Source organism: Psychrobacter sp. TWP2-1-2, assembly GCF_049896785.1.
Taxonomy (GTDB): Bacteria; Pseudomonadota; Gammaproteobacteria; order Pseudomonadales; family Moraxellaceae; genus Psychrobacter.
The window spans coordinates 115,344-173,014 of the sequence record NZ_JAFCVA010000008.1 but is presented as its reverse complement, the minus strand read 5'-3'; the positions used below and the strand labels follow the sequence as shown (position 1 = coordinate 173,014).

At 43.0% G+C, this 57,671-nt stretch carries 48 protein-coding genes and 3 tRNA genes (2 of these 51 cut by a window edge); 35 read left to right on the top strand and 16 right to left on the bottom strand.

Annotated elements, in window-relative coordinates:
• Together ACP7AE_RS09465 and rpsU are read right to left on the bottom strand one after the other, a co-directional pair.
• Positions 1 to 24: the 5' portion of a GatB/YqeY domain-containing protein gene (locus ACP7AE_RS09465; protein WP_045443381.1), read on the bottom strand. The gene continues 426 nt to the left of window position 1, outside the view; only the first 24 of its 450 coding nucleotides appear in the window; the start codon lies at positions 22 to 24; its stop codon lies off the left edge, out of view.
• Positions 25 to 168: 144 nt separating this feature from the next.
• Positions 169 to 384 (bottom strand): 30S ribosomal protein S21, encoded by a 216-nt coding sequence (gene rpsU / locus ACP7AE_RS09460; RefSeq protein ID WP_010195908.1) that lies wholly within the window; start codon positions 382 to 384, stop codon positions 169 to 171.
• A gap of 409 nt (positions 385 to 793) precedes the next feature.
• Between rpsU and ACP7AE_RS09455 the strand changes: the two genes are divergently transcribed.
• The 6 genes from ACP7AE_RS09455 to ACP7AE_RS09430 all read left to right on the top strand — a co-directional run bounded on the left by ACP7AE_RS09455 (position 794) and on the right by ACP7AE_RS09430 (position 4,940).
• Positions 794 to 1,192: a hypothetical protein gene (locus ACP7AE_RS09455; RefSeq protein ID WP_426242731.1), complete on the top strand. Its 399-nt coding sequence runs from the start codon at positions 794 to 796 to the stop codon at positions 1,190 to 1,192.
• Between the two features lie 84 nt (positions 1,193 to 1,276).
• Positions 1,277 to 1,786 (top strand): c-type cytochrome, encoded by a 510-nt coding sequence (locus ACP7AE_RS09450; protein ID WP_426242729.1) that lies wholly within the window; start codon positions 1,277 to 1,279, stop codon positions 1,784 to 1,786.
• A gap of 339 nt (positions 1,787 to 2,125) precedes the next feature.
• Positions 2,126 to 3,184, top strand: a complete 1,059-nt coding sequence (gene tsaD / locus ACP7AE_RS09445; RefSeq protein ID WP_426242727.1) for a tRNA (adenosine(37)-N6)-threonylcarbamoyltransferase complex transferase subunit TsaD — start codon at positions 2,126 to 2,128, stop codon at positions 3,182 to 3,184.
• A 56-nt stretch (positions 3,185 to 3,240) separates the two neighbouring features.
• Complete coding sequence (locus ACP7AE_RS09440; RefSeq protein WP_426242725.1) at positions 3,241 to 3,612, top strand: CrcB family protein; 372 nt, start codon at positions 3,241 to 3,243, stop codon at positions 3,610 to 3,612.
• Between the two features lie 550 nt (positions 3,613 to 4,162).
• On the top strand, positions 4,163 to 4,483 hold the full coding sequence (locus ACP7AE_RS09435; protein ID WP_426242723.1) for a hypothetical protein: 321 nt from the start codon (positions 4,163 to 4,165) through the stop codon (positions 4,481 to 4,483).
• 136 nt (positions 4,484 to 4,619) lie between these two features.
• Positions 4,620 to 4,940 carry a hypothetical protein gene (locus ACP7AE_RS09430; protein WP_426242721.1) on the top strand — a complete coding sequence of 107 codons (321 nt, stop codon included), beginning with the start codon at positions 4,620 to 4,622 and terminating at the stop codon, positions 4,938 to 4,940.
• Between the two features lie 319 nt (positions 4,941 to 5,259).
• Here ACP7AE_RS09430 and ACP7AE_RS09425 read toward each other — a convergent pair whose 3' ends face one another.
• The 4 genes from ACP7AE_RS09425 to potA form a co-directional block, all read right to left on the bottom strand.
• A complete protein-coding gene (locus tag ACP7AE_RS09425; protein WP_426242719.1) occupies positions 5,260 to 6,150 on the bottom strand; it encodes a LysR family transcriptional regulator in 891 nt (296 codons plus the stop codon).
• A 108-nt stretch (positions 6,151 to 6,258) separates the two neighbouring features.
• The gene (gene potC / locus ACP7AE_RS09420; RefSeq protein WP_201540581.1) at positions 6,259 to 7,089 is read right to left on the bottom strand and encodes a spermidine/putrescine ABC transporter permease PotC; all 831 of its coding nucleotides are present in this window, start codon (positions 7,087 to 7,089) and stop codon (positions 6,259 to 6,261) included.
• On the bottom strand, positions 7,089 to 7,967 hold the full coding sequence (potB, locus tag ACP7AE_RS09415) for a spermidine/putrescine ABC transporter permease PotB (RefSeq protein ID WP_426242716.1): 879 nt from the start codon (positions 7,965 to 7,967) through the stop codon (positions 7,089 to 7,091). Before potB ends, potC begins: the two co-directional genes overlap by 1 nt.
• Positions 7,967 to 9,229 carry a spermidine/putrescine ABC transporter ATP-binding protein PotA gene (gene potA, locus ACP7AE_RS09410; RefSeq protein ID WP_426242714.1) on the bottom strand — a complete coding sequence of 421 codons (1,263 nt, stop codon included), beginning with the start codon at positions 9,227 to 9,229 and terminating at the stop codon, positions 7,967 to 7,969. The genes potB and potA overlap by 1 nt, the downstream gene beginning before the upstream one ends.
• A gap of 664 nt (positions 9,230 to 9,893) precedes the next feature.
• Between potA and ACP7AE_RS09405 the strand changes: the two genes are divergently transcribed.
• The 3 genes from ACP7AE_RS09405 (at position 9,894) to ACP7AE_RS09395 (ending at position 12,368) form a co-directional block, all read left to right on the top strand.
• Positions 9,894 to 10,532: a carbonic anhydrase gene (locus tag ACP7AE_RS09405; RefSeq protein ID WP_045443399.1), complete on the top strand. Its 639-nt coding sequence runs from the start codon at positions 9,894 to 9,896 to the stop codon at positions 10,530 to 10,532.
• 152 nt (positions 10,533 to 10,684) lie between these two features.
• Positions 10,685 to 11,266, top strand: coding sequence for a lactoylglutathione lyase (gene gloA, locus ACP7AE_RS09400; protein ID WP_270894685.1), 582 nt, complete (start codon positions 10,685 to 10,687; stop codon positions 11,264 to 11,266).
• A gap of 115 nt (positions 11,267 to 11,381) precedes the next feature.
• Positions 11,382 to 12,368 carry a mechanosensitive ion channel family protein gene (locus ACP7AE_RS09395; RefSeq protein ID WP_426242711.1) on the top strand — a complete coding sequence of 329 codons (987 nt, stop codon included), beginning with the start codon at positions 11,382 to 11,384 and terminating at the stop codon, positions 12,366 to 12,368.
• Between the two features lie 112 nt (positions 12,369 to 12,480).
• Here the strand turns inward: ACP7AE_RS09395 and ACP7AE_RS09390 are convergent, their stop codons facing one another.
• From ACP7AE_RS09390 to ribA, 3 genes are all read right to left on the bottom strand, one after another.
• Positions 12,481 to 12,951, bottom strand: coding sequence for a c-type cytochrome (locus tag ACP7AE_RS09390; protein ID WP_426242709.1), 471 nt, complete (start codon positions 12,949 to 12,951; stop codon positions 12,481 to 12,483).
• Between the two features lie 398 nt (positions 12,952 to 13,349).
• Positions 13,350 to 14,345 carry an oxygen-dependent coproporphyrinogen oxidase gene (hemF, locus tag ACP7AE_RS09385; protein WP_426242707.1) on the bottom strand — a complete coding sequence of 332 codons (996 nt, stop codon included), beginning with the start codon at positions 14,343 to 14,345 and terminating at the stop codon, positions 13,350 to 13,352.
• A gap of 30 nt (positions 14,346 to 14,375) precedes the next feature.
• Complete coding sequence (gene ribA / locus ACP7AE_RS09380; protein ID WP_201580822.1) at positions 14,376 to 15,047, bottom strand: GTP cyclohydrolase II; 672 nt, start codon at positions 15,045 to 15,047, stop codon at positions 14,376 to 14,378.
• A 554-nt stretch (positions 15,048 to 15,601) separates the two neighbouring features.
• Between ribA and dxs the strand changes: the two genes are divergently transcribed.
• Both dxs and ACP7AE_RS09370 read left to right on the top strand, forming a co-directional pair.
• On the top strand, positions 15,602 to 17,659 hold the full coding sequence (gene dxs / locus ACP7AE_RS09375; RefSeq protein WP_426242705.1) for a 1-deoxy-D-xylulose-5-phosphate synthase: 2,058 nt from the start codon (positions 15,602 to 15,604) through the stop codon (positions 17,657 to 17,659).
• A gap of 346 nt (positions 17,660 to 18,005) precedes the next feature.
• Positions 18,006 to 18,833, top strand: a complete 828-nt coding sequence (locus ACP7AE_RS09370) for an inositol monophosphatase family protein (RefSeq protein ID WP_045443417.1) — start codon at positions 18,006 to 18,008, stop codon at positions 18,831 to 18,833.
• A gap of 53 nt (positions 18,834 to 18,886) precedes the next feature.
• Here the strand turns inward: ACP7AE_RS09370 and ACP7AE_RS09365 are convergent, their stop codons facing one another.
• Together ACP7AE_RS09365 and ACP7AE_RS09360 are read right to left on the bottom strand one after the other, a co-directional pair.
• Positions 18,887 to 20,326, bottom strand: coding sequence for a WS/DGAT/MGAT family O-acyltransferase (locus ACP7AE_RS09365; RefSeq protein WP_426242703.1), 1,440 nt, complete (start codon positions 20,324 to 20,326; stop codon positions 18,887 to 18,889).
• A 113-nt stretch (positions 20,327 to 20,439) separates the two neighbouring features.
• A complete protein-coding gene (locus ACP7AE_RS09360; RefSeq protein ID WP_087814573.1) occupies positions 20,440 to 21,264 on the bottom strand; it encodes a thiazole synthase in 825 nt (274 codons plus the stop codon).
• A gap of 161 nt (positions 21,265 to 21,425) precedes the next feature.
• Between ACP7AE_RS09360 and gspE the strand changes: the two genes are divergently transcribed.
• Positions 21,426 to 22,979, top strand: a complete 1,554-nt coding sequence (gene gspE, locus ACP7AE_RS09355) for a type II secretion system ATPase GspE (protein ID WP_426242701.1) — start codon at positions 21,426 to 21,428, stop codon at positions 22,977 to 22,979.
• Positions 22,980 to 23,154: 175 nt separating this feature from the next.
• Here gspE and ACP7AE_RS09350 read toward each other — a convergent pair whose 3' ends face one another.
• Together ACP7AE_RS09350 and ACP7AE_RS09345 are read right to left on the bottom strand one after the other, a co-directional pair.
• Positions 23,155 to 23,643, bottom strand: coding sequence for a RidA family protein (locus tag ACP7AE_RS09350; RefSeq protein WP_426242699.1), 489 nt, complete (start codon positions 23,641 to 23,643; stop codon positions 23,155 to 23,157).
• 117 nt (positions 23,644 to 23,760) lie between these two features.
• Entirely contained in the window at positions 23,761 to 24,462 is a 702-nt protein-coding gene (locus tag ACP7AE_RS09345; protein ID WP_426242697.1) for a DUF4442 domain-containing protein, read from the bottom strand.
• 347 nt (positions 24,463 to 24,809) lie between these two features.
• Here ACP7AE_RS09345 and ACP7AE_RS09340 point away from each other — a divergent pair, with 347 nt between their 5' ends.
• The 21 genes from ACP7AE_RS09340 (at position 24,810) to ACP7AE_RS09240 (ending at position 49,025) form a co-directional block, all read left to right on the top strand.
• Positions 24,810 to 26,270 carry an McrB family protein gene (locus ACP7AE_RS09340; RefSeq protein WP_426242695.1) on the top strand — a complete coding sequence of 487 codons (1,461 nt, stop codon included), beginning with the start codon at positions 24,810 to 24,812 and terminating at the stop codon, positions 26,268 to 26,270.
• Between the two features lie 12 nt (positions 26,271 to 26,282).
• Entirely contained in the window at positions 26,283 to 27,878 is a 1,596-nt protein-coding gene (locus tag ACP7AE_RS09335) for an McrC family protein (RefSeq protein ID WP_426242693.1), read from the top strand.
• A 243-nt stretch (positions 27,879 to 28,121) separates the two neighbouring features.
• Positions 28,122 to 28,198, top strand: a tRNA-Pro gene (locus ACP7AE_RS09330).
• A gap of 96 nt (positions 28,199 to 28,294) precedes the next feature.
• Positions 28,295 to 28,371: transfer RNA gene (locus ACP7AE_RS09325), tRNA-Arg, on the top strand.
• Positions 28,372 to 28,410: 39 nt separating this feature from the next.
• Positions 28,411 to 28,486 (top strand) — tRNA-His (locus ACP7AE_RS09320).
• A gap of 532 nt (positions 28,487 to 29,018) precedes the next feature.
• Positions 29,019 to 29,954, top strand: a complete 936-nt coding sequence (locus tag ACP7AE_RS09315) for an AraC family transcriptional regulator (RefSeq protein ID WP_045452534.1) — start codon at positions 29,019 to 29,021, stop codon at positions 29,952 to 29,954.
• 291 nt (positions 29,955 to 30,245) lie between these two features.
• Positions 30,246 to 31,301, top strand: coding sequence for a hypothetical protein (locus ACP7AE_RS09310; protein WP_193009288.1), 1,056 nt, complete (start codon positions 30,246 to 30,248; stop codon positions 31,299 to 31,301).
• Between the two features lie 81 nt (positions 31,302 to 31,382).
• A complete protein-coding gene (gene gspF / locus ACP7AE_RS09305; RefSeq protein WP_426242691.1) occupies positions 31,383 to 32,585 on the top strand; it encodes a type II secretion system inner membrane protein GspF in 1,203 nt (400 codons plus the stop codon).
• 625 nt (positions 32,586 to 33,210) lie between these two features.
• Complete coding sequence (gene gspG, locus ACP7AE_RS09300) at positions 33,211 to 33,678, top strand: type II secretion system major pseudopilin GspG (protein WP_413786777.1); 468 nt, start codon at positions 33,211 to 33,213, stop codon at positions 33,676 to 33,678.
• A 263-nt stretch (positions 33,679 to 33,941) separates the two neighbouring features.
• Complete coding sequence (locus ACP7AE_RS09295; protein ID WP_201540567.1) at positions 33,942 to 34,505, top strand: protein-disulfide reductase DsbD domain-containing protein; 564 nt, start codon at positions 33,942 to 33,944, stop codon at positions 34,503 to 34,505.
• Positions 34,506 to 34,572: 67 nt separating this feature from the next.
• Entirely contained in the window at positions 34,573 to 36,708 is a 2,136-nt protein-coding gene (locus ACP7AE_RS09290; RefSeq protein ID WP_426242688.1) for a protein-disulfide reductase DsbD domain-containing protein, read from the top strand.
• Positions 36,709 to 37,082: 374 nt separating this feature from the next.
• On the top strand, positions 37,083 to 38,510 hold the full coding sequence (locus ACP7AE_RS09285; RefSeq protein WP_201540565.1) for a phospholipase A: 1,428 nt from the start codon (positions 37,083 to 37,085) through the stop codon (positions 38,508 to 38,510).
• Positions 38,511 to 38,537: 27 nt separating this feature from the next.
• A complete protein-coding gene (locus tag ACP7AE_RS09280) occupies positions 38,538 to 39,389 on the top strand; it encodes a ComF family protein (protein WP_201540564.1) in 852 nt (283 codons plus the stop codon).
• 440 nt (positions 39,390 to 39,829) lie between these two features.
• The gene (locus ACP7AE_RS09275) at positions 39,830 to 40,255 is read left to right on the top strand and encodes a pilus assembly FimT family protein (RefSeq protein WP_426242753.1); all 426 of its coding nucleotides are present in this window, start codon (positions 39,830 to 39,832) and stop codon (positions 40,253 to 40,255) included.
• Positions 40,255 to 40,755 carry a type IV pilus modification protein PilV gene (pilV, locus tag ACP7AE_RS09270; protein WP_201540563.1) on the top strand — a complete coding sequence of 167 codons (501 nt, stop codon included), beginning with the start codon at positions 40,255 to 40,257 and terminating at the stop codon, positions 40,753 to 40,755. The genes ACP7AE_RS09275 and pilV overlap by 1 nt, the downstream gene beginning before the upstream one ends.
• Positions 40,756 to 40,766: 11 nt before the next feature.
• The gene (locus ACP7AE_RS09265) at positions 40,767 to 41,732 is read left to right on the top strand and encodes a PilW family protein (RefSeq protein ID WP_426242685.1); all 966 of its coding nucleotides are present in this window, start codon (positions 40,767 to 40,769) and stop codon (positions 41,730 to 41,732) included.
• A 54-nt stretch (positions 41,733 to 41,786) separates the two neighbouring features.
• Positions 41,787 to 42,605, top strand: coding sequence for a PilX N-terminal domain-containing pilus assembly protein (locus ACP7AE_RS09260; RefSeq protein ID WP_087814584.1), 819 nt, complete (start codon positions 41,787 to 41,789; stop codon positions 42,603 to 42,605).
• Positions 42,606 to 42,727: 122 nt separating this feature from the next.
• Entirely contained in the window at positions 42,728 to 47,206 is a 4,479-nt protein-coding gene (locus ACP7AE_RS09255) for a pilus assembly protein PilC (protein ID WP_426242683.1), read from the top strand.
• Positions 47,206 to 47,760: a type IV pilin protein gene (locus tag ACP7AE_RS09250; protein WP_201540560.1), complete on the top strand. Its 555-nt coding sequence runs from the start codon at positions 47,206 to 47,208 to the stop codon at positions 47,758 to 47,760. Before ACP7AE_RS09255 ends, ACP7AE_RS09250 begins: the two co-directional genes overlap by 1 nt.
• Entirely contained in the window at positions 47,760 to 48,206 is a 447-nt protein-coding gene (locus tag ACP7AE_RS09245) for a type IV pilin protein (RefSeq protein WP_201540559.1), read from the top strand. Before ACP7AE_RS09250 ends, ACP7AE_RS09245 begins: the two co-directional genes overlap by 1 nt.
• Before the next feature lie 315 nt (positions 48,207 to 48,521).
• Positions 48,522 to 49,025: a pilin gene (locus ACP7AE_RS09240; RefSeq protein WP_201540558.1), complete on the top strand. Its 504-nt coding sequence runs from the start codon at positions 48,522 to 48,524 to the stop codon at positions 49,023 to 49,025.
• 631 nt (positions 49,026 to 49,656) lie between these two features.
• On the opposite strand, the gene ACP7AE_RS09235 is transcribed toward ACP7AE_RS09240, so the two are convergent.
• From ACP7AE_RS09235 to mutS, 3 genes are all read right to left on the bottom strand, one after another.
• Positions 49,657 to 49,941: a transposase gene (locus tag ACP7AE_RS09235; protein ID WP_201539857.1), complete on the bottom strand. Its 285-nt coding sequence runs from the start codon at positions 49,939 to 49,941 to the stop codon at positions 49,657 to 49,659.
• Between the two features lie 219 nt (positions 49,942 to 50,160).
• Entirely contained in the window at positions 50,161 to 50,484 is a 324-nt protein-coding gene (fdxA, locus tag ACP7AE_RS09230; RefSeq protein WP_055123496.1) for a ferredoxin FdxA, read from the bottom strand.
• Positions 50,485 to 50,690: 206 nt separating this feature from the next.
• The gene (gene mutS / locus ACP7AE_RS09225; RefSeq protein WP_426242679.1) at positions 50,691 to 53,825 is read right to left on the bottom strand and encodes a DNA mismatch repair protein MutS; all 3,135 of its coding nucleotides are present in this window, start codon (positions 53,823 to 53,825) and stop codon (positions 50,691 to 50,693) included.
• Between the two features lie 507 nt (positions 53,826 to 54,332).
• Here mutS and secA point away from each other — a divergent pair.
• Both secA and ACP7AE_RS09215 read left to right on the top strand, forming a co-directional pair.
• Positions 54,333 to 57,110, top strand: coding sequence for a preprotein translocase subunit SecA (secA, locus tag ACP7AE_RS09220; protein ID WP_426242677.1), 2,778 nt, complete (start codon positions 54,333 to 54,335; stop codon positions 57,108 to 57,110).
• A 287-nt stretch (positions 57,111 to 57,397) separates the two neighbouring features.
• On the top strand, positions 57,398 to 57,671 hold the 5' portion of the coding sequence (locus ACP7AE_RS09215; protein WP_201539854.1) for a hypothetical protein. The gene runs 260 nt beyond the window's last position; only the first 274 of its 534 coding nucleotides appear in the window; the start codon lies at positions 57,398 to 57,400; the stop codon falls past the right edge of the window.

Below are 57,671 nucleotides of genomic sequence, written 5' to 3'. Positions count from 1 at the left end.
TAAAGTTTGTTTAAGTTGGCTCATTGTTATTATCCTTATCTGTTAAGAGTTATTTATTCAAATTTTTAAGCAATAATAATAAAAATTGTAGCATAAAAAACGCCACTGATATCAATGGATAACAGTGGCGTTAATGTAGCACTTGTACTTAATTAATCGAATTATCGATTAGTACATACGAGTGGTACGAATAGTTTCGCGTTGTAATTTTTTCTTATAACGCTTTACGGCAGCAGCTTTTTTACGCTTACGTACTTGCGTTGGTTTTTCATAAAACTCACGCTTACGTACGTCTGATAATACGCCAGCTTTTTCGCAAGCACGCTTGAAACGACGGATAGCGATGTCAACTGGTTCGTTTTCTTTAACCTTAACTGCAGGCATGAAGACTCCTCGATTAGGATGAGATATAAGGGCATTAGTCTGGCTGTGTATTAGTATTTAGCCGTAATATCTCAAGATTACAGGCATCAGCTCAAACTAGGATAATCTTGCGCATGAGCACAAGGGCAAGCATTTTAATAAAAAATGTCAGTTAAGTCAATAATTTTAGCACATTAATCCATATTTATCATTAAGTTGCAAGATGCAATGCGCAGAGACAATTTTAAAAGTAGTTAGAACGCAGGTTTTTGCTCCAGCTTTAATGAAACTATAAATGCAAAGTATAAAATTACTATGAATAAAAAACCCTACTGTCTATAACGGTTTGGTTGGAGTTTATGCTATGATAATTTGCATATAATAGTCAGCATATTAACCATTTTATGTGTATTTTATTGAGGATGTTGGAATGAAAAAAACAGGACTAAATACAGCGCTAAGCACCGCATTTATCATTGCTCTTGGCTTTGGCATTAGCGCTTGTGGTGGTGAAAAAGAAGGCGAATCACACGAAGTATTGGCGAAAGATCGCGTTGATGAAGCCGCTGAGCTGGCTCGCAAAAACGCACCTGAAGCTGAAAAAATGGAGTTCCCAGAAACGGCTCCAGCGCCAGTAACTGAAGCTGACGGCACAGTAGATGGTGCTGCAACTGCTGAAGCAGGGACGACTGCTACTGATAAGACAGATGCAACGGATAGCGATGTCGCTGTTGCTGATAGTGCAGTTATGCCAACTAATAGTGCAGATGTGCCAGCTGCTGATACGGCGGCAACGCCTACTGCTGACGCTGAACCAGTTACGAACTAATCACGGTCTGTGTGTTGATAGGTTTTGAATTTATGCGCTGTCATAAACAGTCGCTAACATGAAATATCGAATAGAGGTGTGATCATGATAAGTAAACAGCAGCGTATGAATAAACTGATCTTATCTGCCATTAGTTTAAGTGCGCTATTAGCAATCACTGCTTGTAGTGGTGACAATGCAGCGGTTGAAGAGCCTGCTGTTGCCAATGAATCTGCCGATACAACGGTAGTGGTAGAAGACGCGCCTATAGTCGAACCTGAAGTCGTTACACCTGAACCTGTGGCAGATACCGAGACGACGGTCATTGAAGATAAGCCAGTGCAGGAAATCTCCGCGGAGCCAGAAGTGTTGGCTGCGGATGCAGGCGCCAAGCTTTATGAGACCAACTGTAAGGTTTGTCATGAAGGAGGGCTGCTGAACGCACCGAAATATGGTGATAAAGCCGCGTGGGAGCCGCGTCTGGCTAAAGGCACAGAGACGCTGCACATGCATTCGGTAAAAGGCTTTAATAAGATGCCAGCCCAAGCCACCGATAAGGTCAGTGAAGCCCAAGTTTACGCAGCTGTAGATTACATGATTGAAGCAGTTAGCTGATCCGGTATATTAAGAGATATTGACCATTGAAATTTGTTAAACTGACCGTCATTGTGACTGACAATGGCGGTTTTCTTATGCACGTTTTTTGGCAGATATGAGGGCGTGTCCTCAATTCAATCGATTAACCTCTAAATAGGCTAAAAATGGCTAAATTTTGCCAAACAGCGCCAAACATTGTCAAATAGCTTATTAATATCTCGATATTATTTGCGCTGCTTTCCTTGTTTGACGGCAATTTATCTCATTTTTATCACCATTTTTAAAAAGACGACACGATCTAAAAGATAGCAACGTTGTAAAAATAATACGCAGACCAAAGTATGATAAGGCAAAAATATGAAAGTATTGGGTTTAGAGACTTCTTGTGATGAGACAGGTCTGGCGATTTTTGACAGTGAGCAGATGAATAGTGACAATCAAGGGCTGGTTGGACAAGTTCTGTATTCACAAATAGAGCTGCACGCACTGTATGGTGGCGTTGTGCCTGAGCTTGCCAGCCGTGATCATATTCGTAAGTTGGTGCCTTTGCTTAATGAGTTGTTAGAGCAGTGTAATGTGAAGAAAAGCGAGATTGATGCCATTGCTTATACTAAGGGACCCGGACTCATTGGCGCTTTGATGACGGGCGCATTATTTGGGCGAAGTTTGGCGTATGGTTTGGATATCCCTGCCATTGGTATCCATCATATGGAAGGACATCTGCTCGCACCGCTGATGGGCGCCAATCCACCCGCCTTTCCGTTTGTTTCGTTATTGGTCTCAGGTGGGCATACATTACTCATCGCCGCACGTGGTGTCGGGCAATATGAGATACTGGGTGAGTCGATCGATGATGCCGCAGGTGAATGCTTTGATAAAGCCGCCAAAATGTTAGGTTTGCCTTATCCGGGTGGTCCCAATATTGCCAAATTGGCTGAAACAGGCAACCCAACTGCTTACAATTTGCCAAGACCGATGCTACATCGTGGCCTAGACTTTTCTTTTAGCGGTATGAAAACCGCCGTGCATAACCTTATTAAAGACACTGATAGTTCAGGTGGCTCAGGGAATAATGCGGATAGCGATCCGCAAGTTCGCGCCGATATCGCCGCCAGCTTTCAGCATGCAGTCGTCGATACGCTGGTGAGAAAGTGCGTGAAAGCACTGAAGCAAGTAGAGATGAGTCGATTGGTGATTGCGGGCGGTGTCAGTGCCAACACTCATTTGCGTGAAACTTTGGAGAGCGAGCTTGCTAAGATAAATGCCACGGTGCATTATGCGCCGCCTGCATTATGTACTGATAATGGGGCGATGATTGCTTATGCAGGGTATGAGCGCCTGCAGGCAGGGCAGTCTGATGATTTAGCGGTGAGCTGTGTGCCGCGTTGGCCGATGACTGAGCTACCAGCAGTGTAAAGACGGCTTTGCTCAATACTATCTCCGTTAACCTTTATTAAACCTAAGGATGAACTATGCAGTGGCTTGCTATTGGACTAGGGGCTGCCATTGGGGCTTGCCTGCGGGCATGGTTGGCTCGCTTTAATCCGCTGCACCACTGGATACCCCTTGGGACGCTTGGTGCTAATGTATTGGGTGGACTATTAATAGGGTTGGCACTGGTGTGGTTTGAGCGCGTGGGCAGCAGTTTATCGCCCAATGTCCGACTGTTTGTGATTACCGGTTTTTTGGGCGGATTGACCACCTTTAGTACTTTTAGTGCAGAAGTTTTTACCTTTATCAACGCTGGTAAATTATTAGCAGGTTTGGGATTGGTCGGACTACATCTGGGACTGACGTTGCTAGCAACGGCTATCGGATTTTACTTTTTTAGGCTGATTTTATAAGCTTCGATAGATGGCATTCGCATAATGGTCTAATATAAGTGGTTCCATTATACCAGTCTGTTATAAGTGGTCTATTAATAGGTTTTCGAGACTTTTTAGCTGGTTCCCTTGGGGTATACTTTTAGTTACCTTCGATCTTGTCCATATTATTAGTCCCAATCACTTCGATATTTGGTTTGGTCGCTATGCGGCAAAAATGGTACAAGTGAATTCCGTGTCGGTTATCGCCGTGTTATTAGTATTATGTATGGTATATAAGTGCCATATTATGAAGCCGCATCTCTCTTTTATCATTACAAAACCAAACCCTCATTCACCTATTACCTATATTTAACGAGACATTATCAAACAGGTAATAAGTACGCGCTATTCAGCCACAGTCGTTACTCTTCTTTAACTTTCATAAATCTACGCAACACCATAATCCGTTATCATTTCCTTTGTCGACAGAACGAAGTTTGATCATAATGTTTGAGCGTCTTTCTCTCAAAAAAAGATGGATAACAAAAACTAAGATTTATAGCCAGTGTCAATTAAAAAGGAAATAACGATGAAAATTATTATGTTTAAAAAAATTGCCGTAGGCTCAGTATTAGCAATCTCTACCTGCCTAGCTATGGTTGGTCAGGCAAATGCGGCACCGTCTAACCCTACTCACTATGGAATGGATGTAAATAATGGTCCATTGTCTAAACTGAACCTAACCAAAAAACAAAAAAGCCAAATTCAAGCGATTCAAAAATCAAATCATAACAATGGTAAAAACGGTTATAAAAATAACCATGCGGCAATCTCAAAAGTACTGACCGTATCACAGCGTAATCAGTTAGAAAAAATGAGAGCTGGAAATAGAGCAAAACGTGGTCAATAAAATGGTCACAACCAAGGTAAATATAATCAAAATCAGAACTACAACCGTCATCGTTAATTAAAAAAGACAGGTTTGGCTTAAAATATTGTTTTATCAGCATTATGATGAGCAATGGTATATATAAAGGATCGCGCTCATGAAGAATAATTTGGTTCGTATAAAATCCCAAATATTATTTAGCTTAACATTATTTATTTTAGTCATGGTGCCTGTCACTTCTACTTTTGCTATCCTGCCCATGGCATCGGAGATTTTTCAATCTGAGTCATCTTTCACTGCGTTTAATGATGAAAAAACCCTAACGGCTGATGATATTTTTTCTACCGAAAATAGTATAACAATTGAAAATAATAGGATTATTGCTTCCAGTGAGAGAGCAACATCCTCAAATTCCATTAATGAGTATAAGCATAAATCTGACCTTAAAAAGCAGTCAAATTTTATGAAGTATGATTGAGTTTGTAGAATAGTCGCAAGCGGTAATCTCCCACGATAAATAAGAACACTTATAAAAGGTGTCCCTATCGCTGACTTGTGTTAATGCTTAAATGAAATTTCGCACACTCTTTATAATAAGTACTTTATTGTAGATACAGCCTTAAACTGTTCAGAAAGTACACTGCAACTATTTAGATAACTAAATTCGTTACCATCATTAGCCTACAGCCAAAGATTCAAGTCCTCATTAGGGTACCGTTATTTATCATAACGCTCGTCATAGCGTAAGAGAGCGGATGATATTTCTTAACTGGAATAATTTAGTAGATAGTGAAATATTACAACGGCTTCACAATACCTTCTAATAAATTCGCAAATCCTTGCATATAAGCGGTATCTTGGCTTGATGTGCGCGTCGCTGCATATAGCTGACAATGCACACCCGTACCCAATGGACGCGAGACGACCCAGCCTTTTTTCTCATATTCAGCAACCACCCAATCAGGTAACGCCGCCACACCGCGTTCACTAGCAACCAACTGAATCAGCATCGCCGTCAATTCTGTGGTACGAATGCTATCAAAGCTTACTTGCGCAGGGGTCATAAAATTGGCAATAATATCGAGGCGCTTGGCTTCCACTGGATACGCAATCAGGGTTTCATTGGTTAAATCATCTGGCTCAATAAATTTCTGCGCCGCCAAATCATGCGTTGGTGATAGCACCAAGCGACTTTCATACTCAAATAACGGCTGATAGCTGATACCGTCTATCGGTAAATCGCTGGTGGTAATGAGTAAATCGATATCACCTTCCATCAATAAGTGGTGCGGCTCTGGCTCAAAACCTGTCGCAAAATCTAGCTCTACATCAGACCATTCGCGGCGGTAATGATTGAGTATCGGCATTAGCCAATCGAAGCAACTGTGACATTCAGAGGCTAGCCGTAATCTACCCGCTTGACCGTGAGCTAAGCGCTTAAGATTGGATTTGGTACGGGTGACTTGTGGCATGATGCTATCTGCCAATGCCAATACCGTCTTGCCAGCTGGCGTAAAAGTCAGCGGGCGTGTTCGGCGATTGACCAAACTGATATCGTAATAATTCTCTAGCTCTTTTAGCTGATGCGAGACCGCGGAAGCCGTGACGTGCAATTCATCGGCAGCAGCCGCCAATGAGCCATGCGCTCGCAGCGCGGTTAAGGTATTGAGATGACGAAGCTCTAACATAAGACAACCTAACCGCTAAAGTGAGAAAAATTCATTATAATCGATATAGCGCTGATTTTCATTCAAAGTCCGATTTTTAATCAGCAATATTAAATGAGCAGCGATAAATTAGCGTCGACGCAATAATAGCTGCGAAATAATGACCAATATCAGCGAGGCAACCAATAAAATCGTCCCAATGGCATTGACCTCTGGTTTGAGTCCTACCCGTACCATCGAATAAATCCGCAGCGGTAAAATCTCATAACTGGGCCCCGTGACAAAGGTAGAAACTACCACATCATCGAGCGATAAGGTAAATGCCAGTAGCCAACCTGCCATCACTGCGGGCAGAATGACAGGAATGAGCACGGTACGCACCATCGTTGATTCGCTAGCGCCCAAGTCGCGTGCGGCTTCCATCAAGCGTTCATCCAGACTGCTCAATCGTGCAAACACCGTGATGACTACAAACGGTAAGCAAAAAGTAATGTGCGCGAGTAACAGCGAGACGAACCCTAATTGCAACCCTATTAATAAGAATAATGCCAATAATGAAATAGCGAGTACAATTTCAGGCGACATCATTAATACAAATAACAACCCATTTAATAAGCCTTTACCGCGAAAGTTATATCGATGTAGCGCGAGGGCGGTCAATGTTCCTATCAAAGTTGAGACGGTGGCTGCGACCAATCCTAATACAATAGAATGCCAAAAAGCATCGAGCATCGCTTGGTTATTCAACAGCGACTCATACCACTTTAAGCTAAAGCCGCCCCAGTTATAGCCGACTTTCGATTTATTAAAGGACATGACGACTAAGACGATAATTGGCAAATACAGCATGGTATAAATGAGGCTAAGATAGCCTTTAGCCGCGATACTGCCAATCTTAATAGACGATCTTTTTTTAGTTGCCGAGCTATTCAGTTGATGATTCAGTGAACTATCAGACATTAGGCAACCTCATTAAAGTCGGTCTTGCCAATGCGGCGACTACTGGCACGGTAGGCGAGTAATAATACTGCCATTGCTAGTGTTAATAACACGCTGGCAGCTGCGCCAAATGGCCAGTCACGCGCATCCAAGAACTGGTTTTTGATGATATTGCCGACCAATAAATTGCGTGAACCACCCAAAATATCTGCCACATAAAACATACCCATTGCAGGCAGCAGCACCAATAATACCCCTGAGATAATGCCAGGCGTCGTCAATGGCAATATGATATGCCAAAAAGTCTGGGTCTTTGATGCGCCCAAATCCTGTGAAGCGAGTAGCATGTCATTACGCAAATCGGTAAATACTGCATATAACGGCAACACCATAAATGGGAACAATAAGTACGTCAAACCAGCAATCACCGCCACTTGCGTGTATAAAATATCGATAGGAGTATCGATGATACCGACTGCCAGCAGTGATTTATTAATCAAACCGTTATTGGCAAATAGCAGTTTAAGCGCATACGTTCGCACGAGCGAGTTGGTCCAAAATGGTAGTATTAACAGCATCATGAGTAGCGGCTGCCAACGGGTTTTGGCTTTGGCTATCAGCCAAGCAAAAGGGTAGCCAAGTAACAAGCAGATGATGGTTGTGATGCCTGCCATCCATAAAGAATGAATAAATACGCCAAAATATAGCGGATCAATCATGCGTATATAGCTGTCGATGCTGACAGGCAAGCTAATAAAAGCACTGCTATCGCGGGTCAAAAAACTGACAGCGATGACTAAGATATTGGGCAATAGTGCAAATATCAGTAACCAACCCCAAATCAGCCAAAGCGTTACGGTACGAAAAGGACTTTTGCTGCCTAAGCTATGATTTGCCATCAGCTAATATCCTTTTGAACAGCTAAACTGGCAGCTTGATGATTGACTTCATCATCAAGCGTACCGTCTTCTGGTAGTACCCACTCCCAGCCATCGACCCATGATACTTTGACACCTTCATTTAACTTGTAATCAAAGCTTGGATCATCCTCATCAAAGAATTCAGAAGCCTTAATAATGTGACCGTTTGCTAACTCAATAATCGAATCTAAGGTGCTACCTTTATAGTTGCTTTCAATCACTCGCCCGAGTAAGCCACCATGTTCTTTATCATTGGGGTCATAAATTCGCAAATCTTCAGGACGTAGCAATAAATTAACGATATCGCCCACTTGTACATCGTTAGCAAAATCAGGGCGGCGTAAATTGCGTAAGGTGGTCGGACCGTCTTGCGCTTGTGCTTCACAAACTTCGACTTCGATACGGCCATTGGTCACGCGACCGTCGCGATCTGGTTGCTCAGGGTAAACGCCTTTGACTTCCGCTTTAAACAAATTGGTCTCACCGATAAACTTGGCGGTAAATAAATTCGCCGGCGTTTCATAAATCTCAATAGGCGTGCCGATTTGCTGAAAAGTGCCATCTTTCATCACGGCGATACGATCTGACATTGATAGCGCTTCTTCTTGATCGTGGGTGACAAATACAAAAGTGATGCCAAGCTCTCGTTGCAGCCGTTTAAGCTCAGATTGCATTTGTAAACGCAGTTTATGATCGAGTGCAGATAGTGGCTCATCAAGTAGCAACAGTTTAGGACGATTGATGACGGCTCGTGCAATGGCGACACGCTGCTGCTGACCACCAGACAAGTCTTGTGGTCTGCGATTGGCTAAATGCTCCAGCTGTACCATGGCGAGCATCTCGCGCACGCGGGTTTGAATCTCATCTTTGGGTACTTTTTTGAGCTTAAGCCCGTAAGCAACGTTTTGCGCGACACTCATATGTGGAAACAAGGCATACTGCTGAAACACTGTGTTCACGGGACGTTTATCCGCTGGCAAGCCTGCCATCTGTACGCCGTCTAGATAAATTGCCCCAGCGTTTGGCTGCTCAAAACCAGCGATTAGGCGCAGTAAGGTTGTTTTACCGCAGCCTGATGGACCAAGCAGCGTCAAAAATTCACCGTGCTTGATATCAAGATTGATGTCTTTTAATACTTCAGTTTGATCATAGGTTTTTTTTAGACCAGTCAGTTGCAGTAGTACTTTGTCATCTTGAGGTGATGCAGAGGCTCTGTGCATATTTGGCGGTGAATTGGTCATAATATTTATTCCTACGTGTCCGACATCGCAGTACAGCTATTTATTTAGGACACTGTGGTCAAGGTGATTTGATATGGATATAAGCGATGGGTGTAAACCCGATTTGGTCGCCGCGTATTATAACAAACCCTTGATATAAATCAGTGCAAGTTCGTTATAAGTTCTGCGAGCAACACGGTTATGCTGTCAATGGCTGTTGATGCTTGATAGTTCGGTGTTGTCTGTTTGATGCTCGGTTTTGGCTAACGCATTTCTGTTTTTCAGTTTCACTGCCAACTTTATAATTCTGTATGATTAGGGCGTGTCCTCAATTCAATCGATTACTTTCTAAATGGGCTAAAAATAGCTAAATTTTGCCAAACATCGTCAAATAGCTTCTTAATATCTCGATATTATGTGCTCTATTTTCCTTGTTTGACGGCAATTTATCTCATTTTTATCACCATTTTTAAAATGAGGACACGCCCTAGTAATAACTGCCATTCTATGACGATATTTAAACAAAATTTTTTATCATTTTTTGGTTTTTATTCCTATACAATCACGGTATGGCAGACAAACATAATGTGCCTGATAGGTTAGTAGCCATTCGTAAATCTATGTTTGAATACATGTGTGGAAAGCTGTTTATAACGCTAATATTATTAATGATAAAGGATGTCTTATGCCTAACGATACACGCCCGAAAACCGGTCAAGAAGCTCTTGCGCTTTTAAAAGAAGGCAATATGCGCTACATAGATAGTTTGACCACCACTGACCCAACAATGCAAAGACGACCTGAATTGGTTAAAGATCAAGATCCCTTGGCCATTATTTTGGGCTGCTCGGATGCACGAGTACCAGTTGAGATTGTATTTGATCAAGGCTTGGGTGATTTGTTCGTTATTCGAGTCGCTGGTAATGTCGTCGCGCCTTCACAGATTGGCTCGATTGAATTTGCGGCCGAAAAGTTCGGTACAAAATTGGTGGTCGTGCTTGGGCACTCACATTGCGGCGCGGTCACGGCTTGTGTTGAGACACTGATCAATCCTGAGAAAAACTATTCGCCCAACTTGCAGTCGATTGTCGATCGCATTCGCCCAAGCGTTTATAATTTGCATGAGCTTGCCACTGCCAATGGTCAAGATGTCGACGCAGACGAGTTGGTCGATCGCTCTATCCGCGCTAACGTCCGTATGTCAGTTAGCCAGCTCAAACATGGCTCGCGGGCATTAGAGGATTTAACCAATAGTGGTCAATTGCTGGTCGTTGGTGCAGAGTATGATTTAGAGACAGGAAAAGTACGTTTCTTAGACAGTTAATTAATTGGTTAAATGGGTAGCACCCAGTGTGCGCTCTTACAAAACCCACTCAATGCTTTCGCGATTTTTTATTATGATAAAAGGGTCAAGCGCGTAAAAAGTATTCACGCGCTTGCTTTTAAACTCTCTATTTTGTCAATATTAGGATGACTATGTCTACAGCAAATACTGGCTCAGCCACTGATAATAATAACGAATCACTTATCGCTCAACCAACGAGCAGCGTCAATACCGATGGTGTGCAGCCTATCTCAGCACAGACGACAGGTTTTACTTTTAACCACACCATGCTACGTGTCAAAGATCCTGCCAAGTCGTTGGCGTTTTATACCGGTGTCCTTGGTATGACTTTGCTGGCGGTAAAAAAATTCCCTGACATGGGTTTTGATTTATATTTTTTAGCCAAGTTAACCGAAAGCGAGCGCGACAATTTGCCCGCGGGTGATGATTTGGAAGTCTTTGCCTTCCGTCAACGCGGCATCTTAGAATTGACCCATAATTATGGTACCGAAACGAAAGCTGATTTTAGCTATCATGATGGTAATGGTGAGCCACAAGGTTTTGGACATATCTGCTTTAGCGTACCTAGTCTCGATGAAGCGGTTGCTTGGTTTGATAAAAATAATGTCGAATTCAAAAAACGTCCAGAAGATGGCAGCATGAAAAACATTGCCTTTATCAAAGATGTTGATGGTTACTGGATTGAAATTGTACAAGCAGATTTAATGGGCTAGCTTGACAGGCTGGTACGTCAATACGCCAGTTAATCTAGGACATGCCCCAGTCAAACAATCAATTAATCGAGTGAATGGAAGCATAAAGCCAACCAACCAAAGGAGTGACGTCTAGATGCCTACCTCTGAGGCAGAAACGACAGTAAATACCAATATAGCGCCTGAACCAGTAACGACGGATGTGCTGACATATCAAAGCATCATTGATTCAGCAAATGAGATAGTGGTTGGCTTTGTTGAACGCATTCCCTATTTTGTCGCATCAATTATTGTTATTCTGATTTTTTGGTTTCTATCGATTGTCTTAAAAAAAGTGGTATACAAACTTTTAGGCAGTCGCAGTCGGCATCAGAACTTGGTTAAAGTGTTTCAGCGAGTAGGCGGCGCACTCATCATTTTTATCGGTTTTATGATTGCTATGGTGATTGCCGTGCCAGGATTTACCCCTGCTAAGCTGATTGGTGCACTCGGTATTGGTTCCGTCGCTATTGGTTTTGCCTTTAAAGATATTTTTCAAAACTTGCTCTCTGGTATTTTGCTGCTGATCTCAGAGCCGTTTCGCATCGGTGATCAGATTGTCTCAGGCGACTATGAAGGGACGGTTGAGGATATTAAAATACGCGCCACGACTATCAAGACGTATGACGGTCGGCAAGTGGTTATTCCCAACTCTGATTTGTATACCTCAGCATTGACTGTCAATACCGCCTATAAGCAGCGCCGTTTGCAAGTGGCTGTTGGTATTGGCTATGAAGATGATATCGAAGCAGCAAAAGCTGAGATTCTACAGGCGTTAGATAAAGTCGAAAGCGTATCGAAGAAAGCGCAGCCAAGTGTGATTGCTACGGGCTTTGGTGATTCAACGATTGATTTGATGGTACGTTGGTTTATCGAAGATGGCACCCAAGCCAACAAAGTGACCTCGATTCATCAAGTGATCGTAGAGATTAAGAGCGCACTCGATACGGCAGGTGTCAACATTCCATTCCCGATACGCACGATAGATTTGAGTGATCCATCAGTGACATCGATTGTGAATAAATTGCATGAGCAAAAGGCGATCGATGTTAATAACCATGTTAATAAAGCTGTGGCAGAGTAATTTGTTTAGCGCGTTATTTTAAAGAACGGCCTTTCACACAATATTTTCGAAATAAAAATCCGCCATATCAAATGACATGGCGGATTTTTTTACGATATCAATTTATGACAATTTAGTCAGTTTTGACTTTAAAATCGGTATGACATGATTTACAGCTGGCGCCGACTTCACCAAAGGCTGGTTTGACATCGTCGATGCTAGTGGCTGTTTGTGCAGCAGCGTTCAGCTCAGCAGTGACTTTTTGAAAGTTTTCTGCTTCTGCGCGAAAACCATCGGCATTTGACCAAACGGCATCAGTCGCATTGCCAACGGCTTCTTTATTTTCAAAATGAGTCCAAGGCGTAGCAGCGTCTTCTGCTAAAAATGCGGCTTGCTCTTTGAATACGGCGGCATCAAAGGTGTCAGGTGCTTTCATCATATCACCCATGACACCCATCGCATCACCATAGCTTTTCATGCTATCTTGGCGGGCTTTTACATCAGGGTCAGTGGCAGTGCTACACGCTGTTAGACCTAGGGCGGCTGCCATCAATGTGATGCCAAAGATAGATTTTAATGATTGGTTGGTATGAACCTGTGCCATGTGAATTACTCCTGTAAAATTGGTTAGTAGTAGGCGCGCTTATAAACGCTGGCTTTACATACTGTTTTTAATTATCTGCCCTTAAAGGCTTCTTCTAAATCGAAAGGTTTCTTTTAAATACTGCTTTTAAATAAAGCGTATTGTTATAAAAATTACCTCACCATCTTTTGGAAACGCATTCGCTTCTAAAGGATTTTTCCAACAATAGTTTTCATTGTAACGGTTATCCGTGCAGTGAACGTAAATTTAGTTGTTATATCATCGTAATTTTTGAGTCAGTGACTTTCGCTCATATAAATTTGCGCTCATATAAAAAGGTCAGCGTGGATAGCTGACCTTCTTGATACTCTCTAAAGACAAGCTAACAAATATCTTAGCCTTTATTATATTCACACAAACTATAGAGTCAACCAATCGCGTGGTTTTAGATAAAAATCGGTCAATGCAAACTCAGGCGAGCCTTCAGTCGGCTCAAAGCGATAATGCCAGCTGGCAAGCGGCGGCATACTGACTAAGATAGACTCAATACGGCCATTGCTTTGTAGTCCAAATAGCGTGCCGCGGTCATAAACAAGGTTGTACTCAACATAGCGACCGCGGCGATAGAGCTGAAATTCGCGCTGTGCCTCGGTATAAGGGGTATCTTTACGCTGCTCAAAGATGGGCATGATACCGTCAAGATAACCGTTGCCGACCGCCTTCATAAAGTTAAAGCAGGTTTCAAAGTTCCAGCCGCGACTTTCTGTATTGACATCATCATAAAACAAGCCGCCGATACCGCGCTGCTCATCACGATGACGTAGGTGAAAATACTCATCACACCATTGCTTGAAATCAGGGTAGACGCTGTCACCAAAAGGCGCACACAGATCATGACAGACTTGATGCCAATGCACGCAATCAGCGAGTACGGGATAAAACGGCGTCAAATCAAAACCACCACCAAACCACCAAATAGGCTCTTCGCCCTCAGCTTCAGCAACGAACAAACGCACATTGGCATGGCTGGTTGGGACGTTCGGGTTTTTGGGATGAACAACCAATGAGACACCCATGGCTTGGGCTTTACGACCAGCGATATGGGGATGGCGTGCAGTGGCTGAAGCCGGCAAGTTATGCACGTGAATATGACTGAACATCACACCCGCTTTTTCAATCACCTCACCATCTGCTAGGACACACGAGCGACCGCCGCCGCCTTCTGGGCGCTCCCAATCATCAGGGACAAAGGTTGCATTGCCGCCACCATCGCGCTCTTGCGCTTCTAAGGCTTGACAGATACGAGCCTGCAAATCGACCAAAAATTCACGCACACGCATGATGTCGTTATTGGCTGGCACTGTTAAGTCTGTCGCTGATAGCTCTGTCTTATTATCTGTATTTGAAATACTCATAAAATATCTATTTATTTAGTGTATTGATGTCTACTTATTAAGATGTAACGCGGTATTGAAATCTTTATCTAATAAATGACCCATGCGGTCGCGCTTAGTCGCTAAATATTCAGCATTCATATCATTCACCCCAACCAATAAAGGCACGCGTTCCACGACATTAATACCGTGCTCGGTTAGATAAGCCACTTTGTCTGGATTGTTGGTGATGAGTCTGACGGCGTCAACACCGATATGAGCGAGCATCGGGCCGCACATATCATAAATGCGCGCATCAGCGGGTAAGCCCAACATGAGGTTGGCATCTAAAGTATCATGACCTTGGTCTTGCAGGGCGTAAGCGCGAATCTTATTGGTCAGACCAATACCGCGACCTTCTTGGCGCAAGTATAATATCGCCCCGCAGCCAGTCTCTTGTATTGCTTGCATCGCCGTGTTGAGCTGCGGCCCACAGTCACATTTTAACGAGCTAAAAGCATCGCCCGTCAAGCATTCTGAATGAATACGAATCAATGGAATGGTTTTTTCTGCTCGCGTGGCGTCCGTCTGACTCGGTGAGCTGTCCGTCATATGTTGATCGACGACAGGCAGACCGACAGTCAGCATCACATGCTCTTGACCTTCATCGTTTTCAAAGATATGAATATCAAACTCGCCGTGACGAGTAGGTAGTTTGGCACTGGTAATAAATTGATATGACATTAATGTCCTGCATAAGCCGATAAGCGTGGCGGTAGAGGGTCTTTTTTAACCATATTAAAACAGCGATGACATCCTAGCTGCATGATGAAAGTAGGATAATGCCAGGATAATTCATTCGTAAAGAGTGCATGCTGATTGTCTTTATTATAAAAACACACAAAGTTCACAAACGACGCACGATGATTAAAGCGACAATTAAAAATAAATGCTATTATGCCATACTATTTTGACGGATACAGTGACAAGTCTTTGCCCTTACATTACTATGTCGTCACTAACATCCAATATTGATGCAGAATAATAAGGCATAATATTATCCCTTGTTATGAAAGCGCGAAAGCAAAGCTCCATCGCTGTCCATTACGGCAGCGTACGTGCTATTCGGCGCAGCTTCTATATGTTTATATAAAGACATAGAGGCTGCCTGAATAAATTTATGAACAGTTATATGGTCGATTACACCAATAATGGTGTAGATATTATTGACGTCACTTAGGTAGCATTATGCACTAAGAGGCTGTCTTGTCAGCAGATTGGTAGGTATCGTACGGTTTATGCAGCAGTCACCTCATTCCCCACAGTCTCAGTCCGTATCTATGCCAGCTGTCGATTCTGCTGCCCAGCTGTTGAATTTACAGCAGACTTATACTGTGATTCCACGTGTCCGTCCTGATACGCCTTTGCTGGATAGCATTGCAGCGCCAGCTGATCTTAATACTCTGACAACCGCTCAACTTATCACCTTGGCTGATGAGCTGCGGCTATTTCTATTGTATTCAGCAGGTCAAAGCGGTGGGCATTTTGGTGCCAATTTGGGCGTGGTTGAATTGACCATTGCGCTGCATTACCTGCTAGATACGCCGCAAGATCAAATCGTTTGGGACGTGGGTCATCAAGCCTATGCTCATAAAGTCTTGACGGGTCGCCGTGATCAGTTGGCGACGATTCGCTCGAAAGATGGTTTGACTGCTTTTCCTGAGCGTGCAGAATCCGTTTACGATACCTTTGGCGTTGGTCATTCATCGACGTCAATCTCAGCTGGTCTAGGCATGAGCTTAGCACTGCGTTATCAAGGTCGCGCGCAAACCGTTGCTTGTATCATTGGTGATGGTGCAATGACCGGTGGTATGGCGTTTGAAGCGATGAATGATGCGGTGCAACAAGATGCGGATTTATTGGTCATTTTAAATGACAATGACATGTCAATCTCTTGTTCTATCGGTGGTTTTTCACGGCATTTAGCGATGCTATGGGAGTCAGGATATCAGGTTGATATCTCTGATGCAGGCGAGCCAGTGCTATGCCAACGCCCTGATATGCAAGGCTTTGATCGCCGTAAGCGTCACAAAGAGATGCGTGATGTGCCGCAGTTAGAAGACAATTTATTTAAAGCGATTGGTTTTACCTACTTTGGTCCGTTTGATGGTCATAATATCCCTGAGCTACTGCGAGTATTGTCACTTGCCAAGCAGATAAAAGGGCCTGTTTTAGTCCATATTTATACCACCAAAGGAAAAGGTTTTGCCCCAGCTGAGTTAGATCCCGTCGGCTATCATGCTATCAGCAAGCTCCCTGTCGAAATCAAGAATGATACTCAGGCTGTCGCCACAGAAAAATCATTGCCCAACACCAAACCTGCATTAAAATACTCGCAAGTATTTGGGCAATTCTTATGTGACAAAGCAGTCGCAGACGATAAGCTGCTTGCCGTCACACCTGCTATGGAAGAAGGCTCGGGGATGATTGATTTTGCCCGTCAATTTCCGGAGCGTTTTTTTGATGTAGCCATTGCCGAGCAACACGCAGTCACACTGGCTGCTGGTATGGCAACCCAAGGCGTCAAACCTATCGTCGCGATTTATTCAACCTTTTTGCAGCGTGGCTACGATCAACTTATCCATGATGTGGCTTTGCAAAACCTTGATGTGATGTTTGCTATTGATCGTGCTGGCCTAGTCGGTGAAGACGGCGCAACGCATGCAGGCGTATTCGATTTTGCCTTTTTACGCTGCGTGCCCAATATGCTGATTGCCGCGCCAAAAGACGAAAACGAATGTTACCATCTGCTTAATACGTGTTATGAATACCAAGGCTGTACGGCAGTACGCTATCCGCGCGGTGTCGGTACTGGCGCAGTTATTGCATTGCCAGCACAGACTTATAACGTTGGCGAGGCAGTGGTAGAGTCGGTATTAGGTAGTGAGGATGCGCCTAAAAAGCTGGCGCTACTCGCATTTGGCACCATGGTTGCGACGGCTCAGCAAGCGGCAGAAAGCCTAATTGACAATAATATAGAATCAGACTGTCAGGTACATGTCATTAATATGCGCTGGGTAAAACCTTTAGACACGGCATTATTAGAAAAGTTGTTAGAGCAAGGTATTACACACATTGCGACTTTGGAAGAGCACATGATTATGGGCGGCGCGGGCAGTGCGGTAAATGAGTATTTGCTTAACGAATCGCCAGCCTTTAAAAACAACCATCCTGCCGTTATTAATATCGGCATTCCAGATCGCTTTGTCGCCCATGGCTCACAAGCAGAGCAAATGGCTGATTGTGGTTTAGATGTTAATGGTGTGGTAAAGCAGCTTGAAAAGCTTCTGTCGTAAGTTATACCTTTGAACGTTTTTAAGTTTTTAAACTGTCATTTGGACAGAATATTGGTTAAATAGATAAAAGCTCGATCGATAGAGCGAACGCCTACTTAGTCGTAGGTGCTGACTTTTTTACAACTTACGCAGTTTGTGATGACCACCAAAATTTGGGTTGGTTTGGCGAACGTCATGGTTTTTTTCGTTTTTTATCGAACAATTTTAGTATAATGCGATCATCGCTTTTAAATGGCGCATTTTTTTAATCGTATAAATACAGTGTGATGCAGCGGCTGATTGGCATGTTGTGGGCACAGAGTTCGTCTTATTTTTGACATTCATTCATCAAGCAAATAGGTTATTTATGGAACCCATGGTCGTCATCGCAGCACGTACTGCTGAAAAAGTTGGTAAAGAGATTTTATATGCGCATCAAAACCGCCATAAAATCGAGTTGGATATTGAGTCAAAAGGGCTTGATGGATTGGTTACCCGTATTGATCGCTTTAGCGAAGAGCTGACGATTGAAACCCTAAAAGCCAGCTATCCAAATCACTCGTACTTGGGTGAAGAGTTTGGTATGCAAGAAGGTCGCGGTGAAGATGCGGACTGGTGCTGGATTATTGATCCGCTAGATGGCACCAAAAACTTCGTCCATGGTGTGCCGCAGTTTTGTGTGTCTATCGCCGTACAGCATAAAGGCGTAACCCAACATGGCGTGATCTATGATCCTGTCCGTGATGAGATGTTCTCTGCTAGCCGTGGTAAAGGCGCGCGCTTGAACAATCGCCGCATGCAAGTGAGCGAGCGCAAAACCATTGACGGTGGTCTATTTACCACTGGTCATCCGCTTGAGCGTAAACGCAATGGCGAAATCATCTCTTATGCCAAGCAGCATTTTGAAAGCTTGCAAAAGATCTCTGAAGCAGGTGGTCAAGTTCGTCGTTTAGGCTCAGCTGCGCTTGATTTATGTTATGTCGCTGCTGGTCGTTTTGACGGTTATTTTGAGATGTCAATTAAGCCTTGGGATATCGCGGCAGGTGAGCTTATCGTGACCGAAGCACGTGGCGTGGTGGTTGACCATACAGGCGCACACAACTCAATGACTTCAGGCTCTATTTTCGCCTGTAACATTAAGTTATTGAAGCCATTGATGCAAGTGGTTGTTCCAACGTGGGGTGACGCATTTTAAGCACCACTTAAGCATAATTATTAAGACAACTTAAAACAAAAAAGCTGGTTCCATTATGGAGCCAGCTTTTTTGTTTTACCATTACCTTTATAGCCACCTTTATCTTCAACCGTAATGCCTTGGAACTTAAGCGCTTTACTAGTGGTTTCCAACAGTTGCAACTCTTCTTCAATAAGCGTCAGCATCTCTTGGACATGCGGTAATGCCTTACTACAAGCCGTAATCCCAAATTCAATCTTATCTAGATAACTAGCAAGGGTGATATTCATTGCTTGACCATTGAAGACAATAGATGCTGGGTACAACGATTGCAAACGTGCACCATTCCAATATAGTGGTTTTTCAGAACCAGGCACATTAGAGATAATCAGGTTAAACGCCTGCTTTTTGGGAAATAGACTGGTCGCTAAATTGATACCTTCCCAAGCATAGGCAATCACGCTGTAGTTAATCACTTGGGCTTGATTCATGCGTCGAAAGCGGCGTTTGCCGTTATTCATACTGCGATGAATCAGTTTGATTCGGCTCAGAGGATCATCTAAATGCGTGCCCAAATTGGCCAGTACAAAGGATAATTGATTGCCTGCCACACTGTCATCCGTACGCAGCGACATCGGTACAAAAGCAATGAGCGGCTTGCTAGGCAGCGCATCCATAGAGATGAGATAACGACGAATGGCACCCGCACATACCGCCAGCACCACATCATTTTTACTGATATTTAGTCGCTCAGCAATATCGTTAAAGCGCTGAATATCATAAGACTGCGCGGCTATACGCCGTGATGCTGAGATGCGTTTATTAAGCACACTCATCGGCGCATCAAAAGTACCGACATAGCTGTCATCACCGTAATTTTTCAAATTATCCAGTAATTCGGTAAATACAGGCTTAATGGTAGATATTTGCTCTTTAATGATGCGTAATGCGGAGCGCTCTTTGGGTAAAATCGCATCGACTTGATTGCGATGACGTGCCATTAATGACCAAATCGGTAGCGTTACTGGCTCAGTGGGCGATTGTGATAATGATTTTTTGACAAGGCGCATGGCAGCAATGCCATCAACCAACGAATGGTGAATTTTGAAATATAGGGCAAAACGCTCAGGGTCGCCTTCATTTTCTGGTTGAATACCCTCAATCACATGACATTCCCACAATGGCATGGCACGATCCAACAGCCGACCATGTTCTCTTGAAACATACATCAATAACTCGCGAACCCGTGCAGGCTTTGGTAAGGCAACATGATGCAGGTGATGCTCAACATCAAAATGCTTGTCCTTTTTCCAAAAAGCCAAATGCTCAAGCACTTGGTTAAAAGGAAAGGTAGGTGACACATCAGAATCTTGCATTTGTTTGACCAATTGGCAAACAAAACCGCTACCCGCATTCTCTGGCAATTCGAATAGGAATAGACCTCCAACATGCATGGGCTGTTTACGCGACTCAAGAAGTAAAAACAACTGGTCGACTGCTGTGAGAAGCCGCATAATAAATCCTTTTATGACGATAAGTTGAGTAAAAGTTACTTCTTTTATTATTATTTTATAGCTGACTTTTTATTAAATACTATGAATTTAATAATGGTCATTAAATTTAAAAACTATTGAAAAAAGTATCCTGTTTGCGGTGAGCTGGCAGTCGCCATTTTGCGCATTGGCATACGACCCGCCAAGAACGCCGCGCGCCCTGCCCAGATGGCATGCTTCATGGCATGAGCCATCATGACTGGGTTTTGCGCATTGGCAATCGCCGAATTCATCAGTACGCCATCACAGCCAAGCTCCATAGCCAGTGCTGCATCAGAGGCCGTGCCGACGCCTGCATCGACCAATACCGGTACTTTGGCATTCTCGATAATAAGACTGAGGGTGTGACGATTCAGCAAACCTAGACCTGAGCCAATCAAGCTACCAAGTGGCATAATTGCCACACAGCCCATACTTTCTAATTCTTGAGCGACGATAGGGTCGTCTGAGGTATAAACCATCACCTCAAAGCCATCATCAATCAATACTTTGGCAGCTTTTAGCGTTTCCATCACATTCGGATAGAGGGTTTTTTCATCGCCCAATACTTCAAGCTTAACCAGATTATGCCCGCCTAACAGCTCGCGAGCAAGCTTACAGGTACGAATGGCAGTCTCGGCGTCAAAACAACCAGCAGTGTTGGGTAAGATGGTATATTTATCGGGGGAAATCACATCAAGTAGATTGGGCTCATTGCTGTTTTGTCCAATATTGGTACGACGAATAGCAACGGTGACAATCTCTGCTGCCGATGCGCCAATGGCGGCGCCCGTTTCAGTCATATCCTTATACTTGCCTGTGCCGACCAACAGGCGAGAAGAAAAAGTACGACTCCCGACCGTAAAAGTGTCTTGTAAAAGGGGCGTCGGATGAGTAGCAGTGCTTGTGTTCTCTGACATAACTGAAAATCCTAATGGCGAGTAAAACAAAATGCTATTATAACAAAATCATGCAATCTTACTTGCAGTCTTTTTTGGTTTAGCCAGTTAAGCATAATACGTTTGCCACGCTTTGACACGAGTTTCTTTCTGAGTTTATCTTTATCTATCAGGTCGCTTTTATGATGCAACTGCCGTACAGTTTTGCGAAACGCCATCAAATTTTGGTCATACTTGCCATTGATCCTGAGCTGCCAGCGACTTTGGTGCTGACCAAAGCCACGCCATTATCAGCGATTAATGAGGCAGTGCGATTTTTACAGCAGCAAGGGGTACGCGGTGTGCCCACTTATGAAAGCATCAGTGCCGATGACTTTGAAAAGCGCATGAACGCCGCTTATGCAGGCAATACTGGTGAGTCGCAACATATTGCCGCTGGGCTCGAAGACCATCCTGATCTCGATAGTTTGGCAGACAGTGTCCCTGAGACTGAAGATCTGATGGATCAACAAGATGATGCACCTATCATTCGTCTCATCAATGCGTTGTTGTCCGAAGCGATACGTTTAAACGCCTCAGACATCCATATTGAAACCTTTGAAAAACGCTTAGTCGTTCGCTTTCGCGTTGACGGTGAATTAAAAGAAATTATTACGCCAAAACGCCAATTAGCGCCATTATTGGTATCGCGTATTAAGGTCATGGCCAAGCTCGATATTGCCGAAAAACGCGTGCCACAAGATGGACGTATCAGCTTACGGCTGGCAGGGCGTGAGGTTGATGTGCGGGTATCGACATTGCCATCGAGCTTTGGTGAACGCGTGGTCATGCGTCTATTAGATAAGCAAGCAGGTCGCCTGAATATGACCTATCTTGGGCTGTCTGATAACGATTATAGCGAGCTCAAGCGCTTGATTCATCGCCCACACGGCATTATTTTGGTGACAGGGCCGACAGGTTCAGGGAAAACCACGACGCTATATTCAGCACTGACCGATCTCAATGACCAAACCCGTAATATCTTGACCGCTGAAGATCCGATTGAGTTTCAGCTCGATGGCATTGGGCAAACGCAGGTTAATAATAAAGTCGATATGACTTTTGCCAAAAGTTTACGTGCAATGTTACGCCAAGATCCAGACGTAGTCATGGTTGGTGAGATTCGCGATTTAGAAACGGCAGAGATTGCCGTACAAGCGTCGCTTACTGGACATTTGGTGTTATCAACTTTACACACCAACACCGCCATTGGTGCCGTCACGCGTCTGCAAGATATGGGTGTTGAGCCATTTTTATTATCGTCATCACTGATTGGTGTCGTCGCCCAGCGCTTGGTGCGTACATTATGTAAACATTGTCATGGCTGGCAAGTGGCTGATAGCGAACAGGCTAAGTTATTTACTGAAATTGGTATTGTGCCAGTCTCAGAGAATGGCGCTGACACTTTAACAACTACACCTATCAATTTACCCAGACCAGTTGGCTGCGATAAATGCAATCAATCAGGGTTTAAAGGACGGACGGCGATATACGAAGTGGTGCCCGTTGATGATACCTTGCGCCGTATGATTCATAGTAATACCGCCGAGTACGAGCTAGAGGAGTACGCACGTCAGCAGACACCGTCGATTCGTGCGGATGGGCTGCATAAAGTCATTGCAGGTCGTACGACGTTAGAGGAAGTGCTACGAGTGACGAAAGAGAGTGCCTTAGCTGATGACACGATACTTGTATAAAATAATTAAGGTGTGTTGGTGCTGTTCAACGTACCTCAGCCAAAGGGTTTGTATAGCAGATAAAAGATAACTGGCTCTGGTAGCCAGTTATCTGATGGTCATTCTTTACTGTTTTTAATACTTTAGTATTTTGAATACTTCAGTGCTTTTAATAATTTAACGTGTGACATCGCTATTATTTTGCAGCGATGCATTCAACTTCAACGCTGGCACCTGCCGCCAATTCAGCGACGCCAAAGGCTGAACGTACCGGATAAGGTTTGGCCAATTCCGCTTTATAGACTTTATTAAAATCGTCAAAGTCATCCATGTCTGTCAGCATCGCCATACATTTGACGATGTCTGATTTTTGATAGCCGTACTTTAACAGGGTTTCATTAATATTATTCAATGCTTGCTTGGCTTCGGCTTTAACACCACCTTTGACCAATTTGCCATCTTTAAAACCAATTTGTCCAGACATGTATAGCGTATCGCCCACCCGTACTGCTTCTGAAAAAGGATAATTGCCACCATCACCAAGAAACACAGGGCTAGACTTAGTTATGTTTGCGGTATTTGCCATTGGCGCCGCATTCGCTGTCATAGCAAGGCCTAGTGAGCACGCGCCCACGAGCAACGCCTTAGTTAAATGGGCGGTCAATTTATGGGTAATCTTGGACATCGCTGTCTCCTTATTATAAGTTTTTTCACAATTTTTTTAAATGCACTATACAAGTTTAACAAACATAATGTCTCATCACACTAGATGACACATTATGTCTTACTTATGCTTAACCAGTTATTGGTCGTTTTTCTCAGCTTCGACTTCTGTTTTAGATTCAGTGTCAGCTTCTAGCGGCTTTTCGCTACTTTTGCCTTGACGGCGGGCTTCTAATTCAGACTTAGGAATCCAAGCCCATGTCATCTTAACCACGATAGGGTCACGATCACTGTCAGACTCACGGTCGTGAATGACGCACGGAATTACCATTTCACCTTTTGGTGTATTTAGGATATCTAAGCGCTGCTCATCCGATAAAGACGCCACTGCTGCAATTTGACCTTTTTTAATCGGGCGATAAAAATTAACCGAGTACGATTTAATCAATAGTACGCGGTCAGAGGGTAGGTTTAAACCCAGAATAAAACCGGTTGCTGTTTCGGCAAGTAAGGTAATGGCGACCGCATGAATAGAGCCAATATGATTTTGCACTGCTTTGGTGTTGTTTAAGCTCACCACGACTTGGTTGGGTTCGACTGTTTCATAATAGACGCCCGTTGTGCCTACGTATGGCACCACTTTACCAAAGGCTTTGGATAAAATGCTCGAGCGTGCGCTGGCAGGTAAGTATTTGGTAACAGATAACAGTTTGGTAAATTGATTGCTGATGGGCTTGAGCGTGCTGTTGGGTTTTTCGACGGGCGATCTTGTGCTGTCAGAGGTTTTGGCTGGCAATTTATTGGTTAGCTTGCTAGGGAGTTTTTTTAATAATCCTGACATACAAAATTCCTTAATGTAGATAGATTAAATGACGCTTTGAGTGTTACATATTTCATCATAGCAGCTGATAGGATGCCTATTGTGCAAGCTGCCATGCTCACTATGGTACATTAACCGCCGTCTGCCTACTATTATTAGCATGAACTGCTGCGCTTATAAAATAGGGCTAACGTAATGATACTCTAGATGCTAGGAATACTATCGCTCAACGCAATATCGTATCACTCAGATGCTTTCATAAACAGTGCTGCTGGATGCCATAAAGACAGCCACGCTATAATCATGACATTTTAGCGTATCTTATTGATTGTTTTTCTTATTTCCTTTTTTCTATGCTGGATGAAGCTATGCCTGACACGTCAATTCATGCGCCGACCAATATCATTTATACAGGCGTTGCTGGTACGGGGAAAACCTATCGACTGTTACAAATTGCTAAGCGATATACCGACTATCTGCCGAGAGCCGATGAGGCAGATATATTGGGGCAGCTATTGCAAGCGCTTAGCTGGCGTGAAATCGTATGCTTGGTACTTTTGGATTTCCAATCTAAACACCAAGACTTGGTAAAAGTGCCTGAAATCGTCAATCATGCGTTCTTTGTCGCGAAAGCGGCGCAGAATGCACGCGAAAAAAACTTAAGCAATACGGCTTGGTCTGTCCTTCAAATGCATAGCCCTACCAATTCAAAAACTGTGACTTATAAAAACCGTGCCAGCCAAGCCTATTTTGATAAAGATGAGGGTGGTGCGTGGTATTTGCTGCCAGAAAGCTTTGAGTTATTAACAGAGCTATCGCAGCAACTTGCCGAATTTCAGCAAGCGCAGCGTGATAACAGTGTCAACCAAAGCCAAGCAAACCCAAATCAAGGTTTTAGCCAGCAGCGTTTTACCATGGTCAGCTTCCATCAAGCGTATGGCTATGAAGAGTTTGTCGAAGGCATTCGTCCTGTCATGGCAGCGTCTAATCATACAATGAATAGCTCATCTCAAATGAATTACGCCATTCAGGATGGTGCATTCTTAAAATTGTGTCAACGGGCAGCAAATGATCCAGAGCAGTGTTATGCCATTTTAATTGATGAGATCAATCGCGCCAACGTGTCACGAGTATTTGGCGAGCTACTCAGTCTAATTGAGCCAGACAAACGGGCTGGCATGACAAATGCGATGACTGTTCATTTGGCCTATTCTGGACGGGCTTTTAGCATCCCTGCCAACATCGATATTTATGCCACGATGAACACCCAAGATCACTCGTTAGCACCACTTGATATGGCATTACGTCGGCGCTTTCGTTTTATCGAATGTCCACCGCAACCAGAATTATTACCCATCATTCATGTGCCCCAAAAATCAGAAACTGACAGTCCAGCAGCGACGGTAGATTTGGCAAAGCTATTAGCCGGTTTGAATAATCGCATTACGCAAACAGTGGGAATGGAAGCGCAATTGGGTCATGCTTTTTTATGGTCAGTGACGGATCTTGGACAATTGCAAGCGGCGTTGGTTGAACAAATCATTCCGCAGTTAATGCAAGCGACGGGTGGGCAAGAGGGTACTTTGCAATATATCTTTAGAGACGAGCAGCAGCCACTGCGCGCGCAGTTTATTCATGATAGTCATACATCCATTAATGACAGTGTGAATGACCAAGTAAATGCTAGTAGTCAAAATCCGCTGTTTACTGGTCAAAATGCATTTTTCGGTCAGTCTATGAGCACAGCTGGCTATAGGATAAATACCGACCTCATCGCGAGGGTAGGTGAATTTGCCAAACCGACTGTCTATCAACGTTTATATCCATAAAGGTGCTCAGCGTTGATAAATAATAGCTTCAGTCATGAAGTCATAGCCAATAATATTGACAGTGCCAACGTTAATGCGCTTGATGTAAATACCATCACTGTGTTTGAACACCAGCGTCTAACAGCGCATGACTTCTTACGGGTATCTGATTTCCATTGGTTGATGGCGCAGGAGTTTGCGGTCTTTAGCATTAAGCACAGACAGGGACAATGGCAGTTAAAAGTCGGACATTATATAGGGGTTATTTTACTGCCTAGCGGCATGACGCTTGAGATATTACCCAAACTTGCGGCAAAAACTTCTAGCGATCAAGTCGCGCAGCAATCATACCTTTCACAGAATGCCAGTCGTCGTCATGCTAGTCATCGCCCCGATATCAGGCAAGCTCGCCAATGGGTGCAGGGCATGCTATCGGATTTGACCAATAGCAGTCATGCCAAAAACAAGTTACCCAATACGAAAAATCTAGGTCAATTTAGCAGTCAATTGTCGCTGCTATCGATAGACGTACTGCCATTATCAGATTGGCTTATCACGCAGTTTTTGCAGCGGCTGGCTCATTATCGACCAAGCAAACACTATCAGACGCAGGTCGACAATCAAGCATCGCTACAAGGTCGACTGCTCATCAAAGAACAATTGCGCCACAACAGAATGCAGCCGCATAAGTTTGTCTGTGAGAGCAGTATACTGAGCCAAGACATGCTAGGTAATCGCCTGATTAAGAGCACATTGGTTTTGATGACGCCTTTATTTTTTCAATCAACGCTATCGAAAGCAGATGCGCCTAAATTTTTGCAGGCTTGGCAGCGAGTAGCGGCGTTGAGTTATCAAGAGCTGACACAGTTAGAGTCGATATACACGCAAGCAAAGCGTCAGTTAGCCGTGCAACCGCTTCGAGCACCGCAACTACAGGCTGCTCAGCAGTTGTTAGATATGGCTTATTGGTTACTAATGCAGTCCAATGTGGCAACAGGTAATGGTATTGCGCCAAATAAACCATCTAGGCAAAATCTGTCCTCTCCGCGTTTATGCTTGCTGATAGATATGAATCAAGCCTTTGAGCAATGGGCAAGCCTGCGCATTGCCTCGATGTTTCAGCAAGTGAGTCAACAATATCAGCCGTTATATCAAACGCAAAGTATCTGGCTAACGGATGCAGAAGGGCGCGCATGTCTGTCTATACGACCTGATTTGCTCATATATAAAACTAATGCTAATGATAATTGTCACAATCAGAATGGCACTGCGGTTATTGAAGCTAGAGAAAAAGGTCACTATAGCCATGTCATCGATATTAAATGGAAGCATTTATCGCAGACAGCCAGCATTAGTGCCAGCGATGCTTATCAATTGATGAGTTACGCTCAGGCCTATCAAGCAGGGCAGGTGTGGCTGGTTTATCCAGTACAAGATAATGAGCGGTTACCAGTTGCGCTCAGCCAACAAGTGCATGATTATAAAAATACTGATGGCCCCAACAACCATGATAATAACCATAATGTTGCTGGTGAAAAAGTAATTCCTGCGCCATTGTGGCTCGTACCATTCAATGTTCTTACTGGTACGATAAACGGCAGCTTGCTTCCTGATTGGAATAGAGTATAATGAGCGCTGTCGATGAGTAAGTAGCACTTAGCATCGTGGAGAAAAGGATTTGTCATAGTGGTTTTTATGATAAATGAGCGTTTTTTAAGTAATTTAGCAGTTTTTTTAAATTAATTAAAAATAGGTGTTGACACCATCGGCTTTTCCCCTTAATATGTGCACCTCGATAGCAAGGAACGTTAACAAGTTAGTGGCATTGCCAACAACGAGTTAATCAAAGAACTATCGTGATAATAGAAATTTCGGAGTGTGGCGCAGTTTGGTAGCGCATCTGGTTTGGGACCAGAGGGTCGTAGGTTCGAATCCTATCACTCCGACCATCTATTTTTAAGAGCCTTACAGGCTTTTTTTTATGTATAATGGTTTAGTTTCTGATATATTTAAAACTTGCTTTAGTATATAAAAGTCCTCTAAGAGCGCCTGTAGCTCAGCTGGATAGAGCATCTCCCTTCTAAGGAGGTGGCCGCAGGTTCGAATCCTGCCAGGCGCACCATTTAGCCTGCAAATCTTGCCTCATCAGGCAATAGTTATGGCGGTTGTAGCTCAGTTGGTAGAGCCCCGGGTTGTGATCTCGGTTGTCGTGGGTTCGAGTCCCATCAGTCGCCCCATATTTTGTTCTGCATTATCCTCTTCTTGCTTTACCTCATTATAAAAACCTTATTCTAAATAATAATACTTGCCATGTTTGGCTTTTTTTTGTGCCTGTATGATTGGTTTTAACCTATCTTACCCCCTGCGATTAAAATTTGTAGACTTATCAGCCCTTTGATTGTCTATTGGTTTACTGGCCTTTTGTCTCATTTATTTTTATTATGGGTTCTCTTTTGAGACGCTCGCTATCTCTGTACGTGCCTTAAACCTGCTTTGTTATTCTTTAACCGCCTTTATATAGAATAGCAAAATATAGAATAACAAAGGCAACGCTTTTAGTGATGCATCATGATAAGGTCTTAAAGCCCGTTGATATATTAGGTCATCCATTAAGAAGTGATCCATTGAAAATGATACGAGTGTTAAGAAAATTAAAGGTCAGTTAAAAAATATATTGAATAGATTTAGTAAGCCTAAGACCGTAGTAGGGATGTGAGTGCTTGTTTGAGATGCGCTGCTATGGATCTTATATTATTGAGGAAGTGATTGATGGACGCATTGAGCGTATTGCTACAAAACGTGCATTTGTTTGAAACCAAGTATTATCGTTTGAATGGGACTGGTAATTGGTCTTATTCCATCACTAGACAAGATACGATTTTATTTTATTTAGTGATGTCTGGGAGCTTTTGTATCGACGTCGGCAATGGTTTGCGACAGGCTCACGCAGGCGATATGATTATGATTCCCAGTGCCCATAAGCATGTGAGCTATGCCTTAGATCATAATGGTGACGATGCGCTACCGCTAGATGAGTTGCTGACTCATTGTAAGGAAAACACCCTTGATATCGATGGCAACGGTGATCCTAACTCGTCTTTGATATTGATTGAATGCAAGTATGACAAAGAAATGATACGTCCTTTGCTGTCTGTGCTGCCTGCGATTTTGCCTGAAATCAACGATGAGTCTGACGGTAGATTTGAGGTCATTGATGTCGAGATTAAGCTGCTGACCTTAGAAGCCGAGCGTGAGCGCATGGGCAAGACCGCGATCATCAATCATTGGGCAAGTATTATGATGATTGAATGTTTGCGGGTTTATATTGAAAGTTTGCCTGAGGCCACAGAAAACTGGCTAAAAGCCATGAAAGATCCGTTTTTGACCAAGGCGTTAGCAGCGATGCATCAAGCGCCCAATCAAAACTGGACCATTCATAAGCTGGCTGAAGTCGCAGGAATGTCACGCTCAAGCTTTGCGCAGCGCTTTAAAGATACAGTTGGTATGCCGCCGTTGACCTATCTCATTGACTATCGCTTGCGCTTGGCGGCCCGTTATCTACGCTTGCAGCAAAACAGTATTGGCCGTATCAGTGAGTTGGTTGGCTATGCGTCAGATTCGACCTTTAGTCAAGCATTCAAGCGCGTTTATGGGGTATCTCCAAAAGCCTATCGCCAACAATATCAACAAGAAAACATCGCATAGCGTATCGTTAATACACCATAAAAGCGTTAAGGTTGCCATTAGGCCCTTAACGCTTTTTTGTTTTCTCATGGTGAAGTATGAGACTTCCATGAAGATATTTCGTCTATGGTTGACAGGTGTTGATAGAGAGTATTTTGACGATGGACAGCTGACAATGTGCTTGTGTTCAGGTACTATGGAATAATGAGTCATTTAGGCGCAAACGCTTGTTTTTAGCGTAAGATATGTCACTGTATGGTGGTCAGATCGTTTGTTCTAAATGATATTTATTTTTGCTGCTGATGGTATGTTATGACTGAACCGACCGCAAAGCCACGCGCAGGAGCCAATAGCCAACAAGGCTCAGCTGTGTCCGCTAAAAAACAAAGCGATATGAATCTAAGCAACGTCAAGCATGGTCGAAAAGACAAGGCGGGTGCGACACCTGACAAAGCGATGTTATTGGCACTGTTTACGCTGCCAGATATTGAAGAGGTAGGTGTTAAAGAGACAGTTGTTAAAGGCGCAGCTGATGAGTTATCTAATACCCATAGCGCGGTGCAACAATCTGCTGCTAGCGAGATGAATATTGCCGAGCAGCGTGTGGCACTGTATTGTACCCAGCATGAGCGTACGCGATTATTATATATGGCATCCGCTGCCACGCGACCTACTTATTTGGTACAAACGCTCAAATCACAATTCGCAGAACATCAGCAATACTTGCTGGCACAGCAGCTTGATAAACGCGGCTTGATGGATATCGATGGATTAGAGCGTCTTTGGCAGCAGCTGCATGTGGTCGATGACATCATCGCTGATATTGTCCGTCATATGCCAGCTCAGCAGCCAGCAGGTTGGCAACTGACCACTCAGGATGGGCGAAATCCGCTATGCTTTGCCACCGTTGGCAAATTAAAGAACAGTAAGCCTATTCGTGATCAAGGCAGTCTAAATAGCTATGTGCTTGGGCACTTCGGCGTGAGTAGTTTTACCTATGACCGCGGCTATTATATTGGACATGTCGTTGGCTACTTATTCAGCTGTTATTTTTGTGCCCATCTATCTATTAGCTATGGTGTTACGGCACTTGGTTCGCAGGTTATAGCTGATTACGATTACGCCAGTCTTGAGACGCCATACATGGTTAGACTGCTACAAGGGCTGGATGGCTACTGTAAAAAACGTATTTATCAATTGGCAGTTATCTGTGCACGATTGAGTGTCTTTGCCAGTGACAAGCGTATCGAGAGAATGCTCATTGCTGAGGTCAACGACTTCGATAAAAAATTGCAGCAGCAGCACTTGGATGTTTTGTTATTGCAAGGTTTGATGCCAGACAGTAGCGATTCTACGCCGCTTTTTTAAGCCATTGGATCTCGATAGATCTCCTTTATAAGTCCTTGTTTATTACCTTTTATTATTGACCACTTTAGGATATTCGCTGCTATGCCCGCTTATCATTATAAAGCGTTAGATGACCATGGCAGTGTGCAAAAAGGCTTGCTCGAAGGCGATTCTGCGCGACAAGTTCGCCAGCAGCTGCGTGATAAACAATGGACGCCCGTTGAAGTCAGTGCCGTCAATGATAGACAAAACCAGAATAAAAACCGCTATAAAAAACCGTCTGCTTACGAGTTAGCATTGCTGACCCGTCAATTATCGGTATTATTGGCAGCGGGTATTCCGTTAGAGGAAACGCTTGCCGCCGTCGCCAAACAGTCACCAAAAAATCACATTAAATCTCTCATGCTTGCCGTGCGCTCTCATGTATTAGAAGGTTTGAGCTTGGCGCGAGCATTGCAGCAAGCCGCCAGTTTTCCACCACTATATATCGCGACCATTGCGGCAGGGGAAAAGTCAGGTCACTTGGATTTAATCTTGAACCAGTTGGCAGATTACACCGAAAACTGCTTTGCATTGCAAAAGAAAATCCAAGGCGCAATGGTTTATCCGATTGTGCTGATGGTGATGGCAATTGGCGTTATTATGGGTTTGATGAGTTTTGTGGTGCCCAAAATTGTCAAAGTGTTTGAGCAGTCTGAACAGGCATTGCCGCTGATTACCCAAATTGTTCTTAGCCTATCTAACCTCATTACGCAGTGGTGGTGGCTGATGCTGATAGTATTGTCAGGAACGGCATTTTTGTTTTATCGTTTTGCGCAGACGCAAGCGGGTAAATTAGCGATAGACAGCATCGTGCTAAGACTACCAATATTGGCGCGGTTATCAAAAGGGCTGAATGCAGCACGTTTTGCCAGTACATTGGCGATATTGGTACGCTCAGGGGTGCCGTTGATTGAGGCATTGCATATTGGTGCGGCGGTGACGACCAATTTACACATTCAAAAAACCATCATCACTGCGGCTGATAGGGTGACGGAAGGCTCAAGCTTATCGAGTCAATTAGAAAAGTCCAGTTACTTTCCGCCGATGATGGTGCAAATGATTAAAAGTGGTGAAAACTCAGGCGAGCTCGAAAATATGCTCAGCCGCGCCGCCAATATGCAGGAAGCGGAAGCCACTAACTTTATCAGTACCCTATTATCGCTACTTGAGCCGTTGATGCTAGTGCTGATGGGCGTGGTAGTCATGATTATCGTAATGGCAGTGATGCTGCCGATTGTCAATATGAATGATCTGGCAGGATAATGAGCACTCAAATATTCTGAGCTTGTGTGCCTCCCGCTCACATTTCTATTGTAGCCATCTTACTAAATATTACGCTAGCTTTCTTAAGATTTGCTTACTGTTGTAGATTGTTGACTGAGTCACGTTTTTATTAGGGTAAAGCCAGCCATCAAGCTATAGTAAGCGTCAGTCAAAAGTTATCCTTATAAATATTACTCGTCAATCTGTGGTTCAATCTGTGGTTCAATATTGATGCTTATAAAAGTCAAGGTTCATAGCAATCTACTTGCGGTGCTAGGGCGTTTCCTTATTTTAAAAATTGTGATAAAAATGAGATAAATTGCCGTCAAACAAGGAAAGTAGCGCAAATAATATCGAGATATTAACAAGCTATTTGACGATGTTTTGCAAAATTTAGCTATTTTTAGGCCATTCAGAGGTTAATCGATTGAATTGAGGACACGCCCTAGATAAAAATAAAATCATGGTTTATAGTGATAATCGTTTCAGTGCTCATTAATACGCCGATCATTAATGTTACTTGAACGCCACTTTTCCTATTTACATCACCTTGATGCCAAAAGCGATGACAAAAGCGATGACTATAATTGACAAAATTCAAGTAACTACTATGCCAATAAGTGCCATGAGTGCCAGCAAGCCAGCTCCTACGAGAGCCCGTCAGCCACTACCTATGCGTAATAACCAGTCTGGATTTACTCTGATCGAGATCATGGTCGTGATTGTAATCTTGGCAATTCTTGCAGGCTTAGTTGTCCCAAAAGTGGTGGGACAAAGTGATAAAGCTCGTGTCAAGACCACTGAAACAGCGCTTGCTACAGTATCCAACGCCCTTGATATGTATAAGGTTGATAATTCGCGCTATCCGACTACCGCACAAGGTTTAGAAGCATTAACCACACCGCCAGCAGAGGCCAAAAACTACCCAGATGGTGGTTATATCAAAGGCGGCTATCCAACAGATGGCTGGGAAAATGAGATGCAATATGTCGCCCCAGGCAGTGAAGGTCGTCCTTATGATTTATTCTCGCTGGGTGCAGATGGTCAGCAAGGCGGCGAAGGTCAAGATGCTGATCTTTATGCCCAATTATAAGCACTAGCTTGACGAGCAGTTAAAATATGGGTAGCTAACAATCCCTGACTCCATAGTATGTTTATTGGTGACGGTCGTTCTAATGCTCTTAAATATCAACCAATAAGACCTTATTGGTTGATATTTTTATATCAGTAAATAAGTGGCGTGGCATCCCATAGATAATGTCAAACCATCCATTTTTCCAACAAGCTATACGTTTGATACCAGTCATATCGCCCCGCTCATTTGTCATTAAAATCAGCCAGTAGAGGTTATTACTCATGTTTACCAACAAACTCAACTCACAAGCCGTCATTACAAATAAACGAGTCTCTAAGTTGCCTCACGCACTTGCAATTATGAGTACTTCATTGATGATAGGGTTGTCGATGGCATCTATGAGCGCTCAAGCTGCAGGTTTGGGCGAGTTATTTGCTAATAATGGTGCCGCAAAATCGAAGTTTTTGCCTGTCGATAAAGCGTTTCAAGTTATCAGCAGCACGAAAGCTACCTCTAAGGGCACGCGCTTATCTATTAATTTTGATATTACGCCAGGTCATTATGTCTATAAAGATCAGCTTACTCTCAGTTTTCCTAAGGGCGTGAGTGCAACCCCCTTTACTTTTAGTCAGTCGCCAGTCTCTATTGACGACCCAACCTTTGGTGAGGTTCCCGTTTTTACCCAAAAAAACATGGTAGCAACCACGACTCTGACTACTAACAATGGTAAAGGCGCAAAAAATGCACCGATTATAATTGGGTGGCAAGGCTGTGCGAAAGCTGGGCTGTGCTATCCGCCAGAGAAAATCAAAACCACGGTTGATATCGCCGTGACACGCAAATAGACCACAAGCCGATCGACTCAAATATTGGTAATAAATAGCATATTAGGTAATAAATAGGTAGCTCTTCATGTCCATCAAGACAATAGAAAAAAAACCATCGCTAACGGTACATCGCTCGTCCAAAAAATCTTATCTACTAGCATTTGCGGTCTCTAGTAGCTCGTTGTTTACAGGACTGGCTGCGATGCCCATGATGACTCATGCGGCAGGGCTGGGTGATTTATTTAGCAGTGATAAAAATGCAGCACAGACGAAGTTTTTACCAGTGGACAAAGCTTTCCAAGTCAGTGATAGCAGTAAAACTACCAATAATGGCACGCGCTTAGCCATTAATTTTGACATTACGCCTGAGCATTATGTTTATAAAGACCAAATCAAACTGACGTTGCCAGCTGGCGTGACCGCCGTGCCTTTTATCTTTAGTCAAAAGCCAGTGTCAATCGATGATCCAACATTCGGAAAAGTACTGGTGTTTGACCAAGCGAATATGGTGGCTACGACGACCTTGAGCAGTAGTAATGGTAAAAGCGTCAACGATGCCGCCGTGGTGATTGGCTGGCAAGGCTGTGCCAAAGCAGGGCTATGCTATCCACCTGAAAAAATTAAAACGACGATTGATATCGCTGCTACAACGCCACAAATTGCAGGAAATAGCGCTAGTACTTCTACTCAAGAAGCTGCTAACAACAGTCTGACAGATAATGACAACACCGCTGAGTCAAGTGCAACGGTTGCCGATAGTCTTGCAGCAGAGCAAGCGCTGACTGATGATGGGGTGATTGATTATGCTTTGTTGGATGATGAGGCTTTAGAGGGAGAGCTTGGCGCTACCAATACGATTTCTGGCGCAGATGAACAAGGCGTCGATGGCACTGCGACAAGTGAAGTTCCTGCGACAATCAACAATACTGTTGCTGGAGATAATGCCACTGATAGCGATCCTTTTGGTCTGGCTTCTCACCCTTGGTTGGCATTGGTATTATTGTTTTTAGCAGGGCTGGGTTTGGCATTGACACCATGCGTACTACCAATGTTGCCAATCGTTGCCAATATCGTTGCCCGTGAGGAAAACCCAACGGTGAAACGCGGTGTTATTCTCACCACCAGTTACGCTATTGGCGTGGCAACGGCTTATGGTATTTTGGGCGCAGTTATCGCCGTGTTTGGTGAATCATTAGGCATTATCGGCTGGCTACAAAACCCCATTATCCTGATTGGTTTTGCGATTGTATTTGTCCTACTTGCACTATATATGCTGGGTGTGTTTAGTATCCGCTTACCGAGATTTATTAGTAATAAAATGCAAGGCTTGAGTCAAGCAGGGGATAGCAAGCTGGGTAGTACGGGTGGTAGCTTAATCGCGGGTTTCTTATCTGCGCTCGTCGTATCGCCTTGTGTTTCTGCGCCATTGTTTGGGGCACTGCTTGCCGTATCGACGATTGGTAGTCCACTACTGGGTTTTGCAGCTTTATTTATGTTGGGTTTTGGTTTATCCGCACCGCTTATCTTAATTGGTGCCACCCAAGGTAAAATTATGCCGAAAGCGGGCGCGTGGATGAACTGGGTCAAGCAAGGTTTTGCCTTATTGCTCTTTGCCGTTGCTTTATTATTAATTGAGCGCGTCTTTATCTCACCCGTGATGCTAATGGTATGGGGGTTATGGTTTATGGTTGTAGCGATGTGGGCGTGGAGTTGGTTGGGTAAAGGTCGTATGCTGACCCAAGCATTAGGGTTAATCGCCGGTATTTGGGCAACCTGTTTAGTTATCGGCGCGGCGTTGGGTAACGATGATAGCTTGCATCCGCTGGCATCTTTGAGTGCTGCTCCGCTGATGCAGACGACGACTGGTCAGCCAGCCATGAGTAATACAACAGATAAAACCGTCACGACGCTGACTGAGTTAGATGCCATTATCGCCGCCAACCCTAAAGTGCTTGTCGATGTCACTGCTGAATGGTGTATTGAGTGCCGTATTATGGATAAAAACTTATTTCATAATCGTCCAGCGCAGATGCAGGATTGGCAGTTGGTGAGACTGGATATAACAGAAACTACTGATGATTCTAAAGCTATCTTAGCGCGCTATAAATTGTTTGGCCCGCCAGCATTGCTGTATTATCAAGACGGTCAGTTGACCAATCAACAAGTAGGTGAGATTGATCGTCCAGAATTTGAGCAAACGTTGACGATGCTTAATAACTGATATCTTAATAACTGATACTTAATAAAACGAATAAGTCTTTTCTAAAGGCTTAACAATACAAAAGAGCCAATGTACTATTCATACAGTACGTTGGCTCTTTTATTTTTACCAATGGTTACCTGACATCCTGATGCTAAGCATTTGGTTTAGCGTTGATTATTGATATTTACATTGGTATAGGGCAGCGATAAGGCTAGTATAGTACACACATTTTCATTACAATAAAGCAACAATGCTGAAGGCGCATTACTCGTTGTAATTGCTGACTTCTATGTCTGAATGTCATTGGGTTTATTTTAGCGATGACGCTAATGGTCATACTCATTATCTTATATACTCTGCTGGCGATAATGTCAGTTAGATAAAGGACACTTATGTTTTCCCATATCACCGCACAGCGCTGCCCTATGCCTCTTATTACAGCGCGCAAAAACACGTTATTTCAGACAAGAAAGCATTATTTGAATATTGCTGTTGGTCTAGCGCTAACCTGCTTTACCGTGCAAGTCCAAGCTGCCGATAAAACTCAGATCGATAATGAGTTACCAGTACCGGAGGCAGCGTTTGAGTTTGAAGATTATCAGGTGTCACAGGATGCCAATACAGCTGCGCAAGATCGCCAAGTAGTCAGTAAAGAATTTATCGCTCAGCAAGCAAAATTGTTTTTTGAATGTACCCAAGTGCAGACCAGTGCCGCACGTTTGGCTTGCTTTGACAAAGTGGCCGAAGAAGGTAAAACACCCAGCTACACCACAACTAAGCAGCCAGTAGATTTGGCAAAAACCTTTCAAAGTACGCTTTCAGGTAATCCGCAAGTTGTCTTTGTAGAAGAAAAATCTACCATTGCTGGTGCTAATAATGGCGCTACTGACTCAGTTGCGCGCGCGCCTGCTACTAATGAAGGTTTAGACACCGTTGGGCTAACGCAAAGAGAAGCACAAGTTTTAGAAAATGTTGGGGTCACTCAAAAAGATATCGAAAAATATACACCGCTTAGTTTATCCTATGATCTTGATAAAAACAGTGAGCGTGGGACTTGGACGGTAAGGCCATACCGACCAACCTATGTATTGCCAGTATTTTATACCTTTGACCCTAACCTAGATCCAAGCACGCCGTCACAGGAAACGGAGTCCTTTACTTCTAATGACATACGCAATACTGAACTAAAATTTCAGTTGTCTTTGAAGACCAAAGTTGCCGAAGACTTATTCGATACCAGTGCTGATTTGTGGTTTGGTTATACCCAAGAGTCACATTGGCAAGTTTATAACGAAGATAACTCGCGACCATTCCGTGCCACCGACTATCAGCCTGAAATATTTTTGACTCAGCCAGTGACCGCAGATTTACCTTTTGGTGGTCGTCTTCGTATGCTTGGTGCTGGTGCCATTCATCATTCTAATGGACAAGATGATCCGTTATCACGCTCATGGAACCGTGCTTATCTCATGGCAGGGGCAGAGTGGGGTAAGCTATCAATCGTACCGCGCCTGTGGGCTCGAGTGAATAGTGAAAGCAGCAGCAGTGAAGACAATCCAGATATCGAAGACTACATGGGTTACGGTGATATCAAATTCTTATATGACTTGCCTGATCAACAGAGTCTGAGCGGTACATTCCGCTACAATCCAAGCACCAATAAAGGGGCGGCGCAAGTCGATTATATTTATCCATTATCAGAGAATGTTAATGGCTTTGTTCAGGTTTTCCAAGGCTATGGCGAATCCATCATCGATTATAACCACGAAAATACCTCTATTGGCTTTGGTATCGTACTGAATGATTGGAAAGGTTTCTAATATCATCGCACATTTTGATAATCGTCCATGCGACTTTTAGCGCCTTATCAAACTGGACTATGGCTGGCAGAGTATCTAGATATACGCTGCCAGTTGTGCCGTGTTTATCGCAGCACGCCACAATCTCAGCTATCTCAAAATTACCTCTCATCAAATTTTAGTAGCTTGCCAACGGCTGATTCTATACCACACTCTCTAAAACCCTTGCCAAATAATCCTTCGTTTTTCGCTAATTTGCGCCAGCAATTCAACCACCGTTTTAACAGCGGACTACTTTGCTCGCATTGTCATGACAGTATCGCGTGGTTGCCGAAACCCTTCAATGTTGATATTGCTGCTGGTACGGTTTTATCTATCCAAACGGCGACTTATTATGAGTATCCGCTGCGTCAAGTGATCAGAGCTTTTAAGCACCATGAAGACATGACCAAATTGCCGTTATTGTTGCATGCTATACGTCAGCTACCACGTCCTCATGGTTGTCATCATGATAATAGCGTGATTGTCGCTATGCCAACAACCGAGCAACGACTGGTCAAACGTGGCTTCGATCCTGTCAGTATTTTATCCGCGCAATTGTCTAAGCATTGGCAGATACCTTTATGGCATGGTGTAAAGCGTATTGACGACACTGTCAGTCAACAAGGGCTTACACGTGCTGAGCGCCTAAGTAATCTAGACAATGCTTTTGTTTTAATCGAAAAGCCTCCTGTGAAACGCTTATTATTGTTTGATGATGTTGCGACCACGGGTGCCAGTTTACAAGCATTGGGGCGTACACTGCTTACCCCGTCTAAAACAGTCACCATGTCAGATATTCAAACCAATTATAAATACCATCTTTCTGCCTATGCTTTAGCACATGGAAATCAGTCTTAAAATCTGTTCCTCTCTATTGCTAACTACTAATATGTTGCTAATATGTTGCCTTAACGCTATATTATTAAAATAATATATGTTTATTTGTTATTAATATTCCAAAATACTGTGCTTATCACTCAATAGCATTGCTTATAAAATGATATTTTCTAAATAGCTTGCATAACTGCTATGGCTATTGTTATTTCTATGCAAAACTTTTGTTAAATATTATGGAACATAAATTGCATAATTTTGATTGAATAACAATAAAAAGACGGGCAAAAATGATATGACAATATGAATTCATTGTTGATGTTTTTGGTTCAGTATTGGTATTAGACAAACAATAGTTATTATAAAATTGCCGTTATAAATAGGGATTTGATGTGAACGCATCTACAAATAATCTACCACTTACGCTACGAACAACCAACTCAGGATTTACCCTGATTGAACTAATGGTAACGATTGCTGTGCTTGCCATTATTGTCGGTATAGCAGCGCCGAGTATTAGTACTCAGCTTGCCAATCAGCGAGTCAAATCGACAACGGCTACACTTGCTAATGCGTTAAAAGAAGCAAAAAACGAAAGTTTGATTCGTCGTCAAGAAGTTGAAGTATCGTATGATAACGTCTCTAGTACTATTAAACTCAAGGTCAATACTAGCAGTGGTTCACAAGATGAAATCACTGCTTATCATTACAATCCAAAGACTACTATTAATGGCGATGATGATGTTGATGTTGATGTTGATTTTAAACCTAATAAAACGGCCGACGCCGAGACTTTAGTTATCTGTGATATCGGTGATGCCGCCGATCCGCGACAGATTTTGGTCAGTAAATTAGGACAGATTAGTATCCAGCTTGGAGGATCATGTTAATGAGTCAGCTTAACCAACAACAAGGTGTCGGACTAATAGAGGTTTTAGTCGCTGTCTTATTGCTATCTGTTGCCGTATTAGGATTTAGTGCATTGCAGATGCGTGCTATAAGTGCAACTGATGAGAGCTTAGTACGTACTCAAGCTTTAAGCATCATTCGGGGGCTAGCAGAAAATATGCGCGCCAACTCACAACAAATTGCTACCTATCAAGTTACCATTAATGATGCTTCTAAAACTCGTGAAAGCTGTATAGATTGTTCCGCTGAGCAAATAGCCATTAATGAGTCTAAAGACGCATACGATAAGCTATACAGCTATGGTATTAATGTGAAAATGGTAACTTGTCCTGGAACAGCTAATTTCTCTGAAGTGAAATGTATCATAGCAGCTTGGGGCGACACTACCGCTGCGATGGATGCTACTAATGCAAATGCTTGTGCTGATGCATCTGGTATCTATAAAAGCGGCAGTAACTGTATCATTGTGGAGACGTATTAATGAAACACATAATGATACAAGATATCAAATATCAGCGAGGCTTTACACTTATTGAACTAATGATATCGCTGGTTTTAGGGTTATTGATATCGGCTGCTATCATTCAAGTATTTATTACCAGCCAACGTGTGGATCGTGTACAGAGTGCTGGTTCTGAGATTCAGGATTCAGCAGTATTTGGCATTCAATCTATTGAACAACAATTAAGGCTTGCCAATCTTGGCAATGATGGCGTGCCTCTTAATGATAAAACTGTGATGGGCGGAGTTGTGCTGACGGCAAGCGCAACCAATGCTGATGCAGTAAATGTTGTAACAAGTACTCAATTAGAAGAAGGTTACTTGACGCGCAGTCATGACATGGATTCTGCAGGTGGGATTCATAAATGGGATGGTTCTTTATCTAACACTGGTGAGAAAAGTGATCAGCTTACATTCCAGTATACCAACACAACGGGTCAAATATTGTATGACTGTGAAGGTGAGAAAATTGAGTTAAACGAACGTGTCATTACCCGTTATTTTTTAACCGAAGACAGTGTAAAAACCAACAAAGATAGAAAAAATCTCAATCTCAACTGTGATGCTGGGCGTATAGCAAGTAATGGAGTGCTTACTAACTTTATGGAAGCAGGGCAAACTATTATAAAAAATGTCGATCAATTTAATATTCGTTTAGGTGTCAAATATTCAGTAGTTAATAGTGGTATAGCAAGTTATAGCTATACTGAAATGAGTGTAAAAGATTACATGAAACTTACGACAGAAAAGCCCTATATTACCAATATCAAAGTCGCATTATTAACCCGCAGTACCTCTAATAGTCCTGATGATAGTGCAAGTGCCTTCAGTATACTTGGCACGACACAGACACTAAAATCAGAAACCAATGCACCAAAATATTTACGCCGTGTTTATGAAACCAATACCCTGTTACGTAATGCTAGAATTGTGAATGTGATTAACAGTGTTAGTTAAGTAAGGTTGATAATCTCTCTGTCCTGTACGTATGAATAAAGGTGAAAATTTGCCATGAATATCAGTCATTCTAATACTTATCCTTCATTAGATTCCAGCCAGCGCGGGGCAGTATTGATTGTGGTTTTACTGTTTTTAATACTGATTATGCTCGTTGGAGTCATAGCGGTACGCAACAGTAATACCGATTTAAAACTTGCAACCAGCGATCAGATAAACACTTTGCTTTTGCAGTCTGCGGACAGTGTCAATAATAAGATTGAAATATCGGTTAATGGTTCTCCAGCCAGTGAGCAATATAAGCAAATTATGGGTATTACAGGGATATTTGGCTACTATATCTTAGAAGATAACAACGATGATATTATCGATTTTTGTTACCGTCCACGTTCTTCTTTTTTCAATATTGATGATGCCGTTATACGTCGTAATACGGGTAAGTTGGTCGACAATACAACAGGTTATTGTGACCCTACCAAAGCTACTGACTATACCAGTAATCGTAATACGACAATGACGCAAGTTATGATAAAGAACGTTAGTGCTACTGCAAATAGTGGTAATTTTGAGCATATGAATCTCGGTACAGATTCTGATGAGAAAACCGCAAAAATGTTTACGTTCGATATTTATTCGACTTCAGTGCTACCTGCGTATGGAAAGGCGAAGGATGATAAAGTCAAAGAATGTTTTGCAAAAAATGCTTCAGACCAAACAGATGGTGTGATGAAATGTATGAAAGACAATAATATTCCTAACAAGATGTTGGTAGAGCAAGTTGATTTGGCCAATATTCAAAGTAGTGAGCTATGTGACTACTTTGGTAGTGGGGGTAAAACAGACAGCACTAACCCTTTATGTAGAGATATTTGATAGGGACATATAAGAAAGTAGCGGTTATATAGTTGAATCGCTGCTATAGATCTATAACTGATTTAAAAGCTACTATATTTATATCGTCACGTCTATCGTAGCCGTGCTCAGGAGATAACATTATGAAACTCAAACACCTCAATCGTTATCGCGCGCCCAAAGTGACGGCTATCGAATCCGCTGCTCAAAAACATATTAACTCTTGGTGGCGCGTCTCTAGCTTAAGTGCTGCTGTACTCGGCATGATGTGTATGAGCATGTCTCAAGCCGCTGTCAATCAAGATGGCAAAGTAAGCAGTATCGGTGACCTAAGTATTTATCAGCCAGCTTCTGCTGCGCGTACTAACTTGATGATGATGATCGATACTTCAGGCTCGATGGGGATCAGCTCGTTGGTTCTTCCTAAAAACAATAAATATGGAAGCCCTGGTGATGTAGATGTACCATTATGCGATCGTGTTGTAGTAGGTGAATATGATAGGGATAGAAATACTAATAGTATTTTTGAGTGGGCTTATAACCTAAAAGATGCATCAACTAAAGGTCTAACGTCTAAAAAGAAAACGGTTACTATCGGTTCTGAAACGATTGATTATTATGTGCGTGGCTGTACAAAGACATTTGGACAGGGAGCGAGTGCCAAAACGGTTACAGAACTAGATCGGCTATCGCGATTAAAAGACGCATTAATACCATTGTTAGTAAGCGATCAAATTAGTAATAAAGTCTATATGGGTCTTGGACACTTTTCGTCCAAAGCTGAGTATCAAGACGGAAACGAGAGGAAGACTATTACCATTGGTACAGCAACTAACGTATTAGTTGATGGTCACTCTGGACGTATACTAGTACCTTCGGCACCTCTGACTATTGAACAACGCAAAAAAATTATTAAGGCATTGGCAGGTTTTAAATCGCTTGATACCACTACGAATGAGGACGGTACGGCAAACTCTAATCTTAAGCTCTCTAGTAACAGCTATCCAGACGTTACCAAATCTTCGAGTGGTACACCTACTGCCCATGCTTATGCAGAAGCTGGCGCTTATATGATGGGTACAGGAACTGGTGTAGATAATAATACCGTCAAAAATGTAGGAATCATTTATGATGGTTATATGGTTAAGCAAAATGGTGGGGCCGACAAGCAGATTTATTTTGTCTGCGTTGAGCTAGGTACAGATAAAACGTCAGCGATTGGAGCGGTCGTTGAGCAGTGTGTAAATAACTGGCCAGGACGCGATGGCAGCAATATCTCCCAAGGAACAGTAGATAAAGGCATTTACTACCCAAATCCTGATGTTGCAGGCGCATGGTTAAAAATCGCTAGCAAAGCTGATTTTAAAACGAAGATAAAAAGTTTAACTGGTAAAGATATTTCTATAAACAATCTTTGGGACACTTATGAAGCTCTACCTGTTGGATGGCGCTATGGTGGTTGGTTAAAGGTAGATCAAGAACCCCTTGATATCGAGCCTATCGTCGGTACTGTATGGGGTTATGGCGAAAGTATAAGAGGTCTAGTATCTTATCGAACCAGTCCATTTTCCCTAAGCCCCGGTACAGAAAATGAAGTAGGTGGTCTGAGATATTCAGCAGCAGACACTAAAAATGCTAATGGTACCGCTTATATTAAAGGCAGTAGTACAGAGTCCTGTGACAGTAATGGTATCTACTTCTTAACCGATGGCGCGCCAAACTCGACCAAGCCTGGTATGGCGCGTAAGATTATGAACAAATCATTATCAACCAATTTGTATGAAATTAATGGTGTGCCGTCTGGATTAGTGTCACCAAAATTGCAATCTAATCTATTTGCTGGTGAAACAGGGGGCTGGGAATATATCGGTGAATATGCCAAAAAACTGCATGACAAAACTAAAAATCCATCTGGGGCAAGTATTAGAACAGCAGTAGCAGGATTTGGTTCATCATTTGCTGGTATCCCTAAAAAATCCGATGGTACTTATAATTGTGATGTAACAACTAATGTAGATGCAAAAAATGCTTGTAAATGGGGCGGCCCTGACTATGGCAATGGCGGCTTCTTTTACGCAGAAACCTCACTTGATATTGCTAATAGTGTGCAGAAATTTATCACGGATTTAAATCAAACTATTAATACCACACCAGCTGGTACGATTACTGTCCCAGATGACCCTTATCAAACCAGTACGACGTTGCCCTATGCCTATCTGCCTATGTTAGAGCCTAAAGTAGGAGATACGTTTAAAGTATGGCCAGGCAACCTTAAAAAGTATGAAACTAAAAACGGTACATTGTATGGTCAGGGCAACAGACGACTGTATAGTGATGCAGGTGGGACGCTAAATGATGCCGCAGCTGATCTATGGGCCCAGTCACCTATAAGTGCAGCAGGTAATTCTGCTGTGAATAGTGGGGGTTTTTATGCTCGCTTAGTAGCTCCAGACTTTAGTTCCCCTGCTAGCACACGCAATGTATTTTTCGAAAACTATAAAGGAATTGATAATACAAAAATTCCTGAGGGTGTGGTAAAAATTGGCGTTGGTGACAATGGAGTGCCGACCGGTTTTCCTCAGATAAATGACGGCGTGTATAGTTCTGGAGGCAAAACGCTTCTACAATCCAAGCGTATCATGCTTAACTTCTTAGGCTACAACGTTGATTACTTAACTGACTATAGAGATAAAGATGACCCTACTAAGCCGTTATATATTGATAAAATGAATATGAAGGAAGCAATATACTTCCCAACTCAACCAGTTCGTCAAGTTGGTGGAGTCGTGCACTCGAAGCCTGCATTAGTTTCTTATAGTGCCGAAGTGAATGAGTCAGGTAACATCACTGCAAATAACCGAGAAGATTATTTATTATTTGGCTCGATGGATGGTGCCTTGCATTTAGTAGATGCCAATACAGGCGAAGAAGAATGGGCACTGGTATTACATGAGATGTTCCGTAAACAACCAGAAGCTTTAGTAAAAGAAGCGATGGGCGATTTAAGCTTTGGGATTGATGCTCCATGGTTAGTCAGTGCCAAATATCGTTATAGCAGTACAACATCAGGCGATCAAAAAACTCGCAAAGTTTCCTTATATAAACCTGATAGCAGTAATGTAAATGACGTCACCAATACGAGCAATTTCTTGTCAATGGCGGCTTATGGTGGTTTCCGAATGGGCGGAGAAGGATTATATGCTCTAGACTTAGCTGACAAAAATACGCCAAAAATCCTATTTAGTATTACGCCAGATATTACTAGTACAACAGCAAAACTGCATAGAAATGACACTGGTACTCAGGTCACTGTTAATAACAGTGATTATAATAATGTTGGGCAGATCTGGAATACAGTCACCACGGCTCGAGTAAAAGAAGGCGCTAGTGACACTAAGTACAAAGACGTCATCGTATTTGGTGGGGGTTATGACATGCAGTACGAAGATCCACAATTCGTACCGACTACGGCAGCCAAAGGCAGTTCTATCTATGTGACCGATGCAAAAACAGGCGAGAAGCTGTGGTCGTGGGACAATCCGTACAATCACAGTATCGTCGCTGGCGTTACGCCACTAGATCGCAATAATGATGGTTTATTTGACCATTTATACTTTGCCGATTTAGGTGGCAATGTATTCCGTGCAGACTTCGTTAACGAAAAGAAAAAAGCGTTTAAAGAAGTACGCGTGGTTCGAGTGCTTAATGCTTCCGAAAATGTCACTGCATTACCATATCGCTTCTATGCTCGTCCAGTAGTGAGCTTTTATAGAGATAAGCAAAGCAAGATATTTGCCCTTGTCAATATTGCTTCTGGCGATCGCAGTTCACCATTAGCTAAGCGCCGCGATGTAACTAGTAGTGATAAAAGCAAAGCCAATCGTTTATATGGGATTATTGATACTGATGTAACTCGTAATGATCTTTTAGACAGTAGTGCTACGTCAACACTCACTATCAAAGAATTAAACGAAAAAGATGATTTGATAGAGTTAGGCGGTAGTCACCTGTCTGAAAACACCAAAACGGCAAAAGCAGCAATGGTCGAAGAGCTTTCAGTGATAGATAGCTCAGAAGACAAAAGAGGTTGGTACTATCCGCTAACGCGTTTTGCAGGATTTGAGAACGTCTCGCATGTAAAAGCCATGGGCGACTATCGTGTCATGAACAATTATTTATTTATGTCCGTATATGACCCTAACATGTCTTATGGCAACAATAGTATTTGTGAGGCACAAACGCTTGGCGGCTCAGAGCAACAAATGTATTGCCTGCCTTATGGCGTCTGTATGGATAACAGCTCTAAAACAGGTACAGGCGGCTTTACACCTGCCGGTAAAGGTATTCAAGAGCTGACACTTGGTGCGGTGAATGCCAATAACTTAGACACGACCGTGCTAATAGGTACGCAAAGCCTGACAGATCGTGCTAATGATCTTATCGATTATGGTGATGATAGTAAAAAAGGTAAGGGTCCAAAAGAGCCACCAGTAGGCGGCTATGTAGATGGTAATGACCCGTATGCTGGTATCACAAAAGATAAAGGTGATGGTTCTATGGCAAGCATATTATTCAAAGAGCGTTATGTGCTAAAACCAACGCAATGGTATGAGAGTAACTAATGCTTAATCATACTGATAAGAAACTTAGTGGCAAGAGCCGCGGTTTTACGCTCATCGAACTGATGGTTGTCGTTATGATTATCGCGATTCTTGCGGCAGTTGCGATACCGAGCTATCGACAGTACGTCATTAGAAACGCTGAAAATGAGGTGCAGTCGAAGATGCTCCAATTAGAGCTTCAGCTCGAGCGTTGGCGCTCATCTGCGTTGACTTATAAAGGTTTTCAACCGCAGATTGTCGATAGTAATAATAGTGTGAGTCATGGTTACGATGTCAATAATAAGACTATTTATGTGCCGCAAGGTAGCGATGCGACCAACTATCGTTATCAAATTACCCTTGTCGATGGTGCGACACCGACCAAGTCACTCATCAGTGCAGGACTCGATAACAGCACGGGTCGGACGTGGAAGATGCTTGCTGTCCCTAATAGTACGGGTACTTTCAAGAGTGCGAACAACATGCTGATGACCAGCTCAGGTTTGCGCTGTAAAAATACCACTACACTTGCGGTTACAGCGACCTCTTGTGGTACAGGTCAGGAGAACTGGTAATGATAGCAATAATAAATCAGAAGTTGGATAATTTAGTAATGTCGCAACGAGGCTTTACGCTCATTGAGATGATGATTGTCGTCGCTATTATCGCCTTGCTTGCATCTATCGCGTATCCAAGTTATCAGAGCTACATTATTAAGTCTAAACGTGCTGATATGATGAGCGAGATGCACAATGTAGCCTCCGAGATTCAAAGTCGCAAATTAGCTCAAGGTGCTTATAGCAATGCTTTAATTACTGGTCTTGGCGGCGACTATCCTAAACAAGGTATCGCTCTCTATACGCTTGCTTTTACACCTGATCCTCTGACTTCTGAATGGACAATGACTGCCACCCCGAAAACTGGCACCCAAATGGCTGGCGATGGTGCACTCAGTCTTAACTATCAGAATATCAAATGTCGAGCAGCCGTTTGTGGCTCAGATAATAGATGGAACGAGTAAAGAGAGCCTAGAAGTTAAATGTCGCTGACAAAAATTGTCATTATTAGTTACGTATTACTGTCATAGAGTATGTGAACTGACAATTTTCAGTAGGCTAAGCGTAACATTTAGCGTCATTTAATATTATTATGATGGTTCATTACGTATAGATAGTAGTCATAATCACGTACTTAAGGTAAATAGCTAGTATAAATAATTATTTTGGCATGCTATATGCAATAACTATAATAAGACAAACATATTATATTACTAAAGATAAAACGCGGCTGTAAAAACAATAGCCATTTATCTTTATATACCCCAAAAGGAGTTCTTATGAACACTGCTCAAAAAGGTTTTACCTTAATCGAACTAATGATCGTTATCGCGATTATCGGTATCTTAGCTGCGATCGCTCTACCTGCATATCAGGATTATACTGCTCGTGCAAAAGTAGCTGAAGTTGTATTAGCTGCTTCAACATGTCGAACGGCAGTCACAGAGGCATCTCAAACTGGTTTCAAAACGACTCCAAAAGGCGGTGACTTTGGCTGTGGAGAAGGTGGTACTAAGGCAAAACCTATTTCTAAATATGTACAAACAGTAGCCACTAGTAAAGACGGTGTAATAACGGTAACTGCACAGAATATCAATCAATTAGGTACTAACGTGAATTTTGATTTAGTGCCATATACGGATGCAGATACTACGAAGACTGGTAATAAGGCTAAAGCTGTTGATTTCAATCGTGCAAGTGTTAAACCTATTGTTGCTTGGGAATGTGCTGCAGGTAGTACTAAAGGTATAGATGCTAAATATCTACCAGCATCTTGCCGTTAGCAAGCGTAGGCTGGGCTTTTAGCCCAGCTCAAATTACGCAAGGTTGTGATGATGGGCAAAATTTCCAGCCTACAAAAAGTCTCGTTTAATATCTAAAAACCAAACATCTCGTTTGGTTTTTTTGTGTTTAAAATTATTCAAAATTTTTTTCTTCAAATATTTGCAAGGTTAATATGCTGGGCAAAATGCTCATCCTACACAGATTAAACGATTAAACGATTAAACGATTAAACGATTAAACGATTAAACGATTAAACGATTAAACGATTAAACGATTAAACGATTAAACGATTAAACGATTAAACGATTAAACGATTAAATTTAATAAAAAACCAAGCGTAGCTCAGCCTACAAATCTCAAGACCTATAAAGGTAAGCGAATATATTAGATTACACATCATATCAAATGTTTATACTTTTATCACTCTCATCCGATCCCTAATCAGCGGGATACACGCCCTTTTTTAATCAATTTATGTATTGTAGAGTATTGCCAATTTTGTGGGTTGGTAACGTAGCCATGCTTGACAGCATTATAGTGAATATAATCCATGTGTTGCTGATAATCCAAGTCATTACGACGACGATGCTCCCAAAATCGTCGTCGCCAAATACCGCGCGCTCTTTTTGCTTATAGTGAAGACGTAATGGTTTCGGTTTTATTGATTTGTTTAGAGAGTTGACTTTTGATACTTGCCACTATGACAGCATAGTTATCAGAATGTGGCGGCAGAGTAATCATTATATGGACGTGGTCAGGAAGAACGACCATAGCGTCTAATTTGAATGGGTGGTGTTGAAGGGTTTTAGCGTAGGCATTACGAAACTTGTCAATATAAATAAATAACAGTGACGACTTTCTATCAAGTAGATTAAAGGTCAAAAAGTGAAAACCGCCTTGGGTTTTGTCACGCATATAGTTTCTAATAAGGCAATCCGTGTATAGACGAGGTAATGGGGTGTAGGTAGGCTGCGGCTTAAGCGTAGGCTGGGCTTTTAGCTCAGCTCAAATCATGCAAAGTTATCATGCTGGGCTAAAGCCACAGCCTACGAGATACGAATTGGAGTTAGGTTATAAATAAAAAGGCTGAGCCAAAAGCCCAGCCTACATAGTATCCAAAGTATCAGTTATTGCCTACTTCTCTAAATACTGAATCTTACCTTCTACGCCATCCCATTTCTCAGCTTCTGGCAATTGACCTTTCATTTCAGTAATGTTTGGCCATTTTTGTGCCAGCTCTTCGTTTAGCTGGGTGAACATCTCTTGTCCTTTTGGTACTTCATCTTCTGAGAAGATCGCATTGGCAGGGCATTCAGGCTCGCATAGCGCGCAGTCGATGCACTCGTCAGGATCGATGACGAGGAAGTTCGGGCCTTCATAAAAGCAGTCCACAGGACAGACTTCCACACAGTCGGTGTATTTGCAAAGAATGCAGTTATCTGTAACGACAAAGGTCATAGTGAGGTCTACCTGTTATTGGATTGGCTGATATGGTTCATCCCTTTCAAAAGAGTTACTGTGCTCACCGTGCTTGAAGTATTATTGGTACATCTGCACTTGGTTGCCATGATCTTCTTTTAAATTGAATCAACGATAAGGGCTACATAGAATAGTTGGAAAATAAGGCACATTTTAACGCCTTTACGGCTAATTGACAATTCCCTTTAATGACTAATGATTTTTTTCAAATGATAGAGTAAATCATGCGCTTGCTTTGGCGTTAAGGTATCAGGATCAATCGCGCTTAGTTCATCCTGTAAGCTAAGCAGCTGATTTTGTTGTGGAATATCAGCCATTATTTGATATTGATTGGTGATTTTTATATCATCTCTCTCTATTTCATGACCATTCATATGATCGCATTTATCATTTACTGACTTAGCTAATTCATTTTTGTCATCAACGGTTATCACGTTTTCTAACCTGCTAGGGTCCAATTTTAAGTTATCTGCTAAGTAGCGCTTGGCGTCATCCAGTACTTGGGTAGGAATCCCTGCCATTTTTGCCACATGAAGACCAAAACTAGAGCTTGCTGCACCATCTTTGATTTGATGCAGTAGTAGCAGTTGACCGTCGATTTCACTGGCAGCGACATGGACGTTGCGGATAAGTTTGTCATTACTTCCACTGCTTTCTTTATAGTTTTCCGCCAATTTTGTCAGCTCAAAATAGTGAGTGGCAAATAATGTCAGGCAGCCAATCTCTAGCAATCGATTAACGCAAGCATGAGCAATGGCCAAACCGTCAGTGGTCGCTGTGCCGCGTCCGACTTCATCCATCAGTACCAGCGATTTATTGGTTGCTTGATTGAGAATATTAGCCGTTTCAATCATTTCAACCATAAAGGTCGATTTGCCGCCCGCCAAATCATCCGCTGAGCCAATACGGGTAAAGATACGGTCGATATCGCCGATATGAGCACCCGCTGCTGGCACAAAGCTACCGCAATGAGCAAGTAGGACGATCAATGCCGTTTGGCGCATATAGGTTGATTTACCACCCATATTAGGACCAGTAATCATCAACAGTCTTTCAGGGTTTTCATCACTGCCTAGTGCACAATCATTAGCGACAAAATGGCTGCTATGCTTGGCAGGAGTATTGCTTTGAGTATGAATAGGGTTTAGTGCGGCTTCGACGACGACATGACGACCTGCTTTGATATCGATACTGGTTTGATTGTTATTATTCAAGCCATTTTTTAAGTGACTGTTTTTTAAGCTACTATTGTCTTTTGAGTCGTTACTCATGACTGGTCGTTGCCAGTTATAAATAATTGCAAGCTGTGCCCAATTACTGAGCACATCTATTTGCGCAACCGCAGCGCTCAGTTGTTGCAGTTCGGCTAAATGGTTGCTGAGTTCAGTTAAGAGTTCGTGATACAGCTGCTTTTCACGGGTCAATGCTAAGCTTTGCGCACTCAGATATTCTGTCTCAACTTCTTTTAGCTCATCAGTGATAAATCGCTCGCTACTTTTCAGCGTTTGCCGCCGGATAAAATGCGCTGGTGCATTCTTTGCTTGCATTTTAGGCAATTCAAAATAAAAGCCGCTAACCTTGTTAAAGCCTACTTTTAGACTGGGTAATTGACTCTTTTGACGCGCGCGTTCTACCATCTCATCCAATGTCACTTGGATATTGTCATGCAGATGAGTCAAGCGATCAAACTCAGCATCGTAACCTGCGGCGAGCATGCCACCATCACGGATATGGGCAGGTGGTTCTGCGATAATGGCTCGCTCAATCAGCTCAGCGACGGACTGTATGGCAGGTAACTGTGCAGGCAATTGCTGCATAAGCATCGGCAACAGTCCTGCTTGCTCATGGCAAATACCTGCATTTGTCAGTAGCGTCGTAAGCTGGGCGCTACTAGCAATACCCTCAGCAATTTTACGCAGGTCACGTGGCTTAGCACTCATTAGCCCAATACGGCTACTAATACGTTCCATATCGCCAATAGCGTTTAAGGTTTCGCGCAATCTGGTAACTAATGAGATATTTCCCGAGCTTTGCTCAGACTGTTTATCAGTATTTAACAAACTGGTTATCGCATCTAGGCGTAAATTAATGCGCGCATGCTGACGCAATGGGCGTTTCATTTGCTGCACGAGTAAGCGTCGACCCATCGGCGTTTGACAATGATTAAGGACAGATATTAATGACGTACCATTACTGCTAACGGGTGCAAATAGCTCAAGATTTTGCTGACTATTGGCATCGATAATTAAATAATCGTCACTGTACTCAACGATAAGTTGATTGAGCTGTGGCACATGACGCTGCTGAGTTTGCCGAGCATAATGTATGAGCGCTGCACAGCTAGATTGGGCAAGAAGTGCGTCATTGATTCCTAGTCCATCGAGGCGCTGCACGTCAAACTGCTGGCAAAGGGTTGCGCTGGCATGCTCACGATGAAAGTCATTGACCGCCACTTCGATAATCGGACAGTCGAGGTTTTGACGTAGCCACAGCATCCAATCTTCGCCGATACGGTCGTTAAGTGCTTCGCTAACGATACATTCACTCGGCGCAAAGCGTGCCAGCACCGTCAGCATTTGCGTTTGTAGTTCTTCAATATCGTCATGGCTGTTATTAGAGATGGCGCTAAGCGTTTGCGTCGTTAGTGTTCCAGCGGCTAAATCCATTTGGCTAATGGCAGCGTGCACAGGTTGTTTGCTGTTCGATTTAGGTATCTCGATATCAATGGCGACCACAGTTGGCGTATGATTGGGCGCAATTAAAGCATCATCAGTAATCGTCCCTGCGGTCAGCGTTTTAACCACTTCACGGCGCATAATACTGCCAGCAGCAGATTTACTTTTATCTTTTTTCTGCTTATCGCCCATCGTCGGAGCATTGGAATGATTATTTGCATTGTCAGTGCCAGATTCGTCAATTTGCTCACACACAACGACGGTTTGCCCAGCAGCTATCAACCTTGCCATGTAGCTATCGGCCGCATGAAAAGGCACACCTGCCATGGCAATGGTATTGCCCGCTTTATCCGTACCACGGCGAGTCAAGGTGATGTCTAATATTTGTGCCGCGCGCTTAGCATCATCAAAAAATAACTCATAAAAATCACCCATGCGGTACAGCAGTAACGCTTGTGGATAGTTGGCTTTCATGGTTAGATATTGCACCATCATCGGCGTATGATCTGCCAAATGATAAACGGTATCGCCTACCATCAACTGATCGGCGGTCAAAGGTGTCGCGGTCTGTTGTTTTGATATTGCGTACTTCGACGGAGTAGGTTTGGCGGCGTTAAGGTTTTGAGCGGATGGCTTAGCGGTCATGCAGAGTCTCTTATAATGCTTAAATGGATTTTTTAGTCAGTTGGCGTTAGATGTACGACGGTATATACATATCAGCGTAAAAAAATAGATGAGAAAAACACTCGCTTATGAGTGGTTAATTTGCAAGATTCTGGTTGATTTTTACCAAAATAGTTTTATTAAAGGGTCATCATAGCGCGCAAATTTAGCAGTCGAAAAACTAAGAAGTGTGAAAGTGTAAATACTATTTTAACACGTCCTGCCGCGCTTTTACGTCGGCAAATATCTACTCGCTGCCCTTGTATCCATCGGCGTCATAACCATATATAATGACGTCACACTTAATTGGGCGATACTTCATTAGGCGACACTTCATTAGGCAGTACCTTATTAATCAGTGCTTTGTTAAGAGGTGCTTTGTTAACAAAAGGTACTTAGTCAGGTGATGACTGTAATGACAAGGCGGCAGCGGGCGAAGCTTTGGCTAATGCGCACTAATTATCGAATATTTCCATAGGTCAAAAAATTATGTTATCAAAGATTATAGGCAGTGTGGTTGGCACTAAAAATGACCGCGAATTAAAGCGCATGCGCAAAGTGGTCAGCAAAATCAACGCACAAGAGGCTGCGGTACAAGCCCTGTCTGATGAGCAATTACAACAAAAAACCGAAGAGTTTAAAGCACGCCACCAACAAGGTGAAAGCTTAGATGCACTACTACCAGAAGCGTTTGCCGTCTGCCGTGAAGCGTCATTACGCGTCAATGGCATGCGTCATTATGATGTGCAGCTGATCGGTGGTATCACCTTGCACGAAGGCAAAATCGCTGAGATGAAAACGGGCGAAGGTAAAACCCTAATGGGTACTTTGGCGATGTACCTCAATGCCATCAGTGGTAAAGGTGTGCATCTGGTTACGGTCAACGATTATTTGGCGGCACGTGATGCTGAATTGAACCGTCCATTATTTGGCTTTTTGGGCATGACCGTCGGTGTCATTTATTCACAGCAACCGCCGCAAGAAAAAATCGCCGCTTACCAAGCCGATATTACTTATGGCACCAATAACGAATACGGTTTTGATTACCTACGCGATAACATGGTCTTTAGTTTAAAAGAGAAAAAGCAGCGTCCATTAAACTTCTGTATTATCGATGAAATTGATTCTATTTTAATCGATGAGGCTCGTACGCCGCTAATTATCTCAGGTCAAGCTGAAGATTCTTCACGTATGTACGCGCTGATTAATACCATTATCCCGGTGCTGATTCGCTCAAAAGATGAAGAGGCCAATAAGAATAACGAAGAAGAAGATTTTTGGATTGATGAAAAAAATCGTCAAATCGAAATCAGTGAAAAAGGCTATGAAAAAATTGAGCGCTTCTTAATCGAAGTCGGTGAGTTGGGTGAAAATGAAAGTTTATACAGCCCAAGCCGTTTGCCATTATTGGCTCACGTACAAGCTGCCATTCGCGCCCATCATGTATTTGTTAAAAACGTCCACTATATCGTCGATGATGGTGAAGTGGTTATCGTTGATGAAAACACGGGTCGTACCATGCCGGGTCGCCGTTGGTCAGAAGGTCTGCATCAAGCGGTAGAAGCCAAAGAAAACGTCGAAATTCAAGCAGAAAACCAAACGCTTGCGACCACGACGTTCCAGAACTACTTCCGTTTGTATGAAAAATTATCAGGCATGACAGGTACCGCTGATACCGAAGCAGCAGAATTCAAATCAACTTATGACTTAGATGTCATCGTGATTCCAACGCACGAGCCGATTGCTCGTATCGATATGGATGACCAGATTTTCTTAACCAAGTTAGGTAAATACAAAGGTATCATTCGAGAAATCAAAGAGATTCAAGCCAAAGGTGCCCCAGTTTTGGTTGGTACGGCGACGATTGAAGCCAGTGAAGAGTTGTCTTACTTGCTTGATCAAGAAGGTGTCAAGCATAACGTCCTAAACGCAAAACAACACGAGCGTGAAGCCGAAATCATCGCGCAGGCAGGTAGTCCAAAGGCTGTGACGATCGCGACCAACATGGCAGGTCGTGGTACCGATATTATCCTTGGTGGTAACTGGCAATCGTTTATTGAAGATATCGATTCGGTCAGCCCTGAAGAAATGGCGCGCCTAAAAGCAGAATGGCAAGTCAAGCATGACCAAGTGGTTGCGGCTGGCGGTTTGCATATCATTGGTTCTGAGCGCCATGAATCACGTCGTATCGATAACCAGTTACGTGGTCGTGCCGGTCGTCAAGGCGATCCTGGGATGTCGCGTTTCTTTTTATCGCTCGAAGATGACTTGATGCGTATCTTTGCTGGCGACCGCGTCGTAAATATGATGCGTGCTATGGGACTTAAAGAAGACGAAGCTATTGAGCATAAGATGGTCTCAAAATCCATTGAAAATGCCCAAGGTAAAGTAGAAAGCCGCGATTTTGATGCGCGTAAAAATCTGTTGAAATATGATGACGTCGCCAATGAGCAGCGTAAAGTGATCTATGGTCAGCGTGATGACTTGCTAGCAGAGATGGACTTGCTTGAAGCCATTGAGATTATGCACGAAGAAGTCTATAACGCCATGATTAACCAGTTTATTCCGCCAGGTTCTATCGATGACCAATGGAATATCGATGGCTTAGAAGACGAGCTTGAAAATGAATTTAAGATTGCGATGCCGATCAATGATTGGCTCGATGAAGATCGTCGCTTAGATGAAGAAGGCTTACGTGCCAAAATCATCCAAACGGCTATCGATCGCTATCATAGCCGCCGTGAGCAGATGGGCGAAAAAGATGCTGCCCAGCTTGAGCGTCACTTTATGCTACAGAGCTTAGACAAGCATTGGAAAGAGCATTTGACCCAAATGGATCAGCTGCGTAAAGGCATTCATCTGCGTGGTTATGCACAGAAAAACCCTGAGCAAGAGTATAAGCGTGAATCATTTGAGCTGTTCCAAATGATGCTTGGCGCAATTAAATCTGAGACCGTTCAAGATTTATCACGTGTCCATATTCCGACCAAAGAAGAGCTAGAAGCGCTGGAAATACAGCAGCGTGAGAATGCTGCTCATATGCAAATGCAGTTCGAGCATAGTGATATTGATAATATGGATAGCGGAGCTGAAAAAGCCGCCGCGCAAAATCGCAATCTTGCTGGTAGTGCGGTCGCAGGTGCTATTGTGGGTAGTGGTAGTAATACCAATGAGGCAGATCCATACGCTGGTATGAATATCAGTCGTAACGCCCCATGCCCTTGTGGTTCAGGTCTTAAGTACAAGCAATGTCATGGTAAAATATAGCATTCATAAGCGAATATTGATAATAAACAGCTAAGCATTGCTGCTTATATATCTTTAATATTCGTTAGTCTCAAAAGCCCTTATCTACTTTAGATAAGGGCTTTTCTGTATTTGCTCATATTCTTTGTCTCTACATTATCTTGAATCGACTATATTATTTGCAGACAGTAAAGTTGACTCTTCACAAATGTGTTGGCTATATTTTGTATTGATTACTTACAAATTCAACATAGGCGTGAATTTATGGACACGTTATAGTGTTTAACATATTCATTGGGGAAAGTGTTATGACTATAGAATTATTAAAAAAATTGCGCACTTCTGTGGCGCTGACTGGGCTACTTGCTGGCGTCCTGACGCTTAGTGCTTGTCAGCAACAGTCAGAGACAGAAGCGGGTACAGATGATGGTGCTCATAGCGAAGAAACGGTGCCAATGTCCGCTGAACCTGCTGAGCCTAATGAGGTGGTTGTCGATACAGCGGATGCATCGCTCAGTGAAGTACAGGATGATACCGTAGCTTCCGTCAATAGTGGCGTCAGTCAAATAGCCTATCTGTGCT

What these genes read in the sequence shown, in the direction of transcription:
- rpsU (WP_010195908.1), bottom strand. Translation starts at nt 384, where the DNA reads ATGCCTGCAGTTAAGGTTAAAGAAAACGAACCAGTTGACATCGCTATC.
- ACP7AE_RS09455 (WP_426242731.1), top strand. Translation starts at nt 794, where the DNA reads ATGAAAAAAACAGGACTAAATACAGCGCTAAGCACCGCATTTATCATT.
- ACP7AE_RS09450 (WP_426242729.1), top strand. Translation starts at nt 1,277, where the DNA reads ATGATAAGTAAACAGCAGCGTATGAATAAACTGATCTTATCTGCCATT.
- tsaD (WP_426242727.1), top strand. Translation starts at nt 2,126, where the DNA reads ATGAAAGTATTGGGTTTAGAGACTTCTTGTGATGAGACAGGTCTGGCG.
- ACP7AE_RS09440 (WP_426242725.1), top strand. Translation starts at nt 3,241, where the DNA reads ATGCAGTGGCTTGCTATTGGACTAGGGGCTGCCATTGGGGCTTGCCTG.
- ACP7AE_RS09435 (WP_426242723.1), top strand. Translation starts at nt 4,163, where the DNA reads ATGAAAATTATTATGTTTAAAAAAATTGCCGTAGGCTCAGTATTAGCA.
- ACP7AE_RS09430 (WP_426242721.1), top strand. Translation starts at nt 4,620, where the DNA reads ATGAAGAATAATTTGGTTCGTATAAAATCCCAAATATTATTTAGCTTA.
- ACP7AE_RS09425 (WP_426242719.1), bottom strand. Translation starts at nt 6,150, where the DNA reads ATGTTAGAGCTTCGTCATCTCAATACCTTAACCGCGCTGCGAGCGCAT.
- potC (WP_201540581.1), bottom strand. Translation starts at nt 7,089, where the DNA reads ATGTCTGATAGTTCACTGAATCATCAACTGAATAGCTCGGCAACTAAA.
- potB (WP_426242716.1), bottom strand. Translation starts at nt 7,967, where the DNA reads ATGGCAAATCATAGCTTAGGCAGCAAAAGTCCTTTTCGTACCGTAACG.
- potA (WP_426242714.1), bottom strand. Translation starts at nt 9,229, where the DNA reads ATGACCAATTCACCGCCAAATATGCACAGAGCCTCTGCATCACCTCAA.
- ACP7AE_RS09405 (WP_045443399.1), top strand. Translation starts at nt 9,894, where the DNA reads ATGCCTAACGATACACGCCCGAAAACCGGTCAAGAAGCTCTTGCGCTT.
- gloA (WP_270894685.1), top strand. Translation starts at nt 10,685, where the DNA reads ATGTCTACAGCAAATACTGGCTCAGCCACTGATAATAATAACGAATCA.
- ACP7AE_RS09395 (WP_426242711.1), top strand. Translation starts at nt 11,382, where the DNA reads ATGCCTACCTCTGAGGCAGAAACGACAGTAAATACCAATATAGCGCCT.
- ACP7AE_RS09390 (WP_426242709.1), bottom strand. Translation starts at nt 12,951, where the DNA reads ATGGCACAGGTTCATACCAACCAATCATTAAAATCTATCTTTGGCATC.
- hemF (WP_426242707.1), bottom strand. Translation starts at nt 14,345, where the DNA reads ATGAGTATTTCAAATACAGATAATAAGACAGAGCTATCAGCGACAGAC.
- ribA (WP_201580822.1), bottom strand. Translation starts at nt 15,047, where the DNA reads ATGTCATATCAATTTATTACCAGTGCCAAACTACCTACTCGTCACGGC.
- dxs (WP_426242705.1), top strand. Translation starts at nt 15,602, where the DNA reads ATGCAGCAGTCACCTCATTCCCCACAGTCTCAGTCCGTATCTATGCCA.
- ACP7AE_RS09370 (WP_045443417.1), top strand. Translation starts at nt 18,006, where the DNA reads ATGGAACCCATGGTCGTCATCGCAGCACGTACTGCTGAAAAAGTTGGT.
- ACP7AE_RS09365 (WP_426242703.1), bottom strand. Translation starts at nt 20,326, where the DNA reads ATGCGGCTTCTCACAGCAGTCGACCAGTTGTTTTTACTTCTTGAGTCG.
- ACP7AE_RS09360 (WP_087814573.1), bottom strand. Translation starts at nt 21,264, where the DNA reads ATGTCAGAGAACACAAGCACTGCTACTCATCCGACGCCCCTTTTACAA.
- gspE (WP_426242701.1), top strand. Translation starts at nt 21,426, where the DNA reads ATGATGCAACTGCCGTACAGTTTTGCGAAACGCCATCAAATTTTGGTC.
- ACP7AE_RS09350 (WP_426242699.1), bottom strand. Translation starts at nt 23,643, where the DNA reads ATGTCCAAGATTACCCATAAATTGACCGCCCATTTAACTAAGGCGTTG.
- ACP7AE_RS09345 (WP_426242697.1), bottom strand. Translation starts at nt 24,462, where the DNA reads ATGTCAGGATTATTAAAAAAACTCCCTAGCAAGCTAACCAATAAATTG.
- ACP7AE_RS09340 (WP_426242695.1), top strand. Translation starts at nt 24,810, where the DNA reads ATGCCTGACACGTCAATTCATGCGCCGACCAATATCATTTATACAGGC.
- ACP7AE_RS09315 (WP_045452534.1), top strand. Translation starts at nt 29,019, where the DNA reads ATGGACGCATTGAGCGTATTGCTACAAAACGTGCATTTGTTTGAAACC.
- ACP7AE_RS09310 (WP_193009288.1), top strand. Translation starts at nt 30,246, where the DNA reads ATGACTGAACCGACCGCAAAGCCACGCGCAGGAGCCAATAGCCAACAA.
- gspF (WP_426242691.1), top strand. Translation starts at nt 31,383, where the DNA reads ATGCCCGCTTATCATTATAAAGCGTTAGATGACCATGGCAGTGTGCAA.
- gspG (WP_413786777.1), top strand. Translation starts at nt 33,211, where the DNA reads ATGAGTGCCAGCAAGCCAGCTCCTACGAGAGCCCGTCAGCCACTACCT.
- ACP7AE_RS09295 (WP_201540567.1), top strand. Translation starts at nt 33,942, where the DNA reads ATGTTTACCAACAAACTCAACTCACAAGCCGTCATTACAAATAAACGA.
- ACP7AE_RS09290 (WP_426242688.1), top strand. Translation starts at nt 34,573, where the DNA reads ATGTCCATCAAGACAATAGAAAAAAAACCATCGCTAACGGTACATCGC.
- ACP7AE_RS09285 (WP_201540565.1), top strand. Translation starts at nt 37,083, where the DNA reads ATGTTTTCCCATATCACCGCACAGCGCTGCCCTATGCCTCTTATTACA.
- ACP7AE_RS09280 (WP_201540564.1), top strand. Translation starts at nt 38,538, where the DNA reads ATGCGACTTTTAGCGCCTTATCAAACTGGACTATGGCTGGCAGAGTAT.
- ACP7AE_RS09275 (WP_426242753.1), top strand. Translation starts at nt 39,830, where the DNA reads ATGGTAACGATTGCTGTGCTTGCCATTATTGTCGGTATAGCAGCGCCG.
- pilV (WP_201540563.1), top strand. Translation starts at nt 40,255, where the DNA reads ATGAGTCAGCTTAACCAACAACAAGGTGTCGGACTAATAGAGGTTTTA.
- ACP7AE_RS09265 (WP_426242685.1), top strand. Translation starts at nt 40,767, where the DNA reads ATGATACAAGATATCAAATATCAGCGAGGCTTTACACTTATTGAACTA.
- ACP7AE_RS09260 (WP_087814584.1), top strand. Translation starts at nt 41,787, where the DNA reads ATGAATATCAGTCATTCTAATACTTATCCTTCATTAGATTCCAGCCAG.
- ACP7AE_RS09255 (WP_426242683.1), top strand. Translation starts at nt 42,728, where the DNA reads ATGAAACTCAAACACCTCAATCGTTATCGCGCGCCCAAAGTGACGGCT.
- ACP7AE_RS09250 (WP_201540560.1), top strand. Translation starts at nt 47,206, where the DNA reads ATGCTTAATCATACTGATAAGAAACTTAGTGGCAAGAGCCGCGGTTTT.
- ACP7AE_RS09245 (WP_201540559.1), top strand. Translation starts at nt 47,760, where the DNA reads ATGATAGCAATAATAAATCAGAAGTTGGATAATTTAGTAATGTCGCAA.
- ACP7AE_RS09240 (WP_201540558.1), top strand. Translation starts at nt 48,522, where the DNA reads ATGAACACTGCTCAAAAAGGTTTTACCTTAATCGAACTAATGATCGTT.
- ACP7AE_RS09235 (WP_201539857.1), bottom strand. Translation starts at nt 49,941, where the DNA reads ATGCGTGACAAAACCCAAGGCGGTTTTCACTTTTTGACCTTTAATCTA.
- fdxA (WP_055123496.1), bottom strand. Translation starts at nt 50,484, where the DNA reads ATGACCTTTGTCGTTACAGATAACTGCATTCTTTGCAAATACACCGAC.
- mutS (WP_426242679.1), bottom strand. Translation starts at nt 53,825, where the DNA reads ATGACCGCTAAGCCATCCGCTCAAAACCTTAACGCCGCCAAACCTACT.
- secA (WP_426242677.1), top strand. Translation starts at nt 54,333, where the DNA reads ATGTTATCAAAGATTATAGGCAGTGTGGTTGGCACTAAAAATGACCGC.